This is a genomic window from Polyangium sp. y55x31 (assembly GCF_029946505.1).
GTDB lineage: Bacteria > Myxococcota_A > Polyangia > Polyangiales > Polyangiaceae > Polyangium.
This window is the reverse complement of sequence record NZ_JARZHG010000026.1, coordinates 115,343-169,233: the sequence shown is the minus strand read 5'-3', so window position 1 is coordinate 169,233 and position 53,891 is coordinate 115,343. Positions and strand designations below refer to the sequence as shown.

The 53,891-nt window shown below is 69.6% G+C and carries 38 protein-coding genes (1 of these 38 cut by a window edge); 10 read left to right on the top strand and 28 right to left on the bottom strand.

Annotated elements, in window-relative coordinates; genetic code table 11:
* Nucleotides 1-589, top strand: a 589-nt coding sequence (locus tag QHF84_RS34295; RefSeq protein WP_281317728.1) for a hypothetical protein, incomplete at its 5' end; no start/stop codon positions are given.
* Between the two features lie 19 nt (nucleotides 590-608).
* Here the strand turns inward: QHF84_RS34295 and QHF84_RS34290 are convergent.
* The 9 genes from QHF84_RS34290 to QHF84_RS34250 all read right to left on the bottom strand — a co-directional run bounded on the left by QHF84_RS34290 (nucleotide 609) and on the right by QHF84_RS34250 (nucleotide 9,121).
* Nucleotides 609-1,649: a hypothetical protein gene (locus QHF84_RS34290; RefSeq protein WP_281317727.1), complete on the bottom strand. Its 1,041-nt coding sequence runs from the start codon at nucleotides 1,647-1,649 to the stop codon at nucleotides 609-611.
* A gap of 46 nt (nucleotides 1,650-1,695) precedes the next feature.
* Nucleotides 1,696-2,172 carry a hypothetical protein gene (locus QHF84_RS34285; RefSeq protein ID WP_281317726.1) on the bottom strand — a complete coding sequence of 159 codons (477 nt, stop codon included), beginning with the start codon at nucleotides 2,170-2,172 and terminating at the stop codon, nucleotides 1,696-1,698.
* Between the two features lie 42 nt (nucleotides 2,173-2,214).
* The gene (locus tag QHF84_RS34280) at nucleotides 2,215-3,840 is read right to left on the bottom strand and encodes a 1,4-alpha-glucan branching protein domain-containing protein (RefSeq protein WP_281317725.1); all 1,626 of its coding nucleotides are present in this window, start codon (nucleotides 3,838-3,840) and stop codon (nucleotides 2,215-2,217) included.
* Nucleotides 3,841-3,864: 24 nt separating this feature from the next.
* Nucleotides 3,865-4,761, bottom strand: coding sequence for a hydroxymethylbilane synthase (gene hemC / locus QHF84_RS34275; protein ID WP_281317724.1), 897 nt, complete (start codon nucleotides 4,759-4,761; stop codon nucleotides 3,865-3,867).
* Nucleotides 4,758-6,200: a glutamyl-tRNA reductase gene (hemA, locus tag QHF84_RS34270; RefSeq protein WP_281317723.1), complete on the bottom strand. Its 1,443-nt coding sequence runs from the start codon at nucleotides 6,198-6,200 to the stop codon at nucleotides 4,758-4,760. The genes hemC and hemA overlap by 4 nt, the downstream gene beginning before the upstream one ends.
* Nucleotides 6,201-6,207: 7 nt before the next feature.
* Nucleotides 6,208-7,080, bottom strand: coding sequence for a cytochrome c biogenesis protein CcsA (ccsA, locus tag QHF84_RS34265; protein WP_281317722.1), 873 nt, complete (start codon nucleotides 7,078-7,080; stop codon nucleotides 6,208-6,210).
* Between the two features lie 67 nt (nucleotides 7,081-7,147).
* A complete protein-coding gene (locus QHF84_RS34260; protein ID WP_281317721.1) occupies nucleotides 7,148-7,543 on the bottom strand; it encodes a hypothetical protein in 396 nt (131 codons plus the stop codon).
* Between the two features lie 67 nt (nucleotides 7,544-7,610).
* On the bottom strand, nucleotides 7,611-8,438 hold the full coding sequence (gene pssA / locus QHF84_RS34255; protein ID WP_281317720.1) for a CDP-diacylglycerol--serine O-phosphatidyltransferase: 828 nt from the start codon (nucleotides 8,436-8,438) through the stop codon (nucleotides 7,611-7,613).
* 254 nt (nucleotides 8,439-8,692) lie between these two features.
* Nucleotides 8,693-9,121 (bottom strand): helix-turn-helix transcriptional regulator, encoded by a 429-nt coding sequence (locus QHF84_RS34250; RefSeq protein WP_281317719.1) that lies wholly within the window; start codon nucleotides 9,119-9,121, stop codon nucleotides 8,693-8,695.
* A gap of 303 nt (nucleotides 9,122-9,424) precedes the next feature.
* Here QHF84_RS34250 and QHF84_RS34245 point away from each other — a divergent pair, with 303 nt between their 5' ends.
* Nucleotides 9,425-10,216, top strand: a complete 792-nt coding sequence (locus QHF84_RS34245; RefSeq protein WP_281317718.1) for an alpha/beta hydrolase — start codon at nucleotides 9,425-9,427, stop codon at nucleotides 10,214-10,216.
* A 23-nt stretch (nucleotides 10,217-10,239) separates the two neighbouring features.
* Here the strand turns inward: QHF84_RS34245 and QHF84_RS34240 are convergent, their stop codons facing one another.
* Entirely contained in the window at nucleotides 10,240-11,778 is a 1,539-nt protein-coding gene (locus tag QHF84_RS34240; RefSeq protein ID WP_281317717.1) for an ATP-binding protein, read from the bottom strand.
* Nucleotides 11,779-11,965: 187 nt separating this feature from the next.
* Here QHF84_RS34240 and QHF84_RS34235 point away from each other — a divergent pair, with 187 nt between their 5' ends.
* Nucleotides 11,966-13,615 carry a HEAT repeat domain-containing protein gene (locus tag QHF84_RS34235; protein ID WP_281317716.1) on the top strand — a complete coding sequence of 550 codons (1,650 nt, stop codon included), beginning with the start codon at nucleotides 11,966-11,968 and terminating at the stop codon, nucleotides 13,613-13,615.
* Here the strand turns inward: QHF84_RS34235 and QHF84_RS34230 are convergent.
* From QHF84_RS34230 to QHF84_RS34215, 4 genes are read right to left on the bottom strand one after another with little or no spacing between them, the layout of a single operon-like run.
* The gene (locus QHF84_RS34230; protein WP_281317715.1) at nucleotides 13,604-14,686 is read right to left on the bottom strand and encodes a hypothetical protein; all 1,083 of its coding nucleotides are present in this window, start codon (nucleotides 14,684-14,686) and stop codon (nucleotides 13,604-13,606) included. The two genes, QHF84_RS34235 and QHF84_RS34230, sit on opposite strands and share 12 nt — an antisense overlap.
* Nucleotides 14,686-15,519 carry a hypothetical protein gene (locus QHF84_RS34225; protein ID WP_281317714.1) on the bottom strand — a complete coding sequence of 278 codons (834 nt, stop codon included), beginning with the start codon at nucleotides 15,517-15,519 and terminating at the stop codon, nucleotides 14,686-14,688. Before QHF84_RS34225 ends, QHF84_RS34230 begins: the two co-directional genes overlap by 1 nt.
* Nucleotides 15,516-16,445: an ABC transporter ATP-binding protein gene (locus QHF84_RS34220; RefSeq protein WP_281317713.1), complete on the bottom strand. Its 930-nt coding sequence runs from the start codon at nucleotides 16,443-16,445 to the stop codon at nucleotides 15,516-15,518. The genes QHF84_RS34225 and QHF84_RS34220 overlap by 4 nt, the downstream gene beginning before the upstream one ends.
* A gap of 12 nt (nucleotides 16,446-16,457) precedes the next feature.
* Nucleotides 16,458-19,928, bottom strand: a complete 3,471-nt coding sequence (locus QHF84_RS34215) for a CHAT domain-containing protein (protein WP_281317712.1) — start codon at nucleotides 19,926-19,928, stop codon at nucleotides 16,458-16,460.
* Here QHF84_RS34215 and QHF84_RS34210 point away from each other — a divergent pair.
* Nucleotides 19,927-20,880: an alpha/beta fold hydrolase gene (locus tag QHF84_RS34210; protein WP_281317711.1), complete on the top strand. Its 954-nt coding sequence runs from the start codon at nucleotides 19,927-19,929 to the stop codon at nucleotides 20,878-20,880. The genes QHF84_RS34215 and QHF84_RS34210 overlap by 2 nt on opposite strands.
* A 3-nt stretch (nucleotides 20,881-20,883) precedes the next feature.
* Here QHF84_RS34210 and QHF84_RS34205 read toward each other — a convergent pair whose 3' ends face one another.
* The gene (locus QHF84_RS34205) at nucleotides 20,884-22,413 is read right to left on the bottom strand and encodes a cytochrome c peroxidase (RefSeq protein WP_281317710.1); all 1,530 of its coding nucleotides are present in this window, start codon (nucleotides 22,411-22,413) and stop codon (nucleotides 20,884-20,886) included.
* Between the two features lie 699 nt (nucleotides 22,414-23,112).
* On the opposite strand from QHF84_RS34205, the gene QHF84_RS34200 reads away from it, so the two are divergent.
* Nucleotides 23,113-23,916, top strand: coding sequence for a GNAT family N-acetyltransferase (locus tag QHF84_RS34200; protein WP_281317709.1), 804 nt, complete (start codon nucleotides 23,113-23,115; stop codon nucleotides 23,914-23,916).
* Between the two features lie 19 nt (nucleotides 23,917-23,935).
* Nucleotides 23,936-24,628 carry an iron-containing redox enzyme family protein gene (locus tag QHF84_RS34195; protein ID WP_281317708.1) on the top strand — a complete coding sequence of 231 codons (693 nt, stop codon included), beginning with the start codon at nucleotides 23,936-23,938 and terminating at the stop codon, nucleotides 24,626-24,628.
* On the opposite strand, the gene QHF84_RS34190 is transcribed toward QHF84_RS34195, so the two are convergent.
* From QHF84_RS34190 to QHF84_RS34160, 7 genes are all read right to left on the bottom strand, one after another.
* Nucleotides 24,600-25,625, bottom strand: coding sequence for a helix-turn-helix transcriptional regulator (locus QHF84_RS34190; RefSeq protein ID WP_281317707.1), 1,026 nt, complete (start codon nucleotides 25,623-25,625; stop codon nucleotides 24,600-24,602). The genes QHF84_RS34195 and QHF84_RS34190 overlap by 29 nt on opposite strands.
* 75 nt (nucleotides 25,626-25,700) lie before the next feature.
* Nucleotides 25,701-27,245, bottom strand: a complete 1,545-nt coding sequence (locus QHF84_RS34185; RefSeq protein ID WP_281317706.1) for a sigma 54-interacting transcriptional regulator — start codon at nucleotides 27,243-27,245, stop codon at nucleotides 25,701-25,703.
* Nucleotides 27,246-27,564: 319 nt separating this feature from the next.
* A complete protein-coding gene (locus QHF84_RS34180; protein WP_281317705.1) occupies nucleotides 27,565-28,995 on the bottom strand; it encodes a peptidoglycan-binding domain-containing protein in 1,431 nt (476 codons plus the stop codon).
* A gap of 76 nt (nucleotides 28,996-29,071) precedes the next feature.
* Nucleotides 29,072-31,678, bottom strand: a complete 2,607-nt coding sequence (locus tag QHF84_RS34175; RefSeq protein ID WP_281317704.1) for a polynucleotide kinase-phosphatase — start codon at nucleotides 31,676-31,678, stop codon at nucleotides 29,072-29,074.
* Nucleotides 31,675-33,072 (bottom strand): 3' terminal RNA ribose 2'-O-methyltransferase Hen1, encoded by a 1,398-nt coding sequence (locus QHF84_RS34170; protein WP_281317703.1) that lies wholly within the window; start codon nucleotides 33,070-33,072, stop codon nucleotides 31,675-31,677. Before QHF84_RS34170 ends, QHF84_RS34175 begins: the two co-directional genes overlap by 4 nt.
* A 42-nt stretch (nucleotides 33,073-33,114) precedes the next feature.
* Nucleotides 33,115-35,424: a MopE-related protein gene (locus tag QHF84_RS34165; protein WP_281317702.1), complete on the bottom strand. Its 2,310-nt coding sequence runs from the start codon at nucleotides 35,422-35,424 to the stop codon at nucleotides 33,115-33,117.
* A gap of 50 nt (nucleotides 35,425-35,474) precedes the next feature.
* A complete protein-coding gene (locus QHF84_RS34160; protein WP_281317701.1) occupies nucleotides 35,475-36,299 on the bottom strand; it encodes a TIGR02452 family protein in 825 nt (274 codons plus the stop codon).
* A 109-nt stretch (nucleotides 36,300-36,408) separates the two neighbouring features.
* Here QHF84_RS34160 and QHF84_RS34155 point away from each other — a divergent pair, with 109 nt between their 5' ends.
* On the top strand, nucleotides 36,409-39,699 hold the full coding sequence (locus QHF84_RS34155; RefSeq protein WP_281317700.1) for a DUF2135 domain-containing protein: 3,291 nt from the start codon (nucleotides 36,409-36,411) through the stop codon (nucleotides 39,697-39,699).
* Between the two features lie 84 nt (nucleotides 39,700-39,783).
* Here the strand turns inward: QHF84_RS34155 and QHF84_RS34150 are convergent, their stop codons facing one another.
* Complete coding sequence (locus QHF84_RS34150; RefSeq protein WP_281317699.1) at nucleotides 39,784-43,038, bottom strand: beta-propeller domain-containing protein; 3,255 nt, start codon at nucleotides 43,036-43,038, stop codon at nucleotides 39,784-39,786.
* A gap of 123 nt (nucleotides 43,039-43,161) precedes the next feature.
* Nucleotides 43,162-44,766 carry a L,D-transpeptidase gene (locus QHF84_RS34145; RefSeq protein WP_281317698.1) on the bottom strand — a complete coding sequence of 535 codons (1,605 nt, stop codon included), beginning with the start codon at nucleotides 44,764-44,766 and terminating at the stop codon, nucleotides 43,162-43,164.
* Nucleotides 44,767-44,876: 110 nt separating this feature from the next.
* On the opposite strand from QHF84_RS34145, the gene QHF84_RS34140 reads away from it, so the two are divergent.
* Both QHF84_RS34140 and QHF84_RS34135 read left to right on the top strand, forming a co-directional pair.
* On the top strand, nucleotides 44,877-45,734 hold the full coding sequence (locus QHF84_RS34140) for a hypothetical protein (RefSeq protein WP_281317697.1): 858 nt from the start codon (nucleotides 44,877-44,879) through the stop codon (nucleotides 45,732-45,734).
* Between the two features lie 61 nt (nucleotides 45,735-45,795).
* Nucleotides 45,796-46,959, top strand: coding sequence for a hypothetical protein (locus QHF84_RS34135; RefSeq protein ID WP_281317696.1), 1,164 nt, complete (start codon nucleotides 45,796-45,798; stop codon nucleotides 46,957-46,959).
* A 7-nt stretch (nucleotides 46,960-46,966) separates the two neighbouring features.
* Here QHF84_RS34135 and QHF84_RS34130 read toward each other — a convergent pair whose 3' ends face one another.
* Nucleotides 46,967-47,377: a CBS domain-containing protein gene (locus QHF84_RS34130; RefSeq protein WP_281317695.1), complete on the bottom strand. Its 411-nt coding sequence runs from the start codon at nucleotides 47,375-47,377 to the stop codon at nucleotides 46,967-46,969.
* A gap of 70 nt (nucleotides 47,378-47,447) precedes the next feature.
* On the bottom strand, nucleotides 47,448-47,975 hold the full coding sequence (locus tag QHF84_RS34125) for a hypothetical protein (RefSeq protein WP_281317694.1): 528 nt from the start codon (nucleotides 47,973-47,975) through the stop codon (nucleotides 47,448-47,450).
* Between the two features lie 188 nt (nucleotides 47,976-48,163).
* Here QHF84_RS34125 and QHF84_RS34120 point away from each other — a divergent pair, with 188 nt between their 5' ends.
* Nucleotides 48,164-48,601 (top strand): hypothetical protein, encoded by a 438-nt coding sequence (locus tag QHF84_RS34120; RefSeq protein ID WP_281317693.1) that lies wholly within the window; start codon nucleotides 48,164-48,166, stop codon nucleotides 48,599-48,601.
* Nucleotides 48,602-48,613: 12 nt separating this feature from the next.
* Here the strand turns inward: QHF84_RS34120 and QHF84_RS34115 are convergent, their stop codons facing one another.
* Both QHF84_RS34115 and QHF84_RS34110 read right to left on the bottom strand, forming a co-directional pair.
* The gene (locus QHF84_RS34115; RefSeq protein ID WP_281317692.1) at nucleotides 48,614-51,097 is read right to left on the bottom strand and encodes a CehA/McbA family metallohydrolase; all 2,484 of its coding nucleotides are present in this window, start codon (nucleotides 51,095-51,097) and stop codon (nucleotides 48,614-48,616) included.
* A 28-nt stretch (nucleotides 51,098-51,125) separates the two neighbouring features.
* Nucleotides 51,126-53,891, bottom strand: the 3' portion of a protein-coding gene (locus QHF84_RS34110) for a Zn-binding domain-containing protein (protein WP_281317691.1). 615 nt of this gene lie beyond the right edge of the window; 2,766 of the gene's 3,381 nt are visible here — the last part of the coding sequence; its start codon lies beyond the right edge, outside the window; its stop codon occupies nucleotides 51,126-51,128.

Sequence of the window (53,891 nt, the reverse complement as noted above, 5' to 3'; positions counted from 1 at the left end):
GGGCGCGGCTGCGCCTCCGCCCGCGCCGCCGCCGCCCGCGGGATACGGCTACGGCTATCCACAAGGGTATGGCCCGCCTCCGCCCGGATACATTCCGCCGCAAGGTGGCGAGTACGGACAGCCTCCGCCCGGATACGGCCCGCCGCCGCAGCAAGGATACCCGTACGGATATCCGTACTACGGCCCGTACTACGGCGAGCCGCAGCCGCCGCCTCCGCGCTACGAGCGCAAAAACACGACGATGATGGTCGGCGGCATCCTGGCCACGACCGCGGGCATCGTCGGCGTGCTCGCCGGCTCGGCGATCGCGAGCACCGCGGCGAACCAGATCCCGATCTACTGCGACTCGCAGTTCGGCCCCACGATCTGCGAGACGCGCACCGACGAGACGCAACTAGCCGTGGGCTACGGCATCCTGATCACCGGCGTCGTGGCGCTCGGCGTGGGCGTGCCGCTGTGGGTGATCGGCAGCAAGCGCGTGCCCGTGAAGAGCGACGAGACGACGCCCACGACGACGCCGGCCGCGCCGCAGACGAGCTTGCGCTTGCTCGTCGGCCCCACGTCCGCGGGGCTTCACGTCACGTTCTGATCACGTCGCGCCCGCGACATCAGTTGCAGTTGCCGCTCCCATCACACATGCCGGGCAAGCCGCCCGCGGTCGTGCACATGGTGCCCTGCGCAGCCGGGCCTGTCGTCGGCGTGCCGCTCGAGCACACGGGTTTCGTGCAGTCCCCCGGGGTCGGATCGGTCGGCGCGTCCAGGTCGTCGGGCTGATCCAGCGTGCCACCCATGCCGTCGCACACGGTGGTGCGGCAATCGCCCGACACCTGCGTCTCCGTGACGACGTCCGGGCCTGGCAAGGGCATCTGCACGCACGCGCCCGCCAAGCAGGAGCTCGGCTTGCACGTCGTGGATCCGCCGCACGTGGTGCCGTCGGGCTGCGGCGTGTGGACGACGGTGACGCTCTCGCCGCACGACTCGACGTCGCAGTCGTTGTCGTCGGGCAAGGGCACGTCGAGCGGCGCGGGCGCGAGAACGATGTCGCCGTTCATGTCGCAAACGGCGCGCGAACAGTCGGTGAGATCGACGTTGGAGATCTGTTTGTCGACGTCGATCTCGAGGCCACACGCGTTCATCATGCCCACGAGGTTGCAGACGACCTTGTGACAGAGGCCGCCCTGGGGGCACTCTCCCGCGTTGGTGCAGCCGACGCACAGACCGGCAGAGCAGACGATCTGGCTGTTCGTTCCGCACGGCGCGTTCTCCATCGCAGGATCCGGCGCGTGGCTCGGCATGCCTCCGGTGCACGTGTCGAGCGTGCACGGGTTGTAGTCGTTCGGTTTGTCCGTGTCGTCGACGATCTCCTCGATCGCGCCGTCGGCCGTGCACTGCTTGCGTTTGCAGTCGCCGGGGACGAGGCCGTCGAGGACGAGTTTGCCCGCGGGCGCCTGGGTCTCGACACACGCTCCGCCGACACACGCAGCGATCTTGCAAGGGTCACTCGCGCCGCACTGCGCATCACTCGTGCACGCGGGCTCCGAGCCGCCGCCCGACGACGACGCGGCGTTCCCCTCGCCTCCACCGCCGCACGCAGCCACGAACAGGAAGCCAGCCAGACCGAGTCCGAACAGGGGATCGAAGCGAAGCATGAAGCGATCGTCTCCGCGCGTGGCGATCGCTGTCAACTCGTGCCGCTCAGGGCGACGTTTGCGCGAGGCAGGCGAGGACATACGGGCCGCACGAGGTCTCGACACACGCGTCACACGCCGCCACGTCCGTCGCGGTGTTGCCGCATGCAGGCGTGAGCGAGCAGCTCGGGTAACACACGCTCGTCTCGCTGCATCGGCAGTCGTCGAGCAGGGCGTGGACGTCGACGGAGCTCGGGCATATCGGGACATCGACGGGCTTCGCCACGTTCGCGCCCGCGAGGTTCGCGCACGGGACGCATGATCCGCCGCCTGCGCCGCCCATGCCACCCGCGCCGCCCGATCCCCCGGCGCCGCCCTGTCCGGCGCAGCCCTTCGCGGTCGGCTTCGTGTCGCAGAGCGTGGCCCAGTCGGTCGAGTGGAAGAGATCACTGCCGCAGGCGATCGACGCGAGCGCGAGGCACGACGGCAAGAGGCAAGCAAGACGGGGAAAGCTCGAACGAGCGTGCATCGCGAAGATGAGCATCCGTGATCCAGGGGCAGATCGACAAGGCCCAAGATGGGCGCTTCACGCGTCGAACGCGTCGCGCAAGCGCTCGCCTTCGAGCCCGGCGAGGAACGGCGTACGCTCGCACGTAGCCTCGATCCACCGCGCCTCGCTCTCGCCGATCCAGCCGCGCCCCGCGAGCCTGCAGAGCCGATCCACGCGGCTCGCATGCGCGCGGACGCGTGCTGCCGCGTACGTCGCCATCTCGCCGCGCCGGATCATGAAGCCCCAGTCGCTCGCTTCGAGCAACACGAGCTCGCGAATCGCTTGATCCAGCGCGCGCCCTGCGAGCCCGTCCGCCCCGCGCCGTGTCCGCACGAGCCCCTGCACGGTCTGCTCTGCGTGGCGCACGTGCCGCACGAGGTGCGCGGGCGACATGCCCTCCGTGCGATCGGGATCGAGCGCGCGCCCGAGCCAAGCCTCGCCGAAGCCGCCTTCGCCCCAGGACGAGGTCGAGGGCTCGGCGACCGTGAGCGAAGGCTCGGCCGCGAGGTAAGCGCCGAGCGTCACGGGCGCGATCTCGCCTGCGAGCTCCGCGTGATGCAGGGCGCGCAGCGCGTGTTCGAGGAAGATCGGGCCTTCGAACCACCAGTGGCCGAAGAGCTCGGCGTCGTACGGCGCGACCACGACGGGGCGTGGTACTCGGCCTTGCGCGGCCCGCAGCGTAGACGCCCGCTCAGCCACGAAATGCGCGGCGTCCGCGCGCGCGCGGGCCTCGGCCGCCGCGGGATCCCAGAGCTCCTTGCGCGGCCCAGGACCCGTGATGCGGTGGTACTTGAGGCCCGTCATGAGGCGCGTGCCGTCCGGGCCGATCTCTCCCGCGAGCGCGGATTCCGGCAGATCGAAGCCGATGTCGCGGTAGAAATCGCGATAGTCCGGATGCCCCGGATAACCCACCTCGCGTGACCAGACCTCTCGCGAGGCTCGCGGATCACGGCCGAAAAACGCGACGCCCGCGGGGGAGAGGATCGGCGCGAGCACGCCCCGCGGAGGCCGCGGCAAGGCGAGCTCGAGGCCGTGCGCGTCGAGCACCGTGTACCCCACGCCTGCTGCCGAAAGCTCCGGCAAGAGCGAGGGATCGTACCCGCACTCGGGGAGCCACAGCCCGCGCGGCTTTCGCCCCACGAGGGCCTCGAACGCGCGCAGGCCGAGTTTTACCTGCGCGCGCGCAGACGAACGCGTGAGCGCCGGCAAATACGCGTGCGTGACGCTCGTCGTCAGGAGCTCGATCGAGCCGCGCTCCTCATGGCTTGCGAGAGCGCCGAGCACGTCGCCGCCGATGCGCTCCCACGCCGCGCGCGTGGCCTCGAGCCGCGCCCGGTAAAAGGCCACGATCGGGCGCAGCGCCGCATCCCCGCTCGTCCTCCGCTCTTCCTGCGCCGCGAGCTTTTCGAGCCGATCCATGTGCAGGACGAAGCGCTTTCGAAGCAGCGGATCGGCGAGCATCGCCGCGAGCGTCGGCGACACCGACACCGTGATCCGCGCGGCGATCCCGTCCGCTTCGAGCCGCGCGAGCACGTCGAGCAGCGGCAGGTACGATTCCCAGAGCGCCTCGTGCAGCCATCGCTCTTCGAGCGGGCGCGCGTGTTCCGGGTGCCGCACCCAGGGCAGGTGCGCGTGCAGGACGATCGCGACGTATCCAAGCATCGGCCGCAGGATAAGCGAGCGCCCTCAGGCGCGGAGGAGCTCCTGTCCGAGATCCAGACCGACACGCGTCGCTTCCGCCGTGTTCGGCCACGCGACGCGACGTTCGCCCATCCGCGGGCGCGTCCCATCCGCCTCGGCGATCATCGCCCGGATCCAGAGCCCCTCGTCCGTACGCACCGCGTGCGCCGCCACGGGCGTGCGGCAGTCGGCTCCGAGCGCGACCATCACGCCACGCTCGGCCGCCACGCGCACGCTCGTCTCGGGATCGTCGAGCGGCGCGAGTGCGCGGAGTGTCTCCACATCGGCCTCGCGGCACTCGATGCCGAGCGCGCCTTGCCCGATCGCAGGAAGCATCACGGCGGGATCGAGGATCTCGGTCGCGCGTCGTTCGAGCCCGAGACGCCGAAGCCCCGCGAGCGCGAGCACGATTGCATCCACGTGCCCCTCGTCGAGCTTGCGCAGGCGCGTGTCCACGTTCCCGCGCAGCGGCACGATCACGAGGTCCGGCCGCGAAAGCCCGATCGCCGCAGCCCGCCGCAGGCTCGACGTCCCCACGCGCGCGCCCGCAGGCAGCTCCGCGAGCGTCGCGCCCGTCCGCGTGATGAAGACGTCGCGCGGATCCTCGCGCCGCGGGACACAAGAGATCACGAGCCCATCGGGGATCACGGCGGGCACGTCCTTGTACGAGTGCACCGCGAAGTGAGCGCGACCGTCGAGCAGCGCCTCTTCGAGCTCCTTCACGAAGAGCCCCTTGCCGCCGACCTCCTGGAGCGGCCGATCGGTGATCTTGTCGCCCGACGTGACGATCTCAAGCTCGGAGACCTCGAGGCCGGGCGAGGCCGCGACGAGGGCGCGCGCGAAGGCGCGGGACTGGGCGAGGGCGAGGGCGGAGCGTCGAGTGGCGAGTGTCAGGCGAGTCATCCGAGATCCTTTGCGCCCGCGATCCCGCGCGGGGAGGGTGATGCGCGCGACGCCGTCGACGGCGAGCCCGCAGACGAAGCCTGCGCAGGCGCGTGCGCCTTGCCGTTCGTGCCTGCGGCCGTCAGCGTGATCGCTCCGTCGATCGCGCTGCCATCGCCATCCAGGGAGATCGCCGAGATCGCCGACAGGTCGAAGAGATCGTGCACGGCCTCGACGTACCCCTCGGCGCGCGCGTCGCCCGCGAGCTCCTTGAGGCGCGTCACCGGCGCATGAAGCAGCTTGTTCGTCGCGGCGTCGACCATGACGAGCAGCGCCTCTTTCTCCGCGGCGCCGAGGTGCTTGAGGCGCCCGGAAAAACTTCGCTCGAGCTCGGCGAGCAGCACCGCGCGTGTCCGGTTGAAGAGCCCCACGATCGTCGGCGTGAGCTCACGTTCGAGCGTCCAGTGCTCGAACGCGCGCGCCTCCTCCTCGACGATCGCCTCGGCGCGCGCCGCCTCCGCGGCCCGGCCTTCGAGCGACTGCGCCACGATCTGCGAGAGGTCGTCGACGTCGTAGAGGTAGACGCCGTCGATGTCGTTCACGGCAGGCTCCACGTCGCGCGGGACGGCGATGTCGATCAAGAACAAGCTCTTGCCGCGCCGCACCTTCCGCACGCGCTTGACGAGGTTCACCGTGATCACGGGCGTCGGGCTCGATGTCGAGGCGATCGCGATGTCCACCTCGCCGAGCGTCCGTTCGAGATCCGTCATCGGGCGCGGCTCACCACACACGTCGGCCGCGAGCGCCTTCGCCCGCGCCGGGCTCCGGTTCAACACGATGATCTTCGCGCCTGCCTTCGCGAGCAGCTTCGCCGCGGCCTCGGCCATCTCACCCGCGCCCACGAGCGCGGCCTTGCGCCCCGCGAGATCCCCGAAGATCTCCTGCGCGAGATCCACGGCCACGCTCGACACCGACACCTGACCTTCGCCGATGGCCGTTTCGCTCCGCGCGCGTTTGCCAACGCGAACCGCTCGGAGCATCGCCTTGCCGAGCGTCTGTCCAAGTGCCTTGTTCTCCCGCGCGAGCTCGATCGCGTCCTTCAGTTGCCCGAGGATCTGCGGCTCGCCCACGACGAGCGAGTCGAGCGACGAGGCCACGCGGAAGAGGTGTCGCACGGCATCGACGCCCTCCTTGCGCCCGAGGTGCATCGCGATCGCGTCGCCGCCGATCGCCGCGAGCGCGGAGATGGTCTCGCGGCTCGCCGCTTCGAGAGAACCTCCGCGCGGCGGCGCGGCGTACACCTCGACGCGGTTGCACGTGGAGAGCACCACGGCCTCGCCGATCGCCGGATCCGCGAGGAGCCGCTCGTAGAGCGCAGGCAGCGCATCACGCTGCACCGCGAGCCGCTCGCGCACCGCGATCGGCGCTGTCTTGTGGGAGAGGCCAACGACGACGATCACGCTCGCCCTAGCCTCCGACCCTCGGCGAGCCGAGCTCGACCACGGGCCGCACGAGGTAGACCACGAGCACCGCGGCCACGCAGCAGAACCCTGCGATCGTCCCGTACGCCGCCCGCCGCCCGCGCCACCCTGCGGCGGCGCGCAGGATGAGCACGGCCGCGATCACGAGCCACGTCGCATACCCCAGCACGGCCCGGAGGATCGCCTCCACGGTGCCGTTCTCCAGGTTCTTCGCCCAGATCGTCCCCGTGAGCACGCCGAGCGTGAGCAGCGGGAAGCCGGCGACGAGGAAGCGGTGCACGGCCTGATCGAGGACCTCGAGCGGAGGCAGGTTGCCGATCCGCAGGCGATCCGTGCGCTTCTTCTTCAGGCGCTTCTCCTGGACGAGGTAGAGCATCGCCGCGCCGCCCGCGAGCAGGAACAGCGCCGTCCCCGCGAGGTTCGCGAGCACGTGCACCGCGAGGAACGCGGGGCTTATCGTGTGCGCGGGCACCGGCTGGCCGAGGAAATACGTCCCGAGCACGAAGACGAGCCCGAGCGGCGCGAGCAAGACCCCGATCGCGTCGATCCGGAAGCGGCGCCGCGCCGGCAGGTACACGGCGATCGCCAGGATGGAGGCCATGGAGAGCGAGAAATGCACCGAGTTCACGGGGCACACGCGCGCGACGAGGCTGGCGAACGTCACGTACGCCAGGTGAAACGCCGCGGCCACGCCGAGGCTCGTCGCGGCCCACGACGAGCGTCGCGGCGGCGGCACGGAGCCGATCGACGCAGCGATCCGCGTCTCCTTGCGCGCGACGTCGAGGAAAAAGAGGGCGCTCGCGGCTCCGTAGAGCAACACGGCCACGAAGAACGTCCCCGTGGAGAGAGCGCGCGTCATGGCGGGAGAAGGTAGCGCGTCTTGGGTGCGGCGGCAGGCGCGATGCGCGTCCTTGGATCTCGAATGGTCAGAGCTTCGTGGCGAGGAAGGCCGCGAGCAGATCCTCGTCGGTCGTCAGGTTCCGCGTCTGCGACGGGGGCCCGCCGCGCTGGTGGTCCGCGAAGGTCCCGATCGGCGCGCCCACGAACCCCGGCACGACGTCGTACGCGTTGTCTCCGAGGATCATCGAGGTCTCCAGGATCTCCGCGCCGAGCTCGGCGAGGAACGCCTTGGACTTCACCTTGCCGAGCAGCTCGTGGCTGTCGGGCGAGCCGCTGACCTCGCTGAGGATGCGGATCGCCTCGATGATGCGGTATTTTCGCCCCTCGCTCTTGATCGTCAGCTCGTCGTTCTTGAGGTCGACCCTGTCCTCACCCAGCCACTCGTCGAGCGCGACCTGCGGGAAAAATACGCGATTCTTCATGGACGGCGCGCAGTCTACATGGTTCGGCCCTGCCGCAAAGTCAAAGCCGTTCCGAACGCCCGGGGGTTCAGGCCGAGGCCGCGGGCGGAGGCTGGTTCGAATCGCTGGCGAGCAAGCTCGCGCGGAGGCGCCGGGGCAGGTGCCAGAGCGACTCGAGGATCCCCATCGTCACGTAGCAGCCGAGCAGCCACACGAGCACGAACGCCGGCTGCATCTTCAGAGAGACGGCCACGGACGAACCCACCATGAACGCGACGAGCAGAGCCGTCCGCGCGTTCAGCTTCACGTCCTTGAACGAGCGGAACCGGATCGTCGACACCATCAGCATCGACAAACCGATCGTGACGAACAGCATCATCACGGTGTACTCGGCGCGCCCGAGGATCCCGCCGGCCGCGTGGCTCGCCACGACGAGCGAGACGAGGATGCCCGCGGCGCCCGGGATGGGCAGGCCCACGATGTACTTCGAGGGCTTCGAAGGTTTGCCGTCGTCGCCGGTCGAGAGCACGTTGAACCGCGCGAGCCGGATCGCGCCGCACGCCGTGAACATGAACGACGCCACGAGCCCGAGCGTGCCGAGCCGGTGGAGCGTCCACTGGTAGAGCAGGAGCGACGGCGCCACGCCGAACGACACCACGTCGGCGAGCGAGTCGATCTGGAGACCAAACGCGCTCTGCGTCTTCGTCGCGCGCGCGACGCGGCCGTCGAGCGTGTCGAAGAACATCGCGAAGACGATGAGCAACGCGGCGCGGTAGAAGTCCGCCTCGCCTTGCGCCGTCGCCGAGGTCCGGATGCTGTCGAAGCCGCAGAAGATGCTCGTCAGCGTGATCATGTTCGGCAGCAAGAACAGCGTCTTCTTGAGCTCGAACTTCCGCAGCCGGATGCCCTTCCCCATCGTCCCTTTCCTCCAGCGCATGAGGTCGACGAGCGTAACGACGCAGCGCGCGATGACGCAAGCAAAGCCCGAGGATCGGACGCAGATCGTCCGATCCTCGGAAGCGCGTTACGCACCACACGCCCACGCGGGGATGGAAGTGGATACGGCGCTTCGCACCCCGATGACACGAGCGCCGATCGCTTGACGGAGAGCGTGGCCGCAGGATCGTCCGTGGGAGAACCAATCCGTTTGAGCAGCAACGACCTACGGACTCACGACGAGCGCTTTTTCTTCCGCGCTTTCGCGGGCGCGCTCTTCCGCTTGGCGGCCTTCTTCGGCGGAGGCGCCGCGGCTTCCTTCGTGGACTCGAGCGGCCCCATGTCCTGCAAGATGTCCTTGAGCAGCTTGCGGATCGTCCCGCGTCCGAGGTGGCGCGTCAGGTCCACGAGCTTCTGACGATCGCCTTGATCGGGGAACGTGAGGAGGTCGAGCACGTCGACCTCCAGCCGCTCCGCGAGGACCTTCAGCGTGTGGATCGTGGGCCTCGCGAGCCCTCGCTCCAGGTTCGACAGGTGTCCCTTCGAGCCGAGCTCGCTCTCGAAGGCGAGCTTCTCCATCGTGAGGCCCTGCTCCTCGCGGAGCTGCCTGATGCGGACACCAACTTGGAGAGCAAACGGATCGGGCTCGCGTCGTCGCGGCATGTGGGCACGGTACCCAAAGTCGCGCACGGACTGGTTTTCCTAGACAAACTTCCGCGCAGGGCCGAAACGCCGCCCCGTACGTCCCGATCCGACCGCGCTTTCCTGCGGCTTTCGGCGACAGGTGCGCGCCCGGAGAGCCACCTCGCGCATCCATTGGGAAAGCGCGAACGAGCCGGAGGACCCGTGGGCCTTCCGGCCAGGCAGGGATCGGGCAAGACGAGAAGTCGGTGGTTCGGGCGGACCGGTTCGGGGCTTTCCTGGGGAGGGCTCGGGGCCGACCGCTGCGTTCGAGGAGGGGGACGGATGTTGTCGGTCGATGTGGCGCACGGGGTGGATGCAGGGATGTTCGTCCGGGATTATCACCCGTCCGCGCGGGGCACCCCGCTCGTGTACCTGCACGGGCTCGCCGGACACGGGCTCGTGTTCGAGGCGGTCGCGCTGCACGCGCGGCTCGCCTCGCACAGGCACGTCGTGCCCGATCTTCCCGGGCACGGCCGGAGCATCCCGGCCCCGCGGCCCGCGCCGCTCACGGCGTTCGCCGATCACTTCGCCCGATGGCTCGCGAGTCGCTTCGGCGAGCGCGTCGGGCTCATCGGACACGGCCTCGGCGGGACGCTCGCCATGCTCATCGCCGAGCGCCACCCGGGCCTCGTCCGCGCCGTCGTGGACATCGACGGCCCGAAGACCATCGACGACTGCGCGAGCTTCCGTCCCGCCGCGGAGCTGACCCTCGCCGACCTCGGCGGACCGGGGATCAGCGCGCTGCGCGACGCGGTGAGGCGCGCCTCGCGGGGCACGACGACGGCCGAGGATCCGGGCCGCGTTCCCTGCGACGCGCGCCTGCTTCACGCGTGGGGACGTGAGCTCGTGACGCTCGCCGAGGAGGGCTCGCTCGCGTGGCGGCTCGCGCGTCTGTCCGTGCCGGCGCTCTTCGTCACGGGCAGCCGCGGCGCGGTCTCGCAACGATCGCTCTCGCGCCTCGCCGAGGCGCGTGTCGTCGTCGCCGAGATGCCCGACGCGGGCCCGTCGCCCTTCGTCGAGCGCCCGCACGAGTTCGCCGCGATCCTCGGCGACTTCCTGCGCTTCAAATCCTGAGACGAGAAAACCTCGGCGACGGATCACGCCCGGACGAGCACGATCTCGCGTCCGGCAGGCGTCTTCTCTTTCGCGGCGCCGAGCCGCTGCGAGACGGGCGAGACGCCCTTGCGCCGATCGAACACCACGAGCCAGCCGTTGTCGATGCCGAGCCGCGCGAGCGCCTCGTCGACCTGCACGAGCCCCTCGGGGATCGGATCCGGGTCGCGATCACGACGCACCTTCACCACGAGCGCGACCGCGGCCCCGCCCTGACGGATGCACACGTCCATGCGGCCGCGGCCGATCGCGTAGACCCGCTCGATGAGACCGCCGCTCTTCACGACGCGGTTCAAGAACGCCGTGAGCACGAGCGGCGAGAGCTCGCCGTAAGGCGCGCTGGAGAAGAGCGCGTCGCCGTGACGCCGCCAGAAATCGAGGAACGCTTCGAGCAGCCGGTCCGCGTCGAGCCGCCCATCGGGCCCGACCCACGCGGGCTGTCCGACCGGGAACACCGATCGCACCGCGCCCGGCAGGAGGCGCGCGACGAGCGCGTGGAAGATCGGGTTCGCCAGGGCGATGGTTCCATCGGGCAGGCGCTTCACGAGCCCGAGATCAAAGCCGACCCGCAAGTCCTCGGCCGCCGGCTCGCGTGGCGCTTCCGCGAGGATCTGCTCGAGCGCCGCCCGCAGTTTTGCGTCGCGCATGCGATCGCCGATCTCATCGAGCAGGCCGCCGCGCCGGTCGAGCAAGAGATCCTTCGCCCGCTCGATGTCCACCGCCGTCAGCGGGCCCTTGCGACCGTCCGAGCCCTCGATGATCCGCTGCGCGAGCGCGTTCACGAGGAACGGATGTCCCTGGGTGAGCTCGTGGACGCGATCGACCGCGCCGGGCAAGAGCTCGAGCCCCGTCCGCTCTTCGAGCCCTTGCAGCAACGTCTCCACGTCGCTGCGCGTAAAACCTTGCAGCGGCAGGAGTTCGGCATCGAGGCCGGTCGAGCTCGCGGGGCCGCGGGTGCTCGAAGGCGCCTGGCCTGCGTCGAGCTCGCGGGGCTCGCGGACCGAGGCGAAGCCGATCGACCAGGGGAAGGCGCGCGGGCGGCGCGGCTTGCCGGCGCGGATCTGCCGGACCAGCGAGATGCGCACCTCGCGCGAAAGGCTGTCGAGGCCGTCGAGGAGGATGACGAGCGGCCGCGGCGCCTCCTGGGAGAACGCCGAGAGCGCGGCGCCGATGCGGTTTCCCTGGGGCGCGTCGGGCCAGCGCGGGACCGAGACGTCGGCGGGCAGGTAGGCGGCGAGGTCGTAACGCCACGAGTCGAGCATCGCGAGCTCGGCCGTGTCGATGCTCGTCAGCGCGGCGCCGGGCTCGAGCGAGAGCACCGCGGCGACGTACTTGCCTTCACGGTTCAGCACGGAGGCGAGGTCGAGCAGCGCGGTCGTCTTCCCGGTCTGCCGGGGGGCGTGGAGGTTGAAGTAACTGCCCTGCTCGATGATTTCCCGGACGCCGGGGACACGGGACAGCGCGGGGACCGTGTGGTGGCGCGCCGGATCGTTCGGGCCAGCCGTGTTGAAGCGGCGGGACATGGCCGGAGGATCCCAGGGTGAGCATGGGGCGTCAAGCGAACCCCTTGGCGAGCACGGCTCACGCATGACGCGCTCGTGCGTCAAGGGTTCGCGTGTCGCCCGGCACCGTGATACGCCTGAACATCGAGCCCGGCCCGAGGCCCAGGTGGCTCCCGGTATGGTGCTCCGGTGACCACAGGCACCTCGCGTGTTCGACGTTTCCTCTCTGTGCTGGACCTCTCGTGAAGAGGTTGGCGAACGAATCCTCCCGTGGCTCGACCTGCCGGGCCGCGTGGGCGACAACGCGGCGCGCCTCGTGGCCTTCCTCGCGCCGCCGTCGCTCGCGGCCGCGCTGACGCGGATCGCGGCCGATCCCGAGCGTCGCTTTTGGCATCGCGTCCACGCGCTCCGCGCCCTCGCGCGGGCCTCGGCAGGTTTGTCCGACGAAACCCTCGCGCGCCTGCTCGATGAGCTCTTCACGGACGAACCCTCCGCGCCACTCGCGTGTGGCGCTCGCCTCCGCACGACCCCGCCGCTCGTCGAGATCGTCCCTTTCGCCCGGAGCGGCGCACGCCGGGCGGACCTGCTCGCGCGCCTCGATCGGGCGAGCCCGAAGGCGCGCGTGGCGGCGCTCGCGTCGATGGGCTCGCTCGCGGACAAACCTTGCTCGGAGCTCGAAGCCTGGCTCGTTTCGCGCTGGCTCGAGGACGTGGCGCAGCGGTCGCCCGACGAAGAGGACGTCTCGCTCTCGCTCTTGCTGGCCGGCGACTACCCGGAGGCGCTCGACGTGCTCGCGGCGCATCACCGCGCCCGTCCACGGGACGCCAATCTCTTCGATACGATCCTCTTCTTTCCCGAGCTCGCCGATCGCCTCGACGACGAGACACGCGCCGAAGCCGCCGCGGCCCTCTTGCTCCCGCGCCGCGACCTATTGCGTTTCTTCAAGCTCGCGGAGCTCCGAGAGGCCGCACGAAAGGCCCTCCTCGCCGTCCCCCTCCACGAGCTCGGCGACCTGTATCGTCATCGTGGAGCGATCGCCTTCCTGATCGAGGACGAGGAGGGCCCCGCGATTGCAGCCGACCTGCTCGCCCACGCGCGCCTCCACGAAATGGTACGCGCCGATCTCGGCCTCGTCCTCCATCGACGCCAGAGGCGCGTCGCCGCCGAGTATCTCGAACAGCACGGCGCCGCTCCGGAAAACCTCGACCTCGCCCGCGCGCTCCTCCGCGAGATCGCGAAAAACCCCGATACGCGTGACAGGCCCGCGCTCCTCGCCGCGCTGCATTTCCCGGACCCCGAGGCCCGCTACCTCGCCCTCGACGTACTCGACGCCGTCGGCGAGGATCGCCCCGCCTTCCGCGCCTCGCTCGAACGCCTCGCCGAAGACCCCGATCCTTTCGTGCGCCTACGCGTCACGGGCATGCTCGCGCGTCGCCGCCATGCGGGGCTCGTCCAAACACTCGTGGATACGGCCCGGTCCTCGGCCGAGGGAAAGCTGCGCGCCCAGGCCCTGATGCTCCTCGGAGGGCTCCCCGAGGCCCGGGACCATTTTGATCTTTTCGAGCGCGCGCTCCTCGAAGAGCACGCTACGGAGGAGCTCACGGGCCATACGCCGGCCGCCGAGCAAGCCGCGATCGCCCTCGGCTGCGTCTTCGGCCGCGAAGCCACCACGGTCCTCCTTCGTGGCCACCTGCTCGCCCCGAGCAACGCCGCGCTCGACGTCATCGAGGCCGCGCTCTCCGTGGCCCTCGCCGAATTGGAGGGCGCGCCGCTCACGCCCTCCGCGCGCCGCCAGGAAATCACCATCCGCGACGGTGGACGGTGCACCTCCTGGTCGCCCTTCCGCTCACTGCGATGATGCAGGGGACGGCGGCGCCGCATCTCGCTTGCGACACGGCCCCATTTCCTTGAGCACGTCGAGCGGCAGCGCCACGTCCAGCGTGAATCGCCCGTCCCGCGGCTTGATCGTCGCGTAATCGAGCAGCTCCCGCAGCCGGTCGTCGCCCTCGTCCTCGGCGCCGGCGCGCGCCAGGCTCAAGGCCGCGCCCATCGATTTCGCCAGATCCCTCACTTCCTCCGGGTTCGAACCATTCACGTCCGCCACGATGGCCACGTCCTCCGACGTGTCCACGTGCAGATCCACGCGGTCGATCGCGGCCCGGATCCTCGCGGCGATCTCGCCCTGCTCCGCCGGCAACATGTCCGCGAGCTCCTCGGGCGAGATCACCCCGAAAATGTCGCCGTACACCGACCATTCCGGGATCGTCTGCTCCCGCGACGGGCTCTTCGATTCGAGCCTCTCGATCGCCGCCTCGATCTCCTTCACGTTCGCCCCGGCGAGGACGATCTCGTCCCCCCACGTCGCGAACACCCCGCGGCCCGCCGCGTCCTCCCAGATCGCGCCTTTTTCGCCGAACGAGCGCTTCGGCCAGCCGCTCCTGTCGAACTTCGCCGCGCCCTCCGCGACCGACAGGATCGCCACCTTGCTCGACGACATCGCGATCCGATCGACGTCCTTCAAAAGGTCGATCCCGAACTGCTCCTTGAACATGTCCCGGCCGCGCCCGCGGCGCTGATTCTCGGCTTGCTCGTCCAGCATGCAATCGAGCCAGATCTGCCCGATCGGCGACTCCTTCAGCGCCGAGACCTCGAACACCACCGAGCTCTTGCCCTTCTCGGTCGGCAGCGCCACGAGCAGCGGATCCCGCTTCCGCTGGACGCCCTCCTCCTCCCCGGGCTTCGGCGCCGCGGGCGGCAAGGTCCTCCGTTTCCGGTTGCGCTCCTCTTCCCAGGGCTTCGGGAACCGCGGAAACTCGGCTTTGAGCACCCGCTCGGGCTTCTTGGGTTTGTCCCCCCGCGACATCAAGAACGCCGACAGCCCGAGGAGCGCGGCGAACGCGACGAGCCAGGCCACCCGTCTCATCCTCATCAGAAATCCTTCCGTTCGAAGAGATGAATGCCGAGCGAGAGCGCCGCGAGGCCGAAGACCACGAGCCCGAGGAGCAAGCTCGTCAGCGCGGCCGCATCCACGGGCTCGGAGCCCGCGATATCCGCGGCCGAACGCGCGAGCGACGAGACCCGCGGCAAAAACAGGGTGAGCCCTCGAAAGATCGAGCGCGAGATCCCCGGATCAAAAAACTCCGCGATCCGCTCCCGCTCCCCGGCCACGATCCCGAGCAGGACCAGAGCGCCCCCGGACGCCGCCGAGAGCGCCGCGCTGCGAGCCGCGATCGCGACCGTCAACATCGCCCCGTAAATGGCCGAAAACGTGACGCTGGCGAGCAATGCCGAGACGATGAGCCTTCCAGAATACACGCCCGTCTTCACGCCGAAGATCAAGACGAGCCCGCCCGCTCCATAAAGTGCCCCGAGCAGCGCGAGCGCGAGCACGCCGAGGAACGTACCCACGATGAGCTCGAACCGCCGCACCGGCAAGGAAAGGAGGTGCTCGATCCGCCCCGGCGCGAGCAGGCTCGGGCCGAAATCGGCGCACGCGACCACGCCGAAGAGCAGGCCCCCATAAAAAATCAGATACGACGACGCGATGAACACCGGCCGCAGGGCCACGTCGGCCGCGCGGATCTGCGTGTTCACCGATTTGCCGAAAAACCGCGTCGCCGCGAGCGCCCCGTCGACGACATCCATCCGCAAGGACAAACCGATCACCACGAGCCCCAGGGTGATCCCCAGACCGAGCGCGAGGAACCAGCGCCGCGACGCCGCCTCGCGCAGGAGATCTCTGGCCACGACAAACGATTTCACGCGTGTCCCCGCTCCCCTCCGTGGCCGAGCGCCTCCGCCAGCACATCCTCGAGATCCCGCACGTCGTGCGTGAGCCCCACGAGCCGCGCCCCGGTGCCCCGCGCTCGATCGAGCAGATCGTTCAACGCCGTAGGATCCGCCGCATCCACGACGAACACGCCCTCCCCCTCCGCCGGCCGAAAGCCGAGCGCCTGGAGCGCCGCGGCGTCGAGAGGCGGGGCAAACCGCACGCGATACCGCGTCTCGCTCCCGCAAAGCGCCTCGATCGGCCCTTCCCGGAGGAGCCGCCCGCCCGAGAGAATGCCGATCCGATCGCAGATGCGCTCCGTCTCCGAGAGCAGGTGCGAATTCAGAAACAGCGTCGCCCCCCGCGCCCGCTCCTCCGCGAGGATCCGGCGGATCTCCGCCCGGCCGAGCGGATCGACGCCGTCCGTCGGCTCATCGAGCACGAGCAGCATCGGCCCGCCGAGCAGCGCCGCCGCGAGCCCGAGCCGCTGCCGCATTCCCTTGGAAAAACCCCCGATCCGGCGCCCCTCGTCGCCGGAGAGCCCCACCCGACCGATCTGCCGCCGCACCTCGTCGTCGGCGCGCGGGATCCCTTTCAATCGCGCCACGCTCTCCAGGAATTGCACGGGCGTGAACGCGTGCGGCAAAAAGAGCCGCTCCGGCAGATACCCGATCTGGGCGCGCGCGGCCGGGTCCTCCGGGTCCTTGCCGAGGACCCGCACGACGCCCGCGCTCGGCCGCACGACGCCGAGCAGCGCCTTGATGAACGTGGTTTTTCCCGCGCCATTGAGCCCGATCAGGCCAAACGCCGCGCCCTCGGAGATCACGAGATCGAGCCCCGCGAGCGCCTCCTTTTCCGCGCCCCGTGGAAAACCCCCGCCGTACGTTTTCCGAAGCCCCCGGGCCTCGATGGCCAGCATGGCGCGACCCTATCACCCCTTCCGCCGCCGCGCGACGAGCGCGAGGACCCCGAACAAACTCACGAGCACGAGAGGCTCTTCCCTCGTGGGTTCCGGGAAGCTGCACGCGCACCCGCGCGGGCCGGGTTTCACGGGCAGGATCCGCGGCTCTTCGTGGGGCGTTCGATGATCGCCCTCGACCTTGATCTCCGGGCCCATCGGCGACGGATCCCCGAACACGCCGAAGCTCGCCCAGAAGTACGGGTGCGACGTGGGCTCGTCGGCGAGCATGGCGAGCTGCACGTCGCGGAGCGCGGTGCTGCGGCCGCTGCCCTTCGTGACGCGCTGGTAATAGTCCACCATGAGCCGCTGCGTCTCCTCGTCCGCGACCTTCCACAAGCTCGCGACGAGCGCCTCGGCGCCGGCCACGAAGAGCGCGCGCCGCAGGCCATACACGCCCTCGCCGCGCTGCACGTCGCCGAGGCCCGTCTCGCACGCCGAGAGCACGACGAGCTTGGTGCCCCAAAGATCGAGCGAGCTCGCTTCGAGCGCCGTGAGGATCCCGTCCTCGCCGCCGCCGCCCTTCTTCGCGTTCGCCCCCGCGAACGCGAGCCCCGAGCGGAGCAGCGGATCATCCGGCAGCCAGTCCGGCGCCGGTTCGAGCTCGAGCCCACGTTCGCCTTGCGCCGCCGCGCGCGCCGCCACGCCCTTCGCAGCCAGGAAAAACCCGTGCGTCGCCACGTGCACGATCCGCGGCGCGCGCGCCGTCTTCAGCGTCGACTCCGTCGCCTCGAGGTCCACGTGCACCGCGGCGCCCGGCAGGATCGGGGCGAGCGCGCGTGCCTCGACCGCGGTCGCCGGCAGCGGCTCGAAATACGCCTTGTCGAGGCCCCGCGTCTTCGCGTCGGGTTTGTCCTCCAGCATCACGAGCGCGCTCTCCCCCTGCGCGCGCTGGCCGAACGCGGGGTTTGCCAGGACGAGCGCGCCTCGCCCCGGCGGCGCCGTCCGCGCGAGCCGCAAGAGATCCCGCCCGCTCGTGAGGTACGAGATCTCGAACCGCTCGACCAGATATCGCCCCTCCTCGTCGACGAGCGCCGCGAACGGCACGAGCGAGAGCGCGCCGTCGGCCGCGATCATGAGCTTGGTTTTTCCCCCGAGGAGCGGCCGGATCTTCTGCATGACGAGCCCGTCGAGCGTCCGCGCCGGCGGCTTCGGATCCTGGTCGAGCGACGACGTGAGCGTCTCGCGCAGCGCCTTCGTCGCCGCCTCGATCGGCCCGCTCTCGCCGAGATCCACGAAGCTCACCTTCCCCGACGCATCGAGCACGTACGCCGCGAACCGCGGCGGCCCCTCGCGGCTCGGCATGTCCACGTCGGCCGAGCGCCGCGGCACGTAGAGCGAGATCTCCACGAGCGCCGTCCCCGCGGGCACCTGCGCTTGTACGCGCTCGATCGTGACGGGTGTCTCCTCGGCGCGGAACACGTCGCTCCGCCCGCCCATCTTCTCCTCGATCGCCCGCGCCTTCTCCTCGCGCTGCGCGAGATCCGCCTTGAACTCCTCGAGGAGCTGGCCGGCGGGCCCGCGCATCGCGAGCCGCGCGACCTCGCTCCGGGCCGCCGCGAGCTCGTCCGCGAGCTTCGCCTCCTCGGGACCGAGCTTGCGCCGCAGCGCCGCGAGCGAGCTCGCCATGACGTCGAGCACGCGCCCTTTTCGCTGCAAGATCGTGGTCAGCGCGAGCTTCCTCGCCTCTGCGTCCGCGGGCATCGTCCGCGCGTGCAGGCTCGTGAGGAAATCGGTCCCCGTGCGCATCGTCGCTACGAACGCGCGCTTCTGCGCCTCGGATCCACCCGCGATCACGAGCGCCGCCTGCCTCTCGCGGATCTCGGCCGCGTGCCCCGCCGCCCGCTGCGCGAGATCGAGCTTGCCCGCGTCCACGTAAAGCGCGGCGAGCCCTTCGAGCGACGCCGCCACCTTCTCGTGCTGGCCTCCGAACGTCTTCTCGAAGATGGCGATCGCCCGCTTGTACAGCGGCTCTGCCTCGCCCGCGTTTTTCTGCCGCCGCGCGAGATCCGCGAGATCGAGCAGCGACGACGCGACGAACGGGTGCTCCTTGCCGAACGTTTTTTCACGCGCCGCGAGTGCCTCGTCGTGGAGCTTCTTCGCGCCCGCCGCGTCCCCGCGCATCTCGCGGATGCGCCCGAGGATCGCCCGCGACTCGGCGCGATCCGGGTGCATCGGCGGGAGCAGCTCGTCGTAGATCCCGAGCGCCCGCGTGGCGTGGACCTCGGCCTTGTCGAGCTTCTGCGCGCGCCGGTAAAGATCGGCGAGGTTCGCCGCCACCTCGGCCACGGATTCGTCCTTTGGCCCGCTCGTCTTCTCGTAATGGGCGAGCGTGCGCGAAAGCCACGTCTCCGCGCGGGAAAAATCTCCCTTCTGCGTCGCGATGCGCCCGAGGATCCACTGCAAGACGACTCGCAGAGCCGCCGCGTCGTCCCCTTTTTCGGCGCTCTTGTCGAGGATCGCCTGCGCGCGCGAGAGCCGCGGCTCGGCCTGATCGTACGCGCCGGTCTCCACGTCGAGCACGGCGCGCATCACGAGCGCGTTCGCGTAACCGAGGCTCGCTTCCCCGCCGCGTTCCTGCATGATCGCCACGATCTCGTCGAGGACGATCTGCGCGCCCGGATAATCCTGCAGCGCCATCCGCGTCTGCGCGAGGTGGCCCATCTCCTCCGTGGCGTTGAACCGGAATCCTCCCACGTCCGCCCGCAGCTCGACGGCCTGCGCGCGCACCGGCTCGGCCCGCGTGTACCGCCCGGTCTCGTGGTACAGCCGGCCGAGGTTCACCATCAGATACGGGTACGGCTTTCGGCTCCGCGTGACGTCCTCGCAGATCTTGATCGCGCGGAGCAGCTTGGCCTCGGCCTCGTCGTACTGCCGGAGCGCCTTCAACGACTCCGCCATCGCCGCGAGCGGCCGGATCACGTCCTCGCCCTCGACGCCGCGGCTCGACTTCACGCTGATGGCGATCTCGCGCTCGAACAGCTTGAGGGCGCGCGCGTGCTCGCCTGCGCCTTGCAGCGCCTCCGCGAGCTCGTGGATGCGATAGCGGAGATCTGCGTCGTTGTCCGGTTTCTTCTCGACGAGCGCGAGCAGCTTCTCCCAGTAGGGCACGGCGCGGGCAAACTGCTTCTTCCCCCCGTGAATCTCCGCCACCTGGCGCAGGCTCATCTTCACCCAGACGCTCTCGGGATCGATCTTCTCCCGGATCGCGAGGGCCTTCAGCGCCGGCGCGAGCGCGGCGTCGTATTGCTTCTTTTCGAGCAGCCGCTGCGCCTCGACGACGAGCTCCTGCGACTCCTTCAGCGCCGCCTGATCCGCGGCCGATAGCGCCGCTTTCGGGCCGGTCTTCGGCGGCGCGCCCAGGGCGGGCGCCGCGGCGAGCGTGGCCCCCGCGAGGAGGAACACCGAGGAGATCCGACGGAACGTGCGGTAAGCTCGCGCCATGACGCGCTTCTACCCCTCCCTTGCCCTCGCATCCATACCGTTCGTATTTGCTTTGGCCTGCGCCTCGAATCCCGCTGGGTCGAGCGGCGCCGCCGGCTCCGGAGGCACGGGTGGCGCCGGGGGCGCCGGCGGCGAGGAGCCCAGCGAGCTCATCGTCGGCGGCGATCGCCCCGTCACCGTCCACGTCCCTCCCGGCCTCGACCCGGCCAAACCCTCCCCGCTCGTCATTCTGCTCCACGGCTACGGCGCCTCCGGCTTCGTCCAGGAGCTCTTGTTTCAATTGAAGCCCCAGGCGGACAAACACGGCTTTTTGTATGCGCACCCGGACGGTACGCCCGACGCGGAGTCGAAGCGCTTCTGGAACGCGACGGACGCCTGCTGCGATTTCGGCGGCGTGGGCGTCGACGACGTCGCTTACCTCTCGGGGCTCGTCACCGAGATCGGAGAGCATTACAAGGTCGACCCGAAGCGGGTGTATTTCGTGGGTCACTCGAATGGCGGCTACATGTCGCACCGGATGGCCTGCGACCGCTCGGACCTCGTCGCCGGCATCGCGAGCCTCGCGGGCGCGACCTGGAACGATCCGACGAAATGTGCCGCGGAAAACCCCGTCGCGGTGCTGCAGATCCACGGCACGGCGGACGACACCGTGCTCTACGACGGCGAGACGATCATGGGCGTGAGTTATCCTGGCGCCGTCGCGACGACCGAATCATGGGCGCAAAAGAACGGCTGCGCGCTCACGCCGTCCGCCGGCGAAGCGCTCGACCTCGACGCGACGATCGAAGGCGCCGAGACCAGCGTCTCGAAATACACGACGGGCTGCAAGGCGGGCGGCGCGGCGGAGCTCTGGTCCATCGACGGCGGGACGCACGTCCCGGGGCTCGGGCCGAATTTCGCCCCGAAGGTCGTGGAGTGGCTGCTCGCGCATCCGAAGTCTCCGGAGCCGTGAATCTCAGTTACCCATGTAGGGCAGCGGCTGCGTCGGGGTCACCGTGTCGGTGAGCGTCTTCATGTACGCCACGAGCGCCGCTTCTTCCTCCGCCGTGAGCCTCAGGTTCCCGATCAGGCCCAGCAAGCCGGCCTGATTCGGGGTATCGAACTCCGCGGCCGGCCAGCACCCCCTCTCCATCGCCTCGTCCGCCGTCGTCCCGGGCGGGCAGTTCACGTCGTCCCTGAGCAGGATCGACGTATTGTAGAAGTGGACCACCTGCTCGAGGCTCTTGAAGTAGCCATTGTGCATGTAGGCCTTGGTGAACCCGTTGCCGCGGCGCTTGTCGACGTTGCGCAGCGTCGGGGTCTTGTAATGGCCGGCGAGGGGCGTCGCGTTCGGGTTCGCCGAGTCGAACACGGCGCTGGGATCCGCGTGCCCGAGGATCCCGGCGTCCCCATTGTCCGGATCGAAGTTCTCGGCCTCCCAGTTCGCCGGAACGCCGATGTGGTGATAAGCGAAGTCGCTGTACACCTGGTTCGGCTCGTCGCCCTTGGAGCCCAGGACGGCCCCGAGGAACGTCGAATTGTGGCTGTTGTGGCACCGCGCGCAGCTCGCGTTCTTCAGGCCGGGGTTCAGCCCCGAGTCATTGCGGCCATAAAAAAGATCGTGCCCCAGGTTCTCCTCGGGCGTCAGGTTGGAGAACGGGAGCGCGAGGACCAGGTTGCCCTGGGCATCGAGGACCTTGTTCCCCTGGTCGCGCCGGGAGCTGAACGAGTTGACCTCGGAGGAATGCTGCCAGGACGAGATCGCGAGCGCGACACGCTTGAAGCCGATGGCCGGATCGGCGCAGTTGATCGGCTCGCCCCAGGCCTTCGTGTAGAGCTCCGCGTATTGGGCCGACTTGACGTGCAGGCAAACAGCCTCCGCGCCGGGCAAGCCGTGATCGCCGCCGTCGGGAACGTTCTGCTCGACGTCGTTCGGAAAGGGCCCGAGCGCCTGATCCGCGAGCGGCCCGATGAAGGGGCCATACGCGGCCACGAGGGCCGCATTGCCGTTGAAGATTTCCGTGCCCACGTGCGCCGTCGCCCCCGCGCCCGTGAAGGTCGGAGGCGCCACGAGAGGCGCCCTGCCTTCGGCGCGCCCATCCCAGAAGGTGCCCCCGGTGCAAAAAGGCATGATGCCGAGGGCGCACGCGAGGACGGGAGAAATCAGGGGGACGGTGACGGTCTTCGGCGTTTCGCCGAACACCGGGCTGAAGCTCGCATATGCGTTGCTGGGAGGCTTGCGCTGCCCGACCGCTCTGGGATTCGCACCGGGGATGGCCACGCCATTCTTGTTGATGCCGGCGACTGCGCCCGTCCAGCCATTCGCGGCTTCGTGACAGGTATGGCACCCCTGGCGCTTCGGGCTCGAGATGTTGTCGAAGAAGACACGCTTGCCAAGCTCCTCGAGGGCGGCGATGTCCTGGGCAAGGGCCGTCCCGCTCGATAGAAACACCGCTGCGGACGCGAGCAGCGCCACGCGTTTCTTCACCATCTTAAGGACAATCACGGTGCTTGTTCTCCTTTGGATTGGATGACCGGCTTCGAGCTGAAAAATGGCGTGGAGGGGGCCATGCCCTCGACGCATACCGTTCGCTGGTTCGTCAATGGCCCCTGCGCAGGAAAGGTACGGCGCGGTTCGCGGAGCAAAGCCGGTGCCACGAAGTCGGTTGCGCGCGTTTCTTGCTGCACGGAAGGATACCGGCCAGGCATTCCGAGGAATCGAAAACGCGAATCAGAAGGGCGAGGGAGTGGATTCGTCAGGAGAGACCCGCTCGCGGGGGCTATGACGAACCGCGCCGAGCACGGGCGCCGGGCCCGATGCTCCCAGGACCCGGACGGCGACGAGCGCCTCGGCCCGCATGTTCCACGGACGGACGCTTCACGTACCCGCCACGCGCGCCGAGCGGGGAGCATCCGTCGTGGCCGAGCTTTCTCGATCATCGCGCGTTTCGTTGCGCGATCCGCGCAGCGCCGGTATGCACGGGTTGGGCAAGTGAACCGAGGGCTGCACCCCCCAAGGTGCTGCATGCGCCCGGATCCACCTCGTCCTCATTTCTCGACGACGCTGCATCCATCCGGATCCACCGCGCGCCCCGTTCCCTCGAAGTTCGGCCTGAAAATCGCCCCTCCCTCCCGGCACGTCACCTGCAATCGGTGCCTCTCCAGCGACCGAGCCGATTTCCTGCTCGCGCCGCCGGAGGACATCATGTCGGACATTCGCTGCATCATCGCCGAAACCCAGAGACACCTCGACGACGCCGTCCGCGTCCGTTTCGACGTCTTCGCCCGCGAGCTCGGCTACCTCGACACGAAAGACCACGCGGTCCCCCGCGAGCTCGATCCCTTCGATACCCTGCCCACGACCCTTCACCTCATCGCCTACGACGGTGACATCGCCGTCGGCACCCTCCGCCTGCTCCTTCCGAACCCCGAAGTCGCCGCCACGAACGGCACCGCCTTCGGCCTCTCCGTCGAGTCGCAGTTCGACCTCGCCCCCCTCGCCGCCGCCGGCCTCCGCCTCGCCGAGACATCGCGGTATTGCGTCCTCGCCACCCATAGACACTCCATGGCCGTCGCCGAGCTCCACGCCGCCGCCGTCCACCTGAGCCGCGTCCTCGGCGTCGGCCACTGGGTTGCCACGGCAAACACCGAGACCGATGGCATCGAGGACGCCCGCCTCATCCAGCACGTCGCCCGCGAGCGCGGGTTCGTCCGGAACGACCTATCCCTCGCCCCGCGCCTCCCTTCGCCCGCCCCCGCCGCGCCCAGGCGCCCGTTCTTCGACGACCAGGCGCGCACCGAGGCCACGAAATCCCCCGCGCGCTCGCGGCTCCCGCGCACGCTCGACATGTACGCCCGCCGCATGCGCGCCCGCTTCGTGGGCCCTCCGGTCTACGACGCCCGCTTCCGCATGTGCGCCCTCCCGCTCCTCGCGTCGGTCGCCGAGCAGCGCACCGTTCAGCGCGCGAAGCCTCCCGTCATCCCCGATCTGGGCTCGATTGCCGCCTGATTGAAAGGAGCCCATGACCATGAACGCCCTCGTCGAAACGCTCGACACCACCATCTCGGACCTGCTCGCAGCCCTCGACACGCACCCGACGGCCCGCCGCCTGCTCGAAGGCGACCTCGACACCGACGAATACGCGGCCTTCCTCCGACAAACCCATCTTTATGTCCGACACACCCGCCCCTTGCTCCGCCGCGCCGGCGAGCGGCTCGCGCGCGCGGGCAAGGCCCCCGAGCTCGCGCGGCTCTTCTTGCAAAAAGCCGACGAGGAGCAGGGGCACGACCTCTGGGTCCTCGAAGATCTCCGAGCGATCGGCCGCGCCGAGAACCCGGCCGCGCCGACGTCGCCCTGCCCCGCCGTCGCCGCCTACATCGCCTGGAACCGATTCCAGGTCGAAGCCGGCTCGCCCCTCGCCTTCCTCGGCACGGCCTACGTCCTCGAAGCCCTCTCCCAGGCCCGCGCCGGCGCCACCGTGGCGCACCTCGTCGCGCGGCGACGGATCCCCGGCATCGAGCGCGCCGTCCGCTTCCTCTCGGGCCACGCCGAGGCCGACGAGGGGCACACCGAGGTGCTGCGGGGCCTCTTCGACCGCATCGAGTCCGCCGAGGACCGCCGCGCCATCACGCTCTCGGCCGCCGTGACCGCGGCGCTTTATCTGGGGATGTTCTCGGGGGAGGAGCCGACGTTCAACGTTGCCGCCACGCCGTATGGATGAGCGCGGCGCGGTTCGGGATGCCGAGCTTGTCGAAGATGTTCGAGAAATGTTTCTTCACCGTGAGCTCCGTGATGCCGAGCTCGGAGGCGATGAACGCGTTGTCCCAGCACACGCGCTCGGCCACCTTGATCTCCGCGGACGAAAGGAGCTTCGGCCATGCGAGGGGGATGGGCACGAGCCGCGGGACCTCTTCGAACAGCATCACGAAAGCCGCGCCGTCGATGCCCGGGAGCTTCTGGATGGAGACCTTCAGCTCGGCATGCGGGCCCTCGCGCCAACAAACCTCGGCGAGCGTGTGGGGGTTCCTCACGATGGTCGCGAGGCTCGTGGCGAGCGGCTCGGGGAGCCCGCCCGGGCCGAGCTCGGTCGGGTCGAACCAGGCCCGGAGCATCTTTTCCGCGTTCGCCGTCCGCGCAATCTCCGCGCCCGACGCGTTGAACACGATGGCCTCGCGCCCCATCCCGGCGAGCACCGCGTCGAGCAGCGACGCGCGCTTCGCCATCGCCCCGAAGAGCCGGCAGTTCTTCACGGCGTTCGTGAAATGGCGGGAGATCTTCTGCAGGATCAGGCGCTCGTGATCCGAGAATGCGATCCGCTTGTCCCGGTAGAGGATGAGCCCGCCGTGCCAGGAGGGATCATCGCAGAGCATGACGGCCATCACGTGCTCGAGCCGCATGCCGATGTCGCGGCAGTGGTTGTAGAGGTAGCTCCGCTCCATCGCCGCGCGCGGCAGCATCTCGGTGTCGCGCAGCACCTCGTTCGGACGTTCGGCCACGGCGATCCGGACGAAGTCGTGCGGGACCATCTCCGCGTATCCCTGGAAAAACCTCTCGGGCATCTCGGCGACGGCCCAGTCGTAGACGGCGTGCCCCTCGGGCCGGCTCACGCAGAGCGCACCGTGATCCGCGGACACGAGTTGCGAGAGCAGACCGTAGCCGCGGCCGAGCACCTCGTGCAAATCGAGGGATCCGCCGAGCTCGGCGACGAGGTCCAGCATGAGGCCGTGCTCATGCTCCGTGAGATCCGAAGGCCCCCTCATATGCGGTCATGATGAACCCGAACTGACCGCGGTTCAACGCCCGCCTTCGTCCCTGCGCTTCGATCCCGTCCCGTTTCGGGGGACCAACCCTTCAGGCCACTGGCGCGCTTCCGGCGACGCGAGCGGATGTTTTCGATACCATTCGTAAAGCCCCTGCCCCGGCCCGGGCGGCTTTGCTTGCGCCGGGGCCGGCGCCGGCAGAGGCGCGGCTCCGCCCTCGGATCCGCCTGCGTCGTCGCTCGATCGGATCCCGTGTTTTCGCATCACCCGCTGGACGAACGCCCGTCCCACGCCGGCGATCTTCGCGGCCTGGGACACGTTGTACCCCGTCTCCCGCAACGCGCGCTCCACATAGGCCCGCTTGTAGGCGCTTTCCAGCTGCGCGAGCCCCACGTGGAGCGGCTGCTCGAGGTTCACGACCGGAAGCACCGCCGAGGGCGGCTCCTCCGTCTCCTCCGCGGCCCAGGGCGGCTCGTCGAGCCCGAGCGAGAGCATCATCTCCACCTTGTTCCGGAGCTCCCGCACGTTCCCCGGCCACGGCCGCGGGTGCGCCTTCATCCGCTCGAGCACCTCGTTCGGCAGGAGCGGCGGCGCGTCCGCCCGCCCTTGCCATTCCTTCTCGAAATGCCGCACGAGCAGCGGGATGTCGTCGAGCCGCTCCCGCAGCGGCGGCAGCCGCACCAGCACGACGGCCAACCTGTAATAGAGATCCTCGCGGAACCTCCCTCGCTCGACCTCCGCCGCCAGCGATCGGTTCGTCGCGGCCACGATCCGCACGTCGGCCCGCCGCGGCTCGTTCTCCCCGATCCGGGTGATCGTGCGCGTCTCCAGGGCGCGGAGTAGCTTCGGCTGGAGCTCCAGCGGCAGCTCGCCGATCTCGTCGAGGAAGAGCGTCCCGCCGTGCGCCGCCTCGAACCTCCCCACGCGGTGCTCGGTCGCGCCCGTGAAGCTGCCGCGCCTGTGCCCGAAGAGCTCGCTCTCCAGCATGCCCGCGCTCACCGACGAGCAATCGAACACCATGAACGGACCTCTCGCCCGCGCGCTCTCGGCGTGAAGCGCCGCGGCCACGAGCTCCTTGCCCGTCCCGGTCTCCCCCTCGACGAGCACGGTCGTGTCCTTCTCGGCGCTCACGATCCGATCGAGCAGCGCGAAGAGCCGCCGCATCGGCACGCTCGCGCCGACGAGGCGACCGAAGCGCGTGCGGGACGAGAGCGGCAGCGCCACCACATCGCGCATCATTTGTAGCTTCAGCCCCGAGGCGCCGAGCCCGATCGTCGAGTCGGGCCGGGCGTAGGCGTCGCGGATCCGCACGCCGTCGACGGTCGTTCCATTGCGGCTCGTCGTGTCGAGCACGCGCAGGAGGTCCCCTTCGATACGGAGAAGCAGGTGGTGCCTGCTGACGGTCGGATCATCGAGAACGAGATCACAATCCTTCCCGCTCCCGACCCGCACCTCCGGCCCGAGCACTTCGGTGACGAGCCCTGCCATGGGCCCTCGGCTCACCTCGACGCGAATTTTATGCGTCCGGAGCTCGAGCCCCCGATCGGCTTCCATGGTCCAGGTATTCCAGTCCTTCATGGGGCCATGTTGTATCCGGGCCGTCAAAGCGTACAAATATAGAGCGAGCCGGCGTCCGTCTCAGTTATATAGCAATACGGATTACTGAATCACTACGACAAAAGTGGTACGAAGTCGAAAGATGCTCGAGCCGTAATCCTTTTTGGCAGGGACGAGGAGCGACGCTCCGAGCGGGCCGGGGCGGCGGCAATACGGATTACCAGACGGCTACTACCAAAGTGGTACGAAGTCGCGACGCAGATGATCCGTAACCCCTGATGAGAGGGCGAAGTCGCCGGGAGGGGGCGACGAGGCGACGAGGCAACGAGAAGGACGCCGCTCAGCCACGGACCGTGGCGCCGAATACGTTTTCGACGAAGTCGGCGAACTTCATCCGGACGCGCCCTCCGCCTTCAGGCATCGCCACGCGGGGAGGTTTGTCGCCGCCCTCGTCCCTGCCCCACGGATTTCGGAGGACGATGGAGGCGGGCTTGCCATCCTTGCCCGCTTCGAGCCACTCGACCGAGAGCCAGTGGTACGTCCGGAACTCCAGGATCACGGGCACCGGAACGCCGCGCGCCGCCGACGTCGCCACGAGGGCCGCGACCTCGTCTTTCGGCCGGGAGAGCGTGCTCACGCTCGAATAGGTCCCGCCGAGGATCGCTTGATACAAACTGGTGAAGCCATACACGGCCATCTGACTATTGCCCCGTACAGCCGCCCAGAACGTGTCGTTGTCCTCGGGGTTGTCGTAATCGAACAGCCAGCTCATCGCCGATGCGTGGTTCATGACCGCCGACTGGAAGAGGCGGTCGAGGTCCACCCGCCCCGAGGCGTCCCGCGCGATGGCGCTGCGAGGCATCTCGAACTTCTTGCCCGATCGGAGCGTGACTTCACGCGCCTCGCGGGTGATGCCGTCGACGATCCGTACGAACTCGGCCGGATCCAGCCGCAAGAGCTGATACTCCATCACACCGGCGCCACACGTGCCGTGCCCCTGTCCCTGCTGCACCCGGAGGGGGTTGTCCACGTGGCGGATCACCTGCCCGAGCAAGAGCTCCGGCTCGATCCCCGCCTCCAGCAAGAGCGCGGGGTTGCGCGGCGTCCGCGCGAACGTGCCGAGGTTCGGGAGGAGCGCCCCCGCGTGCAAGCGGCCCGCCGCGAGGAGCCGCTCGAGGGCCGCGTTCGCGGGCGCGTCGTCGCCGATCGCGCGTCGAACGGCATCGAACGAACCCACGCGATCCGCAGGCAGCGGCCCCTTCGCCTTCGAGCCTGCGTGCTCCTGGGCCGGCGGCGGTGAATCCGGGTCCGCCACGGGCCCCGCTCCCGGGCCCCGGAGCTCGGCCGCGTCGGTGAAGTAGCCCTGATCCTGCCGCGAAGGCCCACCCGCCGCCTGCGCCGCCCCCGCGGGCCTCGCAGGCGCGCCCCCGACCGCCGCCGCCATGGCGTCGTGCAGCCGGCCCTTCCGCCGCGTGGCGAGGCGCCTATCGATGACCAAGAGCGTCGCCCGATCGAGCTCGCCCGTCTGGGGCAGCCCCGCCGCGGCTTGCTCGGCGACGATCGCCGCGTGGGTCTTCGGTCCGAACGAGCCATCCGGGGTGAGGGACGCGCCGAGATCGACGAGCGCCTTCTGCAAGAGGACCACGCTCCCGCTCTTCGCCCCGCGCGCGAGCGTCGCCTCGCCCGCGGCCACGGCGACGAGCATCGCGTCCTCCGCGAGCTCGGGTGATACGAGAGCCCCGTCACCTGCGTTCGACTCGTTCTCGTTCATTCCAATCCTCCATCCGGCGCGAGTGCTGCTGCGCGAAGAGAATAGCAAACGTGGAGCATCACGCCCGGCTATGGCATCAAAGCCGCGGGTCGACTGGCTCGCTTTCCAGCGCGAGGATCGCGAACACGCATTCGTGCACCCGCCGCAAGGGCTCGCCCCGGACGAAACGTTCGAGCGCCTCGACGCCGAGCGCGAGCTCCCGCAGCGCAAGCGACCGCTTCGCGCCGAGCCCACGATTGCGGAGCCGCGAGAGGTTGTCCGGCAGATCGTATTCGGGCCCGTAAATGATCCGGAGATACTCGCGGCCGCGGCATTTCACGGCCGGCTGCACGAGGCCACGTTTGCCCCGCGCGAGGAAGGAAATGGGCTTGACGACCATGCCCTCGCCGCCGCCCGCGGTGAGCTCCTCCCACCACGCCGCGCCTCTCCGCTCGCTCTCCTCGTCCCCGAGCGTGACCTCCACGTGCCGCGTCGAGACGAGCACCTGGCCATCCGCCTCGGCGAGCCGCGCCGCGATTCCCAGGTGGAATGGATGATCCCGATCGACGAACACGCGCCCCTCGGCCGCGAGCAGGTGGAACGGCGCGACGCGATAATCCTCGATACGCGCGACGGGCCAGCAATACCGCCGGTAAGCCTCGACGTAACGCGAGGCGGCCTGTGCCCGGTCCTGCATTCGCGTGAAGAGCTCGTCCGCCTCGATCCCGCGCGCTTTCGCTTGCCCGAGCGCCTCGATCGCGGCCCCGAGCGAGGACCGGCTGGCGCTGCCCACGGGCGCGTATTGCACCCGGAGGAGCGCCTGCGCCTTCGCCGACCACGGCATGATCTCCGCGTCGAGCACGAACCAGGGCCCAATTTCCTCGAAGAGCCCGCTCGCCTCGGCCGCGCGCCGCACCCGCAAAAGGAGCGCCTCTTCGAGCTCGCGATCGTCGAAGAACGGCCGGCCCGTGCGCGTGTACACGATGCCCGCCCGACCGTCCGTCGTGCCAAACCGCTTCTTCGCGATGGCCTCGTCGCGACAAACGACGATGACGGCCCGCGAGCCCATGTGTTTTTCTTCGCAGATGACGCGCGGGACCTCGTTCCGCCGGAAATACGCGAAGGCCTCGGCCGGGTGCTCCAGCGTGCCTGGAAGCTCGCTCGTCTCGGTCGGGGACATCGTCGGCGGCAGATACACGAGCCAGCGCGGATCGACCGCGAACCGGCTCATCGCCTCCAGCGCCGCGGCCGCGTTCTCCTCGCGCACCGTGACCCATCGCGCGAGGCGCGTGCTCACGGGCCGCTTGCCGAGCACGTCGTCGAGATCGAGCGTGTCGTCGTGCGCCTGCTGCGCAGAGCGCCCGTCCTCGGCCACCACGGGGATCAGCGGCTTCTTCGGCTCGCAATATTGACGCGCGGCCGGCACGCTGACGATCTCGCGCTCGGGATACCTGAGCGCCGTGAGCGCGCCGCCGAAGACGCAGCCCGTATCGACGCAGATCGTGTTGTTCAGCCAATCCGCCGTCGGGACCGGCGTGTGGCCATACACGACCATCGCGCGGCCGCGATACTCGGCCGCCCAGTTGTGCCGCACGGGCAAACCATACTCGTCCGTCTCGCCGGTCGTGTCGCCATACAGCCCGAACTCGCGCACCCCGCCCGAGGAGCGCCCCTGCATCGACGCCTTCATCCCGGCGTGCGCGACGCAGAGCTTGCCGTCGTCGAGCACGTAATGGCTGACGAGGTCGTCGATGAAACGCGCGAGATCCGCCTGAAATGCCTCCGTCGTATGCGCGAGCTCGGTGAGCGTCTCGGCGAGGCCGTGCGCCACCGTGACCTGCCGGCCACGGAGCACCTTGAGCAGCTTCACCTCGTGGTTGCCCGGCACGCAGAGCGCAGCCCCGCTCTGCACGGCCGTCATGACGAGGCGCAAGACGTCGATGATCCGTGGGCCCCGATCGACGAGATCCCCGAGGAAAACGAGGCGCCGTCCCGGCGGCGGCGTCACGCGCACGCCGTACGGACCCGCCGCGGGATCCCATTCGACCCTGTATCCGAGATCTTCCAGGAGCGCTTCGAGCTCGTCACAGCAGCCGTGCACGTCGCCGATGATGTCGAACGGCCCGTGTTCGTCGCGGCGATCGGTCCAGAGGCGCGTGCGCTCGATGGTGACGCCCTCGATCTCCTCGGCCTTCCGCAGCACGTGCACCACGCGGATGCCCTCGCGCTCGATCCCGCGGAGCGATGCCCGGAGATCCTGCGATTGCCGCCGCACGACGTGGGCCCCCACGTTCCGATCCGTGCGCGCCTCGTTCCGCTCGCTGCAGACCCGCTCGCCCACGTCGAGCACGATCGCCGTCGCGAAGACGTGGTGCTTGCGCGCGATCGCCACGAGCGGCTTGCGGAACTCGGGCCGCACGTTCGTCGCGTCCACGACCACGAGCTTGCCCGCCTCCAGGCGTTTGTCCACGACGAGGTGCAGCACCTCGAAAGCCGCCGAAGACGCGCTTTGATCGTTCTCGTCGTCCGAGACCATCGCGCGGAACGTGTCGGACGAGACGACCTCGGTCGGCGCGAAATGCTGCCGCGCGAAGGTGCTCTTCCCCGATCCCGACGCGCCGACGAGCAGGACGAGGCTCGGCGTCGGCAAGGGGATCGTGCGGCCATTCGCGGCAGCCGCCTCTGCCGGGGCTTCCGTGCTCATCGGGAGAACACCGCCATTTGCGTGGGAGATCCCAGGGTTTCATCCACCGGCCCGATCGGGGCGAACCGGACGGCATAACCATTTCGCTCCGCGACGCCGCGCGCCCAGGCCTCGAATTCGGCCCGCGTCCATTCGAATCGGTGATCCTTGTGGCGCATGTGGCCCGCGGGGAGCGAGGTAAACACGACGTTGTATTCGGCGTTCGGCGTGGTCACGACGACGACGCGGGGCCGGGCGTGCTCGAAGACCGAACGTTCGAGCGCGCCGAGGCGCGAGAGCTCGAGGTGCTCGATGACCTCCACGAGCGCGGCCGCGTCGAAGCCCGAGAGACGCGCGTCGCGGTAGAGCAGCGAGCCGTGGAGCAGCTCGATCCGCTCGGATTTCCGGCCTCCGTGCCGATCGAGCTTCAACCGCTCCGAGGCCACGTCGAGCGCGCGTTGCGAGACGTCGACCCCCACGATCTGCGTGATCGCCCGGTTCCGCACGAGCTTCGCGAGGAGCTTGCCCTCCCCGCAGCCGAGATCGACGACCGTCTTTGCGCCCTCGTCCGAGAGCGCCCGCGCCACGGCCTCGATTCGGGCCTCGTCGAGGCGTACGGGCGCCTCGATCGCGGCCTCCTCCTCGGCGTGCGCCTCGGCCTCCGCGTCGGGATCCTTCGCCTCGCCCGAGACGAGACGATCGAGCGCGGCGCGCGCGAGCCGGGCGCGGTGCTTCAGGTATCGCCGCGCGATGAGCTCTTTTTCCGGGTGCGCCGCGAGCCACCCCTCGCCGTGGTAGAGGAGCTTCTCCACCTCGTCGTCGCCGACCCAGTAATGCTTGTCGTCGTCGAGCACGGGGACGAGCACGTACACGTGCGAGAGCAGCTCGGAGACCGAGCACGCCTTGCGCAGACGGACGTCGTGGTGCGTGCCCTCGCCCCACGCGGGGAAGCGCTCGTCGAGCGGCAATCGCGACGCCGTGACCTCGTAGCCGAGCGGCTCGAACAGCGCGCGGAGCAGCGTCGCGCCGCCGCGGCACGGCACCGCCGAGAGCGTCGCTTCGAGCGGGATCGACGTCTGCACGAGCTCCGGCCGATCCTTGCAGCGCCCCGCGAGCGCCGAGCCGAGCACCTGCGCGATGGCCACGCTGAGGAACGACGACGCGGCGTAAGGCCTGTCGTTCACGTACTGATCCACGAGCCCGCCCTCGGACGAACCGGGCCGACCACGCACGAGGGCGACCGGATCGAGGTCGACGAGCAGCGCGGCCGTCACGGCCTCGGCCGAGGCCTCGGGATAAAAGACGTGCGCGCGGCCGAACGCGAGGGGGAACGTCTGGAGTTTGTCGGGGTGCTTGTGGAGCAGGTACCCGAGCCCCGACGCGTGCGGACCCGTGGCGCGGAGGGTGAAGAGCATGCGAAGACCGTCGGCGGAGGCTATCAAAGCCCGGCGCCGGGGTCACCCCTGGATCTTGCCGCGCGGGCTCCGTTTTTCCCGGGCGAGGCGCCTCGCGACGCACGCCGAGAGCCCGAGCACCAGCACAAACGGCACGCCGCCGCTCGTCCTGCGTCCTCGCCCCGCCCCCGCGGCCTCGCAGAACACGCCGTTGCCCTCGAAACCCACGACCGGCACGGGCTCGCAGACGCCGTTCGTCGAAGTCTCCGAGGTGCAGAACGATCCCGCGGGGCAACCGTTGCCCGCCGCGCCGCGGCAGCCCGCCTGGCAGACGCGCGCCGGGATGTCGCAGACGCGCCCGCTGTCCGGCGCGCCGCAATCGGCGTCCTTCGTGCACTCGTTCGGCCCGGGCGCGCAAACGCCGCGCGCGCCGTCCGAGGACGAGCACACCTCGCCATGAGGACAACCATTGCCCCCCACGCCGCGGCAGCCCGGCACGCAAGCCCCCGCCTCGCAGACCGATCCGCTCACGGGATTGCCGCAATCGGCGTCCTTGAAACATTCGAACGCGTCGTCCGCCGGATCGTTCGGGTTCGTCTCGCCGGGATCGACGACGCCGTCGTGATCCGCATCTTCGAGCCCGTCCGGTTTGCCGCCGCCGTCGGTGTCGGCCTTCGTCGGATCCGTCGTCGTGGCCCCGAGATCGCCGTCGGGCACGCAGCTCATCGAGGCGGGGTTCGTCGCGGGATCGTCGCAGCCGTAGCCCATCTCGGTGCCGTCCGACAAACCGTCGCCGTCGCTGTCCGGATCGAGCGCATTGATGAGCCCGTCGCCGTCCGTGTCCGCGTCCTTCGACGGCTCGGCGCCGTCGGGCACGCCGTCGTCGTCCGTGTCCGCGTCGGCCGGATCCGTGCCGAGCATGGACTCTTCCGCGTCGCTCAGGCCATCACCGTCCGTGTCCGCGCAGCCCTCGTCCGCCACGCCGTTGCAGTCGTCGTCCACGCCGTTGCACGTCTCGTTCGAGGGCGAACCCGGCATCACGTTGCACGTCGCAGCGAAGAGCGCGTCGCAAACGATCACGCCCGTCGCGAGGCATGCGCCCAGGCCCACCGTGCACGGATCGCCGAGCCCGAGCCCGTCGTCCACGGCGCCGTCGCAATCGTCGTCGATGCCATTGCACATCTCGGCCGCGGGGTCGCCCGGCTCGACGCTGCACGCGCTCGAAAGCTCGTCGGCGGTGCACACGATGACGCCCGACGCCGCGCACGCGCCGATGCCCACGTCGCAAGGCACCCCGAGACCAAAATCCTCGTCCACCTCGCCGTCGCAATCGTCGTCGACGGCATTACACGTCTCGATGCCGGGTTCGTCGGGCTGAGCGCTGCACTCGCTCGAAAGCTCGTCGCCGGTGCACACGATGACGCCCGACGCGGCGCACGCGCCGATGCCCACGTCGCAAGGCACGCCGAGACCAAAATCCTCGTCGACCTCTCCATCACAATCGTCGTCGACGGCATTACACGTCTCGATGCCGGGTTCGTCCGGGAACGCATCGCAGTACGGGGTTTGCCCACTGCACTGGATCGTGCCGCTCGCGATGCAGGCCCCGATGCCCACGGTGCAGGGCTGGCCGAGGCCGGGGCAGGCGTAAATGCACGTCGCGCCGTCGCAGGCGATCGGGTCCGTCGCGAGGCCGCCGAGCGTGAGGGCGCCCGTGTCCGAGATCAGGTCGGCCGTGAGGCTCTGCGCGTTGTTCGAGGAGCCGCAGACGAGCCGGAACGGCGTGAGCGGCCCGATCCCGAGCTCCACGCGGCCGATGGCCCAATCGAGGAACGCGTCGGCGTTTCCGCTGGTCATCGTGGCGGCCACGACCGAGCGCGCGTGGGTCGACGTCGGGTGGCTCTGCAGGAGCAGCTCGGTGGCGTCGGCCGGCGAGCCGTTGCCGAGCGGGATCGTGTTCTGCCGGAGCTCGACGAGGTCGGGGTTCCCGTCGACGCCCACGGAGAGCTCGTGGCTCGCGAGGTTGCCGTCGGTGTCGATGAGACAGGCCCACCCGAACGAGCGGAAATCCGCGGGCGCGACCTGAAGGACCGCGTCGTTGATGCGCAGGCGGAAGTAGACGAAATCGGCGTCGCCCGCGAAGTACGCCGCGGCGCCGGCCGGCGTGGAGACGCCGACGACGTCGCGCCCCGAAGCCGCGTCCCCCGCGGGATCCGCGACCGGCGTGCCGCCCCGAAGCAACGGCTTCCACGCGGCGTCCGGGGGAAACGTCTGCGCGCCGGCGGACCCGAGCGCCGCGAACGAGGCGAGCCCGAACGCCGCGGCGAGGAGCGCGGACCGAGCGGAGCGACGAGGGCGAACGGTCGAAGCCATGGGCGTTCGGCCGATCGTGCCGGGAAGCGCGTCCGGGCACAAGAGGCCGATCACGGGTTCGCCATCCGCTCCTCGAACGCGCGCAAGGTCGCGCGCGCCGCGCTGCGATCGTAGATCCCGAAGACCACACGATCGAAGGCGCCCGCGAAGCGTGGATGCCCGAGCCAGTTCGCCAGGACGTCCGCGACCTCGCGCGGGTCGTTGCGGAACACGCCGCAACCCCACGCGCCGAGCACGAGCGTGCGGTGGCCGTGGAGCGCCATGGCCGCGAGCACGTACGCCGCGCGCCGCTCGAGCGCCTCCCGGATCGCGGCGCCTGCCTTCTTGTCGCGGCGAAGCGCCTCGCCCGCGTTCGGCGCCGGGGCCGTCACGATCGACAACGTGAAGGGCTCGTCGAGGAGCGCGAGCCGGTCGTCCCGGAAAAACGGCACGTCGGGCGAGTAGATCAGGTGATCGGTGTAAATCATCGACGCCGTCGCCCGGTTTGCCTCGTAATACCGCGGCTGCCGGACGAGGCAGGTATAAAGCGCCGAACACCGCGCGAGGTCCTCCTCCTGGGCTTTCGCGCCGCCGAGAAAACCGCCGCCAGGGTTTTTCGCGGAGGCGAAGTTCAGCGCGGCGATACGCGCCTCGCCCTCGCGGCAGAGCCTGCGCCCCGCGGCCGCGGTCGTCTCGTCCGTCACTTCCAGGCGGATCGATCCGGGGCGCCGCTCGCGTGGCTCGGCGTGCGCGAGGTCGCCCGGTTTGTAGAGCACGGTGCCCGCTGCGGCTGCCTCGACGAGACGTCCGATGTGGACGCGCTGCCCCCCCGCGCTCTCGTATTCGCCGCGGGACACGATGTCGAGGGTCTCGGTCGCGATGCTCGCGAGCTTCATGTTCCCTCCGAAACGCAAAACCGAGTCATGCCGCGAGGATATGTCATGCGCGGCGCGATCGGTCGATCTTCCTGTAAGTCCCGGCGTGCATCTCCGTTATGCTCGGGCCATGACCTCACGTGCGCGTGCCTTCCTCGTCCTCCTCGCGCTGTTCTCGACGCTCTCTACGAGCGCGGGCGGCTGCGGCGGCAGCTCGGCCCCTCCCTCGATGGCGGAAGCGCCCGCGAGCGCCGGGGAGGCCGCGGCCGCGCCCGCGCCCGCCGAAGCGATGGAATCGGAGTCCACAGCCGATTCGAGATACTACGTCGACGAAGCAAAACCCGTGGAGCCGTCTCCGCCGCCGGCAGCGCCCGCACCGATGGCGCCCGGCGCCGCGGCGCCGATGCCCACGCCCACCTCCGCGCCGCCGCAAGCGCCGGTCGCCGGGGGAGCGCCGCGCTCGGCGGTCGAAACCAAGCCCGACAAGAAAGGGCCCGCCGAGGGCAAGCCCAAGGCCGTCGCAGGATCGGACGAGGCGACGACGTGGAAGCGCGCGCAGAGCGGAGCCCACGCGGTGCGCGTGGAGATCGGCGATCGCGAGGCGCTGCCCGTGCGCAGCGTGCAGGCGAAGGTCCAGATCGACGGGTTCATGGCCCGCGTCGTGCTCGACATCGTGGTCAAGAACGACCGCCCCCAGACGTACGAAGGCACGCTCAAGCTGCGCCTGCCCGTGGGCGCGTCGCCGTATTATTTCGCGTTCGGGCAGGACGCGATGGCCATCGCGGGGGACGCCATGCCGGCGTTTTTCCCGGCGGAACGCGCCCGCGGCATGGGCGGCGAGCCGGCCGAGATCCGAATCGCGCGGCAATCTGCGTGGCAAGGCGTGAAGGAGGCGCGCATGGTGCCGAAGGAGAAGGCCGCGCTCGCCTACACGCAGACCGTGCGCCGCAACGTGGATCCGGCGCTGCTCGAATGGGCCGGGCCGAACGTCTTCAATACGCGCGTCTTCCCGCTCGTCGGGGGCAAACCCCACCGCATCGTCCTCGGCTACGACGTGCCGCTCACCCGGATCGGCGAGGACCTCGAATACAGCTTCGATCTGCCGGAGAACGTCGGCAGCAAGGCGATCGATTTCGCCGTCGCGGCCCCGCAAGGCGCGTCCGTGGACGTCACGCCGGCCGCGCCGGCCTTCTCCGGCCCGGACAAACGTTTCTATCGCTTCGACGATCCGTCCGGAAAAACCGTCACGGTCCGCATCAAGAAGCCGGGCGCGGCGCACGTCGTCGCCACGGACGCCGCGACGGGGCCTTATTTCGCGGCCGACATCGCGCCGCAGTTCCCCGCGGCGGCGGCGGCGAAGGGCGAGGAGAATGCGCTCTTCCTCGTCGACACCTCGCTCTCGTCGAACCCCGATCGTTTCAACGTCTGGCTCAAGCTCCTCGACGCGGTCCTCGCGAACAACGAGGACACGATCAAGCAATACAACGTCCTCTTTTTCAACATCGAGCAGACCTTCTGGAAGCCGCGCTTCGTCACGAACGACGCCGCCTCGCGCCGCGAGCTCCGGTCTTTCGCCGAGGGCCTCGTGCTCGAAGGCGCGACCGATCTCGGCGCCGCGCTCGGCCGGGCACAGGCCGCAGCGGGCGCCCCGCAATTCGACGTCTTCCTCCTCAGCGACGGCGCCGCGACCTGGGGCGAGCCCGACGCGCAGATGATCACGAAGCGCCTGCAGAAGACCCCGGTCCGCTCGATTTACGCCTACCAGACGGGCCTCGCGGGCACGGACGTCGACGCGCTCACGCTGCTCACGCGCGAGACGGGCGGCGCGCTCTTCTCGGTCACGGGCGACGCCGAGGTCCAGAAGGCCTCGACGGCGCACAAGAGCCGCCCCTTCCGCCTGGTCTCGGCGCGCGTCTCCGGCGGCAGCGACGTCCTCTTCGCCGGCCGTCCTCGCTTCGTCTTTCCCGGCCAAACCCTCCGCGTCGCCGGCCGCGGCACGCCCGACAAGGACGCCGCCGTCGAGCTCACCCTCGAATCCGGCGGCGGCACGCAGGTCGTAAAAGCCCCGCTCGGCCAGGCGATCCCCTCGCCGCTCGCGATTCGCGGGTATGGCCAGATCGCGGTCGCGCAGATCGAGGAGCTCGCCCCGGCCACCGAGACGATGGCGAAGGCGTATTCGATCCACTTCCGCGTCCCCGGCAAGACCTCGTCGCTGCTCATGCTGGAGTCCGAGGCCGATTACCAGCGCTTCGGCATCGTGCCCGAGGATTTCGCGCGCAGCATCAAATCGGCGGCGGCCTCGCGCGTCGTCGAGGACACGCTGGCCCTCTCGGCCTCCGCGCTCGGCAACCCCAAGGCCACGTTCCTGCGCTGGATCGACGGTTTGCCCACGACGCCCGGCGTGGCCCTCACCGTGCACTCGTCGTTCCGCCAAGCGCTCAACCAGATGCCCGAGGAGAGCTTCCGCGTCGACGCGGCACCGCTCGCCGTGAAATCGCGCGACCGGAAGTCGATCCCCGCCCCCGTGCTCGCCGACCTCGCCGCGCACAAGCTCGATTACGATCGCATGACGGCCGAGGCCGAGCGCCGGCGCGCCTCGCTCGGGCCCGCGGACGCGCTCAAAGCGCTGAGCTCGCTCGTCGAGGAAAACCCCGGCGACGCCGTGCTCGCGCGCGACATCGGCGTCACGGCGATGAGCTTCGGCCTGCCCGCGGACGCGTTCCACCTCTTCCGCCGCGTCTCCGTCGCGCGCCCCTACGAGCCGCAGACGTACCGCGCCATGGCGCAGACGCTCACGCGGCTCGGCCGCACGGACCTCGCGATGGCGTATTTCGAGGTCGGGCTCGCGGGGCAATGGGAAGTGCGGTTCGGCGAGTTCCGCAAGATCCTCGCGCTCGAATACTTCGACCTGCTCCAGCGCGCGGCGCGCGGCGAGCTCAAGACGAGCGTGCCGGAATACGTCAAAGGCCGCCTGCCCCAGGTGGCCCGCGAGACCCAGCTCCAGAGCGCCGACCTCGTCGTGATGATCACCTGGAACACGGACGCGACCGACATCGACCTGCACGTGACCGAGCCGAACGGCGACGTCTGCTACTTCGGCAACCGCCAGACGCAGATCGGCGGCCAGCTCACGATGGACGTCACGCAGGGCTACGGCCCGGAGATGTACGTCCTGAAAAACGCGACGGACGGCAAGTACAAGGTGCAGGCCCATTACTTCGCGTCGGACCGGAACCGCGCCTCGACGCGCACGAAGGTACAGGTGATCGTGTTCGAGGACTTCGGCACGAGCGCGCAGAAGGCGACCGAAAAGGTCATCACGCTCGAATACGGCAAGCAAAAACACGATCTCGTCGAGATCGTCCGCAAGGCGAAGCCAGGCCAGAAGCCCAAGCCGACACTGGAAATGGCGGGGCCCTGACCTTCGCGAATTCGTTCGTGCGTGATTTCGGCGGGAAGTGCGTGAGGGCGCCGGTGGACATCGGCGCCCTCGAGGTGCCCTGAATCAGGGCGTTTGCAGCAGGTTCGACTCGTCGAGCCCGACCTGCTGAATGCCGGTCGGGCCCGCGGGGAGGTAGACCTCGTCGTCGATGATCCGCGGGGCGCTGGATCCGTAATACCAGGTCTTGAAGTAGGCCTGGACGAGCGGCGCCTCCGGCGCGTCGAGGTTCACCATCAGCACGCCGCCGTACGTCGAGAGGAACGCGCGCTTGCGGTCGACGTGCTGGAGCCAGAGGTAGGTCGGCACGCGCGTGTTCGAGAGCGCGACGAAATCGTCGCCGTCCGGGTCAGGCGCGAAGACCGAGAACGACGGATAGGCGCTCCCGTAATAGCTCGGCTGCCATTGCATGCTGTGCACGGCGACCGGCAGGCCCCCCTCGTCCACGCCGAGGGAGTTCACGCGGCGGAACGGCAGGTGCTCGTAGTTCTGCAGGTGCGCGAGGTCGCCCGAGAGCTCGAGCTTCGCGATCGCCGAATCCACGAACTGCTGGCCCCACAGCTCGTCCAGCGTGAAGAGGACCGAGCCCCGCTTGGCGACGAGCTCACCCGGGACGTTGATCGCCGGCCCGATCACGGGCGACGCGGGGTTCGCGAAATCGACGCGGCGAATGAAGTACTGGGCGTACGGCCGCGGATCCAGCGGGACCTCGACGGGCTTCTTGACGGTGACGTACAGCGAATCGCCGTCGTCGAGCAAGCTGACCGCGTCCTCCCCGACGGGCGTCTCGACGACGCCGGCGAGCGCCGGCGCCGTGGGATCCGAGAGGTCGAGCACCTTGAACGAATATCGCGAGGTGGTGGGGTACTGGTCGGAGTTGTAGCAGTAGCCGGAGGGGACAACCGCCTCGTCGTCCGGGAGCGGCACGCAGGAGGAGTCGGCGTCCGTGTGGTCCGTGCAGGTGGCATATCCGCCGACGCAATACTCGGGCTCGCCGTCGACCTCGAAGCAGTTGCGATTGCCCGCGAGGTACGTGCAGCCCTCTTCGCCGCTGCAGATCGGGGTCGAATAGATGTAGTTCCAGCACTGGCTCACGTGGATCGGCTCGTGCGACACGATGTCGACCCCCGTGAAGACCAGCGAATCGCCGACCACGCGGACGGTCGAGCCGTACTGCGTGCCCGAAAGCAAGCTCCCCACGCCCGGCAGATCACTCGTGACGAGCGAGCCGACCTCCGCAGGACTCGCCGGATCGGAGACGTCGTAGACCTGCACCGCGGTCTGGTAATTCGGCCAGTTGTTCGGGACCGACGTCACCGAGACGAGTTTGTCGCCGACCTGGAAGATCGACGCCTGAACGGGCACCTCGATGGTCGCGATGGGCTCGGTGAGCTCGACGTCCTGGCCCTGGACCTTGGGGACGATCTCCACGACCTTCGGGCTGTTCTGCTCCGTCCACCAGTAATACCAGTTCGGCTCCTTGACCCGCGCGAGGTGGGAATCGCCGATCGGAAATACGTCGCTGTACTCCGGCGCGAGATCGAGCTGATCGCGCAGGACCGGGCTATCCGGGTTCGCCTGGTCGTAGATGCGGAGCTCCCGCTCCGAGAGGTTCGCGCCGTTCTGGTTCGGCAAGCGGAAGGCGCGGCGCACCGGGTCCGAATGCAACATGACCCCGCGCCGCGTCACCGTGTGGTCCGAGAACGTGAAGATCTGGACCGCCGATTTCGACTCCCATCCGTCGGGCCCATACTGGTAGCCGTAGAACGGCAGGAGCACGATGCCCGTCTCCGTCTCGCCGCTCGGCGAGAGCACGTTCACCGCATTGTCCGACACGGTGAACGCGCGGTGATCCCAGTTCGCCTCGGACCAGTTCCATCCGCCGTTCTGCCCGTCGACCTCGGCCCGCGTGACGAGCGGCTTCGGGTTTTCGAGGTTCGTGATGTCGTAGAGGCTCACCGCGAGCTTGCGCGAGCCCCCCTCGTCGTTCACGCCGATGCCGACGAGGCGCGTCGCGGAGAAGGCGGGCCGGAAGAAATCGTTCCACCCGGAGACGATGAATTCGCTCTTTTCCTCGACGCTGCCGTCCGCGCCGACCGAGAAGGCGTGAAACGGATCCGTCTGCCGGTACGTCACGGCAAACGCCCGATCGTCGAGGAAGACCGCGCCGAACATGGCCTGATCCGTGCCGAAGGCGACGTGGTCGATGGGGAGGAGCGAGTCGAGGTTCGACGCGTCGTACGTCGTGAGATGGCTCTGCTGGCCGACGCCCCATCGCGGGCCGGAGAAGACACGCAATACGTCGCCGCGCAGATCCATGTGGAACTGCGAGCGCACGTAGCCCGGGACGGTGATCTCGTCGCGCAGGGTCATCGAGCCGTCGATGTTCGAGATGTCCACGACCGCAACGTTGCTGCTCGAGTTCGACCAGACGGAGTTGCCACGGGCCACGAGCAGGACGTCGCCCTCGGCGTGCACGTCGGTCACGTCACCGCCGAGCTGGAGCTCCGATTTCGAGATGAGCTTCGTGGGGGCGACGTCGAAGCTCTTCACGGTGCTCTCGAGCACGTACTCCCAGCTACCGTCGACCTGCTCGTACTTGTATTCGCTGGCAGCGACGTAGAGCGAGTCCTTGTTCTGGCCATTCGCATACCGGCTCGTCTGGATGTAGCCGGGGATGTATCGCTGCGAGAGGAGCTTCGGGTGCTGCCGATCGGCGATATCGACGAGCAGGATCGTCCCGCCCGTTCGGTCTTTCACGACGAACTTCTCGGCGTGCGCCTCGTAGCCGGACCAATCGTTCAGCAGAATGACGGCGCGATTGCCATCCACGTACATCTCGACGGGCGTGCCCTGAATCGGCAAACGGCCGATGATTTGCGTATTCGAGAGGTCGCCGACGTCGATGACCTGGAGCCCGCGATAGAGGTTCAGGTTGAGGAGGACGCCGTCGCTGAGGACACGATAGATATCGCCCTCCTCGAGCTCGCGCTCTTCCTCTTCTTCCTCTTCCTCCTCCTCTTCTTCCTCTTCCTCGCCCCACTGGAGCCAAGGTTCGTCGGCGGAGAGGAACGAGGTGGCGCCCTGCTGCGGCAGCGGCGGCGGCGTGGGACGCGCCTCCGGGTCGATCGGGAGCGGCGGCAGCGGCCCGACGTTCGGAAGCTCGTCGACGTTCGGGGGCACCGGGTCGAGATCGATCCCACTGCCTCCTCCGAGCGGCCCGCCGGTCGGCGTGGCCGTACAACCGGCCAGGAGCGCCACGAGGAGGGAGCCGCAAAGCCCGGCACGCGACAAAGAGAATCCGGCCCGGAGAGCCCGCATGACCTTCGTCCTTTCCGTAATGATGAAACGAGACACGAAATCTCGAAGATCTAACTCATGCCGGGAAGAAGGAGCAAGAGGAAAGCTCGGGTACAAATCGTGCTCTCCGGGAAGAGCACGTCTTCAGGGGTGGACGTACACGAGCGTGCCGCCGGCGGGCGTCATGGCGCCGTGCCAGGCGGCCGGGACGGGCGGATCGGTGAAGTCGAAGAGCCAGGCGGCGTCCGCGGGCGAGACGTTCACGCAGCCGTTGCTGCGCGCCTTGCCGAATTCGTCGTGCCAGTAAGCGCCGTGGATGGCGTAGTTCTGGTGGAAGTACTGGACGTAAGGCACGTCGTGCAGCTCGAACGCGGCCTCGCTCGCCGGATCACCGTCCATCGTCGCCGTGACGTGCTTCGATTGCACGAAAAACGTGCCCTGGACCGTGGCGCCCGTGGTCTCCGGATCCGAGAGCCCGCCTCGGCCCGTGGAGACGAGCGTGGCGAACACGGGGTTCGTGCCCTCGTAGGCGACGAGCATCTGCAGCTCGATCGAGATGTCGATCCAGCGCTTGCCGCGCTTGGCATGCCCCCAGAGATCCTGCCCGAGCCGGCCGATCCGCAAGCTGCTCGCCGCGAGCCATACGCCCTCGGTGGTCTCGACGTACGCCGCGAGCGCCTCGCCCGGTTTTCCCTCGACGCGGTGCGCGCCGCCGCTCGACGCGCGCCCCGTGAGCACCCAGCCGCTGCGGAAAGGGACGTACTCCGCGGGCCGGAGCTTGCCTTCTTCATCGGGCCGGAGCGCGCGCAGGCCCTGGTGCATGACGAACGCCGGCATCCCCGGAGCCTTGAAGACGACGCCACGCAGCTCGGAGAGATGCGCGGGCCGCGTGCGATCGATCGGGACGAGATCGAGCTCGGTCGTGAGGCCGAAACGGCGGCCCGTCCAGTCGAAGGTGGCCATCAGCCCGAAGGCCGAGCGCGCCTTGGCGCGGCCGCGGTGCGCGTGGAAGCGGACCTTCTCCTCGGCGCCCGCGGGCTTCGGCAAGTCGCGGCCGGATTCGAGGAAGGGGGAGATCGGATCGGCATCGCCGATCGTCCTGCCAATCTCCTGCACGATCCAGTCGTTCATGCCCCGAGCGCCGAGGGGGCGGCCCTCGACGGTGTGTTGCTCCTGGGGCGTGGGGAGGTGGACGTAGAGGTGAGGCGGGGGGCTGCGCGAAACGACGTAATGGTACGGGAAAGGCTCGCCACGGCGCGGGCCGCGGACAGCCGCGAGGGCGACCGGGTGCTTCGTGTCGAGCGTCGCGCCCGTGCCCACGCAGACGTAGCCGCGCGGGTGGATCCGATAAAAGCCGCCCTTGCACCGCTTGAAACCGGCGGGCTCGGCGGCGCGCGGGACGATCGCGCCCGCGCGCAGGTACCCGAGCCGCGTGGACTGGTAATCGGGCGCGATGTACACGAAGTTGCGCATCGCGATGCTGGCGAGCTCGTGGCCCTGGCCCGGCTCGAGGTCCGCCGGCGCGGGGCCCTCGGGCTCGGGCTCGCTCACGGCCGAGGGCTCGGGCGGGAGCGGGAGCGAGCCTCCCGAGGCGAAAGGCGCCGCGGGCACGGCCGGATCCGGCCCCTCGACAGTGCGGCCCGGCGGCTCGTCGGGCGCGCCGCACGCGACGAACACGACGAGCGAAAGCGCGAACGCGACGAAGCGCGCTCGCGGCACCTCGTTCGGGGGCGTTCGGCGCGCGTCCACGGCGGGGGACTATAGCCGATCCTCGCCGGATGCGAGGGGTTTGCCCGCGGAGCGGGAAGAGGGCATTTTTGGGCTCCCGGGGCGGGTTCGGGTCTGCTAGGTTGTAGGGCATGGATCCCAAGCCTGATCGGTCGATGGTCCTCCTCGCGCCGCCTCGCAGCGGCGGCGGCGCGGCGCTGTCGTTCCCGCCGTCAGGCTCCCGCTCGGGACGTTTTCCGCCGGTCGACGAGCACATCGTCGTGCCCGAGACGACGCGGGACGAGATGATCCGCGGCCGCAAGGTCTCCGCGCAGCCGGCGCTCGAGCCCCACGCGGACCTGCAGACGAGCCTGGATTTTTTGATCCTCCCGCACGTCCGTCCGGGCTACCGGCCCTCGACGGAGCTGCTCACCCGCGTCGCCGAGGGCTCGAACTTCGCGACCGACCTGTCGATCCGGCGCGAAGGGCAAGACCCGGCCACCGGGCGGCGTTTCCTGGAGGAGATCTCGTTCGAGATCGTAAACGAGCAGAGCGTGCGCGACGTGGTCGAGAAGGCCGAGGAGCTCGCCGAGCGCGGCGTTCGCCGGGTGTTCGCGATCTTCGTCAAGCGCCGCGAGGTCTGCGAGTGGTCGCCGGAGAAACACGCGTTCGTGCCGCTCCTTTTGGACGGCATGCTCGAGGATCCGTGCTTCGTGCGTCCCATTGCGGTGCGCGCGCTGCTCGACGTACAGAACGCGGAGCGCGAGGTGGTGCGCGCGCTCGAACGAAAAGGGAACGCGGAGCTCGAAAGGCTGAAGGAGGGCGCGCGCGACGCGGGCCGCGAAGAGGGCCGCCGCGAGGCGCTCGGCACCCTGCTGCGGGCGCGCTTCGGCGAGATTTCGGCGGACGCCGAGGCCCGGATCGCGGGAGCCACGCGCGCCACGCTCGACGCGTGGATCCTGCGCCTGCTCGACGCGAAGACGATCGACGAGGTCTTCGCAGAGCCCTGAGCGTATCCACGCGGGCGCAGCTCTTTACGCTCGCGACCTCGATGAGGCACGATGGCTCTCCATGCCTCGCGCCTTCGCCTTGCCCCTGACCCTCGCGACGTTGTTCGTCCTGCCCGCTTGTGGCCCGTCCGAGGCCTCCGGAAGCGGTGGCGCGGCGTCGAGTGGATCCCAGCAAAGCAGCGGCGCGGGCGGCCATGGCGGCGATGCGGGCAGCGGAAACGGAGGCGCGGGCGGCAGCGGCGGCGGGATGGGCGGCAGCGGCGGCGAACCGGGCCCCTCGGCCTGGCAAGTTGTGCTCGATGCGCAGGACCTCGACGGCGCCGTGCTCTCGATCTGGGGCGCGAGCCCCTCACACGTGTTCGCCGTCGGCGGGCCGCTCGGGAACGAGGGATTCGAGACGCTCGTGGTGCGCTTCGACGGCGCTACGTGGAAGCGGCTCGCGCCGGGCGGCACCGAGACGTACTGGTGGGTGCACGGGACGGGCCCCGACGATGTATGGTTCGTCGGGGAAAAAGGGCGCATCACGCACTGGGACGGCGCGTCGTTCACGGAGCACACATCCGGCGTGGAGGCGACGCTCTGGGGCGTCGTGGCCTTCTCGAAGACCGAGGCCTTCGCCGTGGGAGGCACGCCCGGCGGAGGGATTGGCGCGCCAAACGACATCGTCCTCCGCTGGGACGGCGCGGGCTGGAAGCCCGAGCCGCTGCCCGGCGCGCCCCTCGGCCGCACGCTCTACAAGATCTGGGGCAGCGCGCCCGACGATCTCCATGCCGTCGGCGAGAAAGGGACGATCTGGCGCAAGAAAGGCGCGGCGTGGTCACTCGTCGAGCCCGCTCCCACGTCGGGCAAGCTGCTCACCGTGTCCGGGTGCGGGGCGAAGGAGGTGTATGCCGTCGGCGGCTCGGTGGTGCTCCGCTCGGACGGAGATAGTTTTTCCAAAGTGAACGTTTCCCTGACGAACCTCGTCAACGGTGTCGCCTGCGGCCCCTCGGGATCCGCGCTGCTCGTCGGCGACGGCGGGCAAAAGCAGAGGCTCGTGGACGGCGCTTGGATCGACGAGTTCGTCCTCGAGCCTTACGACGACCTGCACGCGGCGTGGTCGGATGGAGAAGGCTCGTTCTGGGCCGTGGGCGGTGATTTTTATGCGCCGAAGGCCGCCGGGGTGCGACGCAAGGGGGTCGTTGCGCGCCATGGCCCGGGCACGTTGCCCGGCGTGGTGCAATGAGCGCGGGCTAGCCGCCCTCGACCTCATCGAGCATCGTGGTCAGGGCCCGCAGCGCGTCGACGGTCGTGAAGAGACCGACCACGGTATCGCCCTCGACGACCACGGCCGAGCCGTATTTCTTTTCGGCCATCGTGCGCGTGACCTCGGCGAGCGGACACTCGGGCGAGACGCTGTAGGGCGGGCCCAGGATGAAGTCCTCGACGCAGGCCATGCCCGCGTCGACGACGCGCATGTTCTCCACGATCTTGAGCTCGCGCTCCGAGAGCAGGCCGATGAGCTTGCCGGCCTCGTCGACGATCGGCAGGTGCCGGAAGCCGTGCTCGTCGAGCAGCTTCATCGCGCGCGCCATCGTGGTCGTGCGCGAGACGGTGAGCGGGCTCCGGGTCATGTACGTGCGAACGATGCGGCGCGTTTCCATGCGGTAACGCGGTACCGCGACACGCCGCGCTCCGCAAGCGGGGAGCAACCTGCCGCGTGACGTCCCGGCGTCAGAGCGGCGGCAGGACGGGCGCGAATCGCTCCTCGAACGAAGCGTCCACGAGCAAGCTGCGATCGAGCTCGACGGTCGTTCCGTCCTTGCCGACGAGCCGGTATCGCGCCTCGCCCATGGCGTCGACCGCGACGAACGAGGTCGTCCGGGTGCGCAGGACGGGCTCGATCGCGAAATACCGGGTCAGAAAGACCCGAATGCGCTGCGCCGCACGCTCGTTGTCCATGTACACGCCGCCGTGCGGGAGGCGGAAATAGACGCGGCTCTGGGCGTCGACGCGGACGTAATAAAATGCGTGGCTCTGCACGCCGTGGCCCCAGAAGCCGACGAGCAGGTATCCCTCGGGGGCAGACCGGAGAAACGGTCCGATTTCGGCCTGGGCGAGGGCGACGCCGTGCGCGTGCGCGACCTCGGAGCCGACGAGCATGGCCGCCGCGTCGAAAGGGCGCAGCGGCTCCGTGGGGAGCATGCCCTCCGGCGGGAGGATGCCGAAACGGTCGTGAAAGGTCTGGACGAGGAGCTGCATCGGCGTCGGGGTCGAGCCTCGTCGTTCCAGGTCCACGGAAGTCCGCATAAAACGATCGCGGCCGGACGACAAGACGACAAGCACGAGCCAAGCCTTTCCCTTCCCTTCGAACCCGGCCCTGCGATAGCCTCGCGGTGATGCGGCGCGGCGGCAAACGAGCGTTCGGGCGGATGGGTGCGTGGTGCGTCATGGTCTTGTCTCTCGCGGGGCTCGCCGCCTCGTGCGGGGGTGGCGGAGCGAGCACCACGAGCGAGGCGCCGAAGACGCCGGCCGTGGCCGAACTGCCCGCATGCACCACGGAGGCGTGCGAGGACCTCTCGGCGTGTCCTTTGACCTCCAAGGAGCACCTCGACGCCTTCAACTGCCGGCCCTGCGGCGAGGAGGCGGCGAAGGACTGCGAGGACGCGAAGGCCTGCACGGTGCGCGACGCGCGGAGCCTGGAGGCGCTCATCTGCCGGGCGATCCGGCAGGAATTGTCCTGCCAGACTGCCATGACGCGGGCGCTCGAAGGCTGGCGCAAGGACGGCGAGCTGCCGTTCGTCGACGAACCCATCGTGAAACGGGCCGTGGAAGAGCGTTACGCGCGGCAAGCCAAGGCCGCCCTCGCTTGCCCGAGCGCGCGCTGACGGCATTTTTCGCTAGCGCACGAAGACGGGGTTCGTGAAGGAGAGCGGCGGGACGCCGGGCACGTAGGCGTCCATGGTCTTCGTGCCGCGGGCGATGGCGAGGATCCAGTCGCCCTTCTCGAACGTCTCGCGGCTGCGCTGTTCGACCGGGCCCTTGCGGCCGGTGATGGGGAAGGTCCGCACGGTTTTTCCGCGCTTGACGAGCTCGATGCGATCGACGTCGATCCAGGGCGGCGCATCGACGCGGACGACGACCTCGGCCTCGCCCGGCGGGATCGTCTCGCCCATGGCTTTGCCGGCGACCTCGATCCGGACGAACGGCCCTCCCGAAACGCTCACATTTCCCTTGCGCAGCGCGTCCACGAAGGCCGCCTCGGAGACCACGCCTTTCACGTCGTTCCCGACGAACACCATGTTCCGGGGCAAACCCGCCTCGTGGTAGACGAGCTTGTGCGAGTCGGAGTTGCCCGTGCCGACGACGCGGAAGCCCGCGTCGAGCAGCGCATACCAGTCGCGCAGGACGGGCTCCACGCCGGCGATGTAGCGGGAATGGTCGCCGTTGTAGACTTCGAGCAGATCGAAGCCCATGTCGGCGAGCGGAGAGCGGTCGAGCCAGCCCTTGAGATCGTCGGTGTCGAGGCGGAGCAGCTCGAAATAACCGATGCCGCCCCAGCGCGGGTGGTTCACCTGGAGGATCGTGCTCGTGCCATAAGGCTTCTGCGCGCGCGCGGCCGCGAAGATTTCGGCCGGCAGGACGCCGATCCAGGGGAGAGGCGCGGACGCGGGGAGGAGCGGGAAGACGTTGAAATGGCCCCAGGCTGGCGAGGTGACCTCGTCGCCGACGATGCTCACGAGGTCCGAGGCGAGGCCCATTTCGCGGATCGTGGGGCCGTAATCGGTGACGGCGTTGTGGTCGGTGGCGACCGCGACGTCGACGCCCACGGAGACGAGGCTGCGCACGCGCTCGGCGAGCGGCGCGGGGGCGTCGGGGGAAGGCTCGGCGTGGAGGTGCAGGTCGGCCGAGACGAACCCTTTCGTATCGACGACACGTTCGAGCTTCGCGCGGACGGTGACCTCGCGGCCCGCGGCCACCTCGATGTCCTCCTCGTGGGCGGTGTACGAAAAGCCGCGCGTGAGGGCGACGTGGTATTTGCCGGGCGGGAGGAAAAGCTCGCGCTCGCCGCGGTCGAGGTACGCGACGTTGAGGGCCGCGCCGAGGAAAGGCTCGTCGCCCCAGTCGGGATCGGGCGTGCCGTCCTTGCCACGCACGAGGAGCCGCGCGGGCATGGGTTTTCCGCCGTCGGTCACGGCGATACGCAGGCGCCCGGCCGAGGGTTTGGCACGCGTAACCTCGGCGGCGAGGGATTCGACGCGGATCCAGGGTCCGGGGGCGTGGCCGGGCGCGACGAGGCGCGCGTCGAAGCAGCCCTCAGGCAGGTCGATGGTGCGGTCTGTCTTGCCAAACAATCGCTCGTCGGCGGCGAGCTCGACGTAGATGCGGCGGTTGCCAGCGCCGTCGCAGCGGGCGAGCTCGACGCGGCTGCCGCGGACGGGGAGCGTGGGGAGGGTGACGCGGCGTCGGGCGGCGGGGGCGCGGCAGGGCAAGGCGAGCGCGGCGTCGCCGGAGGAACGGTCGCTCAGGGTGACGGCGACGCGGCGTCGCTCGGAGGCGCCGGCGTGTACGACGGGGACGACGCGCTCGCCGGTGAGTGCGGCCTCGAAAAACCCATATTCGGGCGAGCCGAAACGAGCGAAGAGCGGGCCATCCTCGGAGCAGAGCGCGTACGCGGTGCCGAGGCTCTGGCGGGCGACGAACTCGGTGCGGAGCTGATAACCCCGCGTGACGGGCCCCGCGCCCTCGATCCAGGTGGGAACGTTGCCCCAGTGGATGTTCTCGCCGAGGGTGACGGCGAGCGCGGGGAGGCGCATGGCCGCGCCGAGGGGGCCGGGATCGACGGGCTCGATTTCGGGCGAGGTCACGGCGACGCTCTCGATCCAGAGCGCATCACCCGGGCCGAAGAAATAAAAACTCACGTGCGTGAGGGGCTGGCCACGCACGGCACGATCGACACGGACGATGTTTTTTTTTTGCCCGACGAGCTCGACGCGGACGACGTCGGTGGCCGCGACGCCGAGGCCCATCTGGAGGACGGATTGCAGGGAGACCATTCCATCGGCGCCGCCCTCGGGGCCATAATCGACGAGGTGGCCTCGCGCGGAGACGACGGCGACGCGGCCCGCGTGCGAAAGGACGAAATCGCCCGGGCGGGCGTCGACGCGCAAGCCTTTGAGCGGGACCTTTTCGCGGGCGTCGACGGGCGCGGCGGTGCCGAGGGCGCCGCTCGGAGGCTCGACCGGGACCTCGCGCGGGACGACGGGAGCAGGCGGCTCCTCGGGAGGATCGGAGGCAGGCGCGCCGGTGGGGCCGGTGGGCGCGGCGGCGCAGGAGGCGGCGACGGCGGCGAGCGCGAGGACGAACGGGGAGGAGAGGCGCATCGAGGGGCGGGAGGATACCCGAAAGGCGCTAGCTCCGGCCGAGGATCTTTCCGAGGAGCTCACGCACCCCCCGCTTGTCGAGCTTGGTCTCGTCCCCCGGCGTCGCGTGGCATTGCGGGATTTGCAAGCACGACGGGCACCCGTCGGCCGCGGCGCAACGCGCCGGGCAACGCTCGACGATCGCCAGGGAAAACCCGGCGATGACGCGCAGGACGTCGAGCGTCACCGCCTCGGAAAAACCCACGCCGCCCGGGTGCGCGTCGACGAACGCGATCGCGGGTGTCTCGGCGGCGCCGAAGCGCGCGGCGCGCACGATGAGCAGGTCCTCCTCGCGGCACCACACGAGCGCCGGCAAGGTGACGCGGAAAAGATGCACGAGCGCGTGCAGCGTGCCCTCGCCAATCGCGCCGAACGAAGCCTCGGGCAAGGCGAGGACCGCGGCCTTCGTGGCATAACGATGCAGGAGCGGCTCGGCGTAAAGGGTGACGTCGCGCGGCTTTCCGTCGGGGCCGTGGCGGCGCAGGCCGAGGCTGCGTTCCTCGACCTCGACGAGCCTGCGCTCGAAGATGAACTGCGCGCCGCCGAGCGATCGGAGCGGTTCGGCGCGGCGTTCGGCGCGCTCCCCTTCCCCGCCCTGCTTGGGTTGTTCTTTGCGGCGCTCGATCGGCGTGATCGTGATTTCGCGAATGGGGCTCGTGACGAGCAAGCGCTCCTCGCGCTCGCACGCGACGCGGCCCGCGGCGAGGCCGTCCTGCTCGGAGGCGGGTTTGACCACGTACCGGCCGCCGCGGAAGACGAAGATGCGTCCGGGATACGCGGCCGAGAGCATACGCGCACGCTCGACGCCATAAAGGACCTCGCCCGTGTGGCGATCGACGAGCTGCGCAGGCTCGGCCGCGACGTCGAAACAAAGCGTGGGGTGCGCCTCGCCGGCCGCGGAGATCCGCGAGACCTCGCGGCGCTCGCCGGTCTCGGGATCGAGGACGGTGTGTACGGTCCGCGCGAGGCGCGTGGCCTCGGGGGAGGCGGAAGCCGCCGGGGAAAGCTCGTTTTGCACGACGGGGCGCGAGAAGTCGGCGGCGAGCTCTTCCTCGCTCCACGAGGCCTCGACGAGCGCCGCCCGCAGGTGCGCGCGTTGAATGGACTCGGCGAGCGGATCGACGACGAGCGCGCAGCCGAGATCGAGGTCGGGGTGGCGGAAATGCGGGCGCTCGGCCGCGAGGAGCGAGGAGAACGGATCGGGATCGGGTTGCCAGAGGACGAGGATTTTCCGTTCGAGATCCGTCTGCGCAATGGCCTCGGCCTTCAGCTCGCCGGGCGATTGCGGGGTTTCCGGTTGGTCCGGCAAAACCTCTTTGGGCTCGGGCTTCGGCGGCGCGATGGCCTTGCCGACACGCTCGCCGGCGCCGAGGGCGGCGACGCGAGCTTCGGGGACGGTGGCGGCGCGGAAGCCGACGTGGGCCGCGAGGATCGGGCTCTTTCCGTACGTCGCGGCGCGGACGCGGGCAATGACGACTTCGGCCTCGGAGAGGGCGCGCGAGAGCTCGTGGCGCTCCTCGGCGAAGGCGCGGCCGCGCGTGGCGACGTCGCGGCCGAGGGTCCATTCGTTGGCCCGCGCGACGTCGGCTCGCGAGAGGACGTCGTCGTACCCGAAGAGCTCCGCGGAAAAACCCTGCGCGAGTGATTCGCCGAGCGCGCGCACGGCAGGATGCACGTCGACCTGGGCGCGCGGGCGCGGGGGGAGGAAATACGAGACGATCGGGGGGCGCGGGGCGCCGTCGACCTCGGGGCCGAGCACGAGCATGGGGCGGCCGACGAGGCGCTCGCCGAGCTGGCCGAGGTCGCGGAAGGAAGGATCGGCCGTGCAGAGGAAACGAATACGCTCGCCGCGTTCGAATGTGCGGGCGGAGGCGCGCGCGGCGGCGCGGCGGAGGCGGCGGAGAAGCAAGGCGAGGTGCGCGCCGGGGGCGCCGTGCCATTCTTCGAGGTCGGGGAGGACGACGAGCCCGAGGCCACCGAGGAAGGCGGACCATTCTTTTTGCCGGCCGCAAAGCTCGCGGTGCACGCCCTCGGGGTCGGCGAAGACGAGCGAGGGCGAGGCGTGTGTCGGATCGGCCGCGCCCGCGCCGGACGCGATGTTCGCGGCGTGGACGTTCCATTTCCAGCGCAGGGCCTCGGCGCGCGCGAGGACGCGCCGCTCGGCCACACGCGCGGCCGCGGCGGAGGGCGCGAGCCAGAGGACGTTCTCGGCCTCGACGAGGAGCGCGTAAAAAAGGAGCAGGTCGAGCGTCGTGGTTTTTCCCGAGAGCGGCGGCGTGCAGAGGAGGATGTTTTTCCGATCCTCGAAAGCATCGCACGCGAGGCCCTGGTGGACGTAGAGGCCCTTTCCGGCGCCGAGCTCGCGCGAGAGATCGTCGAGCAAACGTTTGGCGCGTAAAGCGGTCCCGGGCGAGATGCGGGCCGGTTCGACGCCCGGCGTCTCGGGGGGCAGGAGCAAGGGGCCCTGGGCCGCGTGAATGGCCTCGACGAGCGGGCGGAGCGCGGGCCTCGGCGCGGGCGGCTCTTCTTTTTTCTCGGACTCGGGTTTGTCGGGGTTCTTCGTGCGGGTGGCGAGGTTCCGGCGGAGGCCGTCGAGCGCGATTGCGGCGCCGACCCAGAGAGGTGCCGAAAAATGCCCGGCTACCGCGGCCGGGAGGGCGAGCGCGGCGAGGCCGGCGAGGGCGAACACGAGCGGGCCTTGCCAGCGCACGAAGCGGGCCTCGACGTATTCGACGCTCGTCCAGTGGCCGAGGAG

What these genes read in the sequence shown, in the direction of transcription:
- QHF84_RS34290 (WP_281317727.1), bottom strand. Translation starts at nt 1,649, where the DNA reads ATGCTTCGCTTCGATCCCCTGTTCGGACTCGGTCTGGCTGGCTTCCTG.
- QHF84_RS34285 (WP_281317726.1), bottom strand. Translation starts at nt 2,172, where the DNA reads ATGCTCATCTTCGCGATGCACGCTCGTTCGAGCTTTCCCCGTCTTGCT.
- QHF84_RS34280 (WP_281317725.1), bottom strand. Translation starts at nt 3,840, where the DNA reads ATGCTTGGATACGTCGCGATCGTCCTGCACGCGCACCTGCCCTGGGTG.
- hemC (WP_281317724.1), bottom strand. Translation starts at nt 4,761, where the DNA reads ATGACTCGCCTGACACTCGCCACTCGACGCTCCGCCCTCGCCCTCGCC.
- ccsA (WP_281317722.1), bottom strand. Translation starts at nt 7,080, where the DNA reads ATGACGCGCGCTCTCTCCACGGGGACGTTCTTCGTGGCCGTGTTGCTC.
- QHF84_RS34260 (WP_281317721.1), bottom strand. Translation starts at nt 7,543, where the DNA reads ATGAAGAATCGCGTATTTTTCCCGCAGGTCGCGCTCGACGAGTGGCTG.
- pssA (WP_281317720.1), bottom strand. Translation starts at nt 8,438, where the DNA reads ATGGGGAAGGGCATCCGGCTGCGGAAGTTCGAGCTCAAGAAGACGCTG.
- QHF84_RS34250 (WP_281317719.1), bottom strand. Translation starts at nt 9,121, where the DNA reads ATGCCGCGACGACGCGAGCCCGATCCGTTTGCTCTCCAAGTTGGTGTC.
- QHF84_RS34245 (WP_281317718.1), top strand. Translation starts at nt 9,425, where the DNA reads ATGTTGTCGGTCGATGTGGCGCACGGGGTGGATGCAGGGATGTTCGTC.
- QHF84_RS34240 (WP_281317717.1), bottom strand. Translation starts at nt 11,778, where the DNA reads ATGTCCCGCCGCTTCAACACGGCTGGCCCGAACGATCCGGCGCGCCAC.
- QHF84_RS34230 (WP_281317715.1), bottom strand. Translation starts at nt 14,686, where the DNA reads ATGAGGATGAGACGGGTGGCCTGGCTCGTCGCGTTCGCCGCGCTCCTC.
- QHF84_RS34220 (WP_281317713.1), bottom strand. Translation starts at nt 16,445, where the DNA reads ATGCTGGCCATCGAGGCCCGGGGGCTTCGGAAAACGTACGGCGGGGGT.
- QHF84_RS34210 (WP_281317711.1), top strand. Translation starts at nt 19,927, where the DNA reads ATGACGCGCTTCTACCCCTCCCTTGCCCTCGCATCCATACCGTTCGTA.
- QHF84_RS34215 (WP_281317712.1), bottom strand. Translation starts at nt 19,928, where the DNA reads ATGGCGCGAGCTTACCGCACGTTCCGTCGGATCTCCTCGGTGTTCCTC.
- QHF84_RS34200 (WP_281317709.1), top strand. Translation starts at nt 23,113, where the DNA reads ATGTCGGACATTCGCTGCATCATCGCCGAAACCCAGAGACACCTCGAC.
- QHF84_RS34195 (WP_281317708.1), top strand. Translation starts at nt 23,936, where the DNA reads ATGAACGCCCTCGTCGAAACGCTCGACACCACCATCTCGGACCTGCTC.
- QHF84_RS34190 (WP_281317707.1), bottom strand. Translation starts at nt 25,625, where the DNA reads ATGCTGGACCTCGTCGCCGAGCTCGGCGGATCCCTCGATTTGCACGAG.
- QHF84_RS34185 (WP_281317706.1), bottom strand. Translation starts at nt 27,245, where the DNA reads ATGAAGGACTGGAATACCTGGACCATGGAAGCCGATCGGGGGCTCGAG.
- QHF84_RS34180 (WP_281317705.1), bottom strand. Translation starts at nt 28,995, where the DNA reads ATGAACGAGAACGAGTCGAACGCAGGTGACGGGGCTCTCGTATCACCC.
- QHF84_RS34175 (WP_281317704.1), bottom strand. Translation starts at nt 31,678, where the DNA reads ATGAGCACGGAAGCCCCGGCAGAGGCGGCTGCCGCGAATGGCCGCACG.
- QHF84_RS34170 (WP_281317703.1), bottom strand. Translation starts at nt 33,072, where the DNA reads ATGCTCTTCACCCTCCGCGCCACGGGTCCGCACGCGTCGGGGCTCGGG.
- QHF84_RS34165 (WP_281317702.1), bottom strand. Translation starts at nt 35,424, where the DNA reads ATGGCTTCGACCGTTCGCCCTCGTCGCTCCGCTCGGTCCGCGCTCCTC.
- QHF84_RS34160 (WP_281317701.1), bottom strand. Translation starts at nt 36,299, where the DNA reads ATGAAGCTCGCGAGCATCGCGACCGAGACCCTCGACATCGTGTCCCGC.
- QHF84_RS34155 (WP_281317700.1), top strand. Translation starts at nt 36,409, where the DNA reads ATGACCTCACGTGCGCGTGCCTTCCTCGTCCTCCTCGCGCTGTTCTCG.
- QHF84_RS34150 (WP_281317699.1), bottom strand. Translation starts at nt 43,038, where the DNA reads ATGCGGGCTCTCCGGGCCGGATTCTCTTTGTCGCGTGCCGGGCTTTGC.
- QHF84_RS34140 (WP_281317697.1), top strand. Translation starts at nt 44,877, where the DNA reads ATGGATCCCAAGCCTGATCGGTCGATGGTCCTCCTCGCGCCGCCTCGC.
- QHF84_RS34135 (WP_281317696.1), top strand. Translation starts at nt 45,796, where the DNA reads ATGCCTCGCGCCTTCGCCTTGCCCCTGACCCTCGCGACGTTGTTCGTC.
- QHF84_RS34130 (WP_281317695.1), bottom strand. Translation starts at nt 47,377, where the DNA reads ATGGAAACGCGCCGCATCGTTCGCACGTACATGACCCGGAGCCCGCTC.
- QHF84_RS34125 (WP_281317694.1), bottom strand. Translation starts at nt 47,975, where the DNA reads ATGCAGCTCCTCGTCCAGACCTTTCACGACCGTTTCGGCATCCTCCCG.
- QHF84_RS34120 (WP_281317693.1), top strand. Translation starts at nt 48,164, where the DNA reads ATGGTCTTGTCTCTCGCGGGGCTCGCCGCCTCGTGCGGGGGTGGCGGA.
- QHF84_RS34115 (WP_281317692.1), bottom strand. Translation starts at nt 51,097, where the DNA reads ATGCGCCTCTCCTCCCCGTTCGTCCTCGCGCTCGCCGCCGTCGCCGCC.